The sequence below is a fragment of the Micromonospora sp. NPDC048898 genome, from assembly GCF_043198035.1.
In the GTDB taxonomy this organism is placed as follows: domain Bacteria; phylum Actinomycetota; class Actinomycetes; order Mycobacteriales; family Micromonosporaceae; genus Micromonospora.
Map to the genome: position 1 here is coordinate 321989 of NZ_JBICUF010000005.1, position 57671 is coordinate 379659.

The window sequence follows — 57671 nt, forward strand, 5'->3', positions numbered from 1 at the left end:
ACGGACCCCGCGTACCTCCAGGCCCGCAAGGAATGCGGCGGCTACGACACCTGCGTCACCGAACGGACCCGCAAGCTCCGCGAACAGAACGCCCGCAACACCAACAACGGACCCACCACCAAGAAGACCACCACCGGCAACAAGACCACACCCAAGAAGACCGACACCACCAAGAAGACCGACACCAAAAAGACCACCACCAGCACCAAACGCGCCAACCAGTCCAACAACGACCCCGCCTACCTCCAGGCCCGCAAGGAATGCGGCGGCTACGACACCTGCGTCACCGAACGCACCCGCAAACTCCGCGAACAGAACGCCCGCAACACCAACAACGAGCCCACCACCAAGAAGACCACCACCGGCAACAAGACCACACCCAAGAAGACCGACACCAAGAAGACCGCGGACACCGACAAGGGCGCCAAGAAGACCGGTGGCAAGTAGGGCGGGAACAGGCGGTCAGGAGCAGCCGATGGTCGTTCTCCGCGGGGCATCACCTCGACCGACCACGACCACCACCCGGAACGTCCGAGTGGCTGGCCGGAGTGCATCACCGCTTGAAGAGGAACACCTGCACGTTGTCGTTGGAGCACGACACCTGGGCGATGGCCGTGCCCGCGGCCCGGCCGCCGCCGATCGGACCGATGCACCTGTTCGGTGCGGTCGTGGCGTGCAGCCGGTAACCCTGGCCCCCGCTCGTCTGGACCGGTTCGAGGATGAAGCGTTGGTCGGGGCGGTTGCAGTAGCTGCGTGGCGCCACCAGCTGCCCGTCGACGGTGGACGGTTGGCCGCTCGGGTCGGGGTCGACCTGCAGGCAGCCACCGCCTCCGGACGGGTGTGCCCAGTAGATCTGGTACGTGTTCGAGTCGACCTTCCGCAGTTCGCTGGTGGCCGGCTCGGCCTGGGCGCAGGAGACGAGCGTCGCCACCTCCGGGCGGTCGTTACCCGGCTCCGGACCCACGCCCACGCAGTACGACTGCGCGACGGTGGCTGCCGGCATCATCCGGTACTGCCCCGCGGCGGGCAGCGTGGCGGCCGCCTTCGTCTGCGCCGCCTGGGGCGCACTCGACCTGGGTGCACTCGACCTGGGTGCACTCTGCGCGGGGCTGGTGACCGCCGGCGCGGCGCTGGCGCTGGTCGGGGGCAGGCTCGGACTCGGGCTGGATGTCGGCGCGCCAACGTCCGCGGGTGGCAACTGCACGTCGACGTCGAGGCTGGCCGTCGGCTCGGCGAACACCAGCGGGGGATCGTTCCCGGCGTCGGGATCGCGCAGGGTCCGGACCACGATGCCACCGGCCACCACGATCAGCAGCAGCACCAGTACGCCGAGGAGTGCGCGTGTCGGCCGGCCGAACCGGAAGGCCAGCGGCGGCACGAAGTCCCGCAGCCGCAGTGGTGCGGCGGCAGCATCGACGTTCGGGGCACGTTTGCGGTGCAGCCCCGCCCAGGCGCTGTTGCGCCGGCCCTTCACGGCCGTCGCCAGCGGCCCATCGGCGTAGAGGAGGGGACGGACCGGCCGGTCCTCGGTCGGCGTCGACTCGTCGGCGGCCGGCTCGGGCCGCCCGCCCGCCGGGTCGGGCTCGCGGCTCAGGGCGGACTCGTCACCCGGCGCGCGCTCGCCCGTGACAACCGGACTCGGCCCGGCCGCGATCGACCCGTGCGACGCACCGACGCTCGCCGTGACGGCGACAAGCTGGTCGGCGGCACCCCGCGCATCCGCGACGAGCGGCCCACCGGTCCCCCGCGTGTCGGCGACCTGCCCACCCGCACCCCGCGCATCCGCGACGAGCGGCCCACCGGCACCCCGCGTGTCGGCGACCTGCCCACCCGCACCCCGCGCATCCGCGACGAGCGGCCCACCGGCACCCCGCGTGTCGGCGACCTGCCCACCCGCACCCCGCGCATCCGCGACGAGCGGCGCGCCGGCAGCCGCCGCGGTGGCGACAGGCTGCCCACCGGCCGCCGGGTCGCCGGTGCGATCCGCGGTCTCGGCTGCCGGCGGCTTCGGGCCGTCGAGCCCCCAACCGGGTTCCGACGCCAGCTCGGCCGGCAGGGGTGGCACCGCGTCGAGCAACCCCCACGGCGGGCGGACCCTCGGCTCGTCGACGAACGAGTCGGCATCGGCCATGCCCGGGTCGGCTGCGACGGCGACGGCGACCGGCTCGGGCTGACCGGCGGTGGCCGCGGCGAGCACCTTGCGCGCGGCGACCCAGTGGTCCACCGTGTCCTGATCGCCTCCGCAGGCACGGACGAACGCCGCGACAAGCGTCTCCCTCGGCAGGTTGGCCCGGCCCAGGGCGGAGTTCAGGGTGCTGTGTGGGAGCACGTCGCCGGCATCCCGCGCCCTCTTCGACACCTGTCGAATGGTCAGCCCGGACCACTGCCGCAGCGCGCGCATCTGAGCCACGAACTCGGCAGCCGAACCGGCGGTCGCCGGGTCGGGTGCTGTGCCGTCGGTGTACTGATCGTTCGCCATTGACCGTTCGTCCCCCGCGTCTCTGCCAGCGCGCCCACAGCCATGCGGACCCGATTCAAGCTGATCGTTCGGCGTACCGCTACCTCGTCCGGCTCAAACCAGAACAACCTCCACAACCAGGACGGCCTGCGGACCTGGCGGCTGGCCGCTGCGGCGCGGACACCTCGGCGGCGAGGGGTACGACAGCCAGAAAAAGTCAGTCTTGACTGTTTGTTTCGGAGGCCGCAGGCTGTTCCCGTGTCCACCACATCGACGCGTGTCCCTCAGCAGGAGCGCAGCCGGGCCACCCAGGCCCGCCTCCTGGAGGCGACAGTCGACTGTCTGGTCGAGCACGGCTGGTCCGGCACCACCACCACCGTCGTCGCCGCCCGGGCCGGGGTCTCGCGCGGCGCCCAGTTGCACCACTACCCGACCAAGGCCGCGCTTGTGACAGCCGCCGTGGCACATCTCGCCGAGCGCCGGGCCGACGAGTTGCGGGTGGAGGCCGAGGCACTGCCGGCCGGCCCGCAGCGGCTGGACCGGGTGATCGACCTGCTCGGCGTGGCGTTCACCGGGCCGCTGTTCGTGGCGGCTCTGGAGCTCTGGGTCGCTGCCCGCACCGATCGCGAACTACGGGACGCCCTGGTGCCGCTGGAGGCCACCGTCGGCCGGGAGATGCATCGGCTCACCGTCGCCTTGCTCGGCGTCGACGAGCGCCGCCCCGGAGTCCGCGAGGCGGTGCAGGCCACCCTCGATCTGCTCCGCGGGCTCGGGGTGGCCAACCTGCTCAACGACGACTCGACCCGCCGCACCGCCCTGCTGAGCACCTGGAAGCGTCAACTCGCCACCCTGCTCACGCCCTGACCGCTGGCCGCGCCGGCCAAGACCGACCGGAGGCACCCATGGTCGACCAGACCGACCTGCTCGCGGACCTCGCCGCCGAGTCCGCGCAACTGGACAACCTGGTGGCGCCGCTACCGGCGGTCGACTGGGCCCGACCGACCCTCGCGCCGGGCTGGAGCATCGGGCACCAGATCGCCCACCTCGCCTGGACCGACCAGGTGTCGCTGCTGGCAGCCACCGACCCCGAGGCGTTCTTCGCGACGGTGACGGCCGCGCCGGACCCGACCCGAATGGCCGACGCCGGTGCCGAGGAGTTCCTCGCCCCGCCCGCGGAGCTGCTCGTCCGTTGGCGGGCCGGCCGGACGGCGCTCGCCGCCGCGCTGGCCGCCGTCCCGACCGGCGAGAAACTGCAGTGGTTCGGCACCCGGATGTCGGCCACCTCGATGGCGACCGCCCGGATCATGGAGACCTGGGCACACGGTGTGGACGTGGCCGACGCGCTCGGCGTCGTCCGACCCGCCAGCGACCGGCTCCGGCACGTCGCGCACCTCGGCGTGCGTACCCTCGGGCAGGGCTTTGCCGCCCACGGCCGGGACGCACCGACGACGCCGGTCCGGGTCGAGCTGGTCGCGCCCGGCGGTGACATCTGGACCTGGGGGCCGGCGGACGCCGCCGACCGGCTGCGCGGGCCCGCCCTGGACTTCTGCCTGCTGGTCACCCAGCGCCGACACCGCGCGGACCTCGCCCTGGTCGCCACCGGGCCGGTCGCCGAGGAGTGGCTCGACGTGGCGCAGGCGTTCGCCGGGCCGCCGGGTGGCGGCCGGCAGCCGACCGGCCGACACGGAGTGCCGGCATGATCCGGATCGGCAACGCCTCCGGCTTCTACGGCGACCGGTTCACCGCCTGGCGGGAGATGCTCGACGGCGGCGACCTGGACGTGCTGACCGGTGACTACCTGGCCGAGCTGACCATGCTGATCCTCGCCCGGGATCGGCTGCGCGACCCCGACCTGGGCTACGCGAAGACGTTCCTGCGTCAACTGGAGACGTGCCTCGGCACCGCCCTGGAGCGCGGGGTGCGGATCGTGACGAACGCCGGCGGGTTGAACCCGGCCGGCCTGGCCGCCGCCATCACCGCACTCGCCGCCCGGCTCGGCCTGCCGGCCCGGATCGGGTACGTCGAGGGCGACACCATCCAACGGCCGGACGCGTTGAGCGCGAACGCCTACCTCGGCGCGTTCGGCATCGCCGCCTGCCTCGACGGTGGAGCGGACGTGGTGGTCACCGGCCGGGTCACCGACGCCTCGCTGGTCGTCGGTCCGGCCATCGCCCGGTACGGGTGGGGCCGCGACGACCTCGACGAACTGGCCGGGGCGACAGTCGCGGGGCACCTCGTCGAGTGCGGCGCACAGGTCACCGGTGGCAACTTCAGCTTCTTCACGGAGCTGCCCGACGGCGGGCACCGACCCGGTTTTCCGATCGCCGAGGTGCACGCCGATGGTTCGACGGTGCTCACCAAGCATGCCGGCACCGGTGGTGCGGTCACCGTGGAGACGGTCACCGCCCAGCTTCTCTACGAGATCGGGGGGCCGGCGTACCTGGGGCCGGACGTGGTGACCCGACTGGACACGGTGACACTGCGCCCCGACGGGCCGGACCGGGTCCGGGTCTCCGGTGTCCGCGGTACGCCGCCGCCGGCCACGCTCAAGGTCGGCGTCAACAACCTCGGCGGTTTTCGCAACTCGATGACGTTCGTCCTCTGCGGGCTCGACATCGAGGCGAAGGCCGCGCTGGTCCGGGGGCAGGTCGAGGAGGCGGTGGGCAAGGGCGGGTTGGAGTTCACGCTGGCCCGGACCGACCACGCCGACGCCGCCGACACCGAGGCCGCCAGCGCGCTGCTGCACGTACACCTGCGCGACGGCGACCGGGCGCGGGCCGGGCGGGCCTTCTCGGCCGCCGCGGTGGAGTTGGCGCTGGCCTCGTACCCGGGCTGCACGCTGACCACCCTGCCGGGCGACGCGACACCGTACGGCGTCTTCACCGCCGACGCGGTGCCGCAGACCGCGGTGGCGCACGTCGCGGTACTGCCCAGCGGTGAGCGGGTGCCGATCGCCCCGCCGATCCGCACCGCATCCGCCGCCGCCGCTGTCGCTGCCTCGGACGGGACTGTCCCGTACGGCGCCGCGGCGGTCGATGGTCCGACCCGGCGCGGGGCGCTCGGCGAGGTGGTCGGCGCACGCTCCGGGGACAAGGGTGGGGACGCCAACCTCGGCGTCTGGGCGCGAACCGACGCCGGGTACGCGTGGCTGCGCAGCTGGTTGACAGTCGAGCGGCTGGCCACGCTGTTGCCGGAGACCGCGCCGCTGTCGGTGCGGCGCTACGAGTTGCCGAACCTGCGCGCGCTCAACTTCGTGATCGAGGGACTGCTCGGGGCGGGGGTGGCCGCGTCCACCCGGTTCGACCCGCAGGCCAAGGCGCTCGGCGAGCTGCTGCGCGCCCGGATCGTCGACCTACCCGCCGAGGTCGCGCCGTGAGCATCGTGGACACGCCGGAGCGGCGGCACCACCGAGATCATCGCGAAGGGCATGGGCCTGTGAGCGCGAGGAGTGAGCCGGGTCTGCGAGCCCCGCAGTCGCGAGCGAAGGAGGCACCGTGAGCACCCTGGACAGCGCGATCGACCCGGCGGCGCCCGGGTACGTGGCGAACCGCACTGCACTGCTGGAACGCCTGGCCGAGCTGGATGCCGCGCTGGACCAGGCGCGAGCCGGTGGCGGCGAGAGGTACGTGGCCCGGCACCACGAACGCGGCAAGCTGCTCCCCCGCGAGCGGATCGAGCTGCTGGTCGACGCGGACAGCCCGTTTCTGGAGTTGTCGCCGGTCGCCGCGTACGGCACCGACTTTCCGGTCGGGGCCAGCGTCGTCACCGGCATCGGGGTGGTCGAGGGCGTGGAGTGTCTGATCGTCGCCAACGACCCGACGGTACGCGGCGGTGCGGTCAACCCGTGGTCCCTCGCCAAGACCCGGCGGGCCGGTGAGATCGCCCTGGCCAACCGGCTGCCGATGGTCAACCTGGTCGAGTCGGCCGGGGCGGATTTGCCCAGCCAGGCGGAGATCTTCATCCCGGGTGGGCGGGTGTTCCGCGATCTGACCCGGCTCTCGGCGGCGGGCATCCCCACGGTCAGCGTGGTCTTCGGCAACGCCACGGCCGGTGGCGCGTACGTGCCGGGGATGTCCGACCACGTGATCATGATTCGGGACCGGTCACAGGTCTACCTGGCCGGGCCGCCGTTGGTGAGGATGGCCACCGGTGAGGTCACCGACGACGAGTCGCTGGGTGGGGCCGCGATGCACGCCGGCACGTCCGGGCTTGCCGACTACCTGGCCGCCGACGAGCGGGACGGAATCCGGCTGGCCCGGCGGTGCGTACGCCGGCTCAACTGGCGCAAGCAGGGCCCGTCGCCGCGCACGGCGGTGCCGCAACCACCGAAGTACGACCCGGAGGAGCTGCTCGGCATCGTCAGCGCCGACCTGAAGGTGCCGTTCGACCCGCGCGAGGTGCTGGCCCGGATCCTGGACGGCAGCGACTTCGACGAGTTCAAGCCGGCGTACGGGGACGCGCTCGTCACCGGCTGGGGCGAACTGCACGGCTACCCGGTGGGCGTGCTGGCCAACGCGCGGGGGGTGCTGTTCAGCGCGGAGGCGCAGAAGGCGGCCCAGTTCATCCAGCTCGCGAACGCCGCGGACACCCCGTTGGTCTTCCTCCAGAACACCACCGGCTACATGGTCGGCACCGAGTACGAGCAGCGCGGCATCATCAAGCACGGCGCGCTGATGATCAATGCGGTGTCCAACTCGACGGTGCCGCACCTGACGGTCAACCTGGGCGCCTCGTACGGGGCCGGCAACTACGGCATGTGCGGCCGGGCGTACGAGCCGAGGTTCCTGTTCACCTGGCCGAACGCGAAGTCGGCGGTGATGGGCCCGGCGCAGCTCGCGGGGGTGCTGTCCATCGTGGCCCGGCAGGCCGCCGCCGCCCGGGGGCGCTCCTTCGACGAGGAGTCCGACACCGCGATGCGGATGATGGTCGAGCAGCAGATCGAGTCGCAGTCGGGCGCGCTCTTCCTGTCCGGCCGGCTCTACGACGACGGGGTGATCGATCCTCGGGACACCCGTACCGTCCTCGGTCTCTGCCTCTCGGCGATCCACAACGGACCGGTGCGGGGTGCCGATGGTTTCGGCGTCTTCCGGATGTGAGGGGTTAGAACTGTGATCACCAGACTTCTCGTCGCCAACCGGGGCGAGATCGCCCGTCGGATCTTTGCCACCTGCCGGACCCTCGGCATCACCACCATCGCGGTGTACTCCGACGCGGACGCCGACGCGCCGTTCGTCGCCGAGGCCGACCTGGCCGTGCGCCTGCCCGGGAACACGCCCGCCGAGACGTACCTGGACATGGTGCAGATCCTGCGGGCGGCCCGCCGGTCCGGCGCGGACGCCGTGCACCCCGGCTACGGCTTCCTCGCCGAGAACGCCGAGTTCGCGACGCGGGTCGCCGACCACGCCGGGCTGACCTGGGTCGGCCCGCCGGCCAAGGTGATCGCCGCGATGGGCGACAAGGTGGCCGCCAAGGCGCTGCTCGCCGACGTGGGCGTGCCGATGTTGCCCACCTGGACCGAGGCCGACCAGGTCACCGACTACCCGGTGCTGGTCAAGGCCTCCGCGGGTGGCGGCGGCCGGGGCATGCGGGTGGTCCGCGACCCGGACGGGCTCGCCGAGGCCGTCGCTTCCGCGCGCCGCGAGGCGGCTGCGGCGTTCGGCGACGGCACGGTCTTCGTCGAGCGGTACGTCGAGCGCGGCCGGCACGTCGAGGTGCAGATCTTCGGCGACACCCACGGCACGGTGGTGGCCCTCGGGGCGCGCGACTGCTCGATCCAGCGCCGGCACCAGAAGATCGTCGAGGAGGCTCCCGCGGTCCTGGCCCCGGAGCTGCGGGCCCGCCTGCACGAGGCGGCGGTGGCCGCCGGCCGTGCCGTCGACTACGTGGGCGCCGGCACTGTCGAGTTCCTGCTCGCCCCCGACGGCCAGTTCCACTTCCTGGAGATGAACACCCGTCTCCAGGTCGAGCACCCGGTCACCGAGGCGGTCACCGGGCTGGACCTGGTCCGGCTGCAACTGCTGGTCGCGGAGGGCGAGCCGCTACCGTTCACGACGACTCCGCCGGCCGACGGCCACGCGATCGAGGTGCGGCTGTGCGCCGAGGACCCGGCCCAGAACTTCCGCCCGGCCACCGGCACCCTGCACCGGTTCGCGATCCCCGGGTTGTCCGGCGAGTTCACGCCGACGAAGGGCCTGCGCCTGGACTCCGGCGTGCTGGACGGCTCGACCGTGAGCGTGCACTACGACTCGATGCTGGCCAAGCTGATCGCGTGGGCGCCGACCCGCGCCGAGGCGGCCCGGGCGTTGGCCGGTGCGCTCGCGCGGGCCGAACTGCACGGCGTGGCCACCAACCGGGATCTGCTGGTGCGGGTGCTGCGCAGCCCGGAGTTCGGCGCGCTGGAGGTCGACACGGGCTTCCTCGACCGACATGCGGAGGTGTTCGCCCCACTGCTGCCCGCCGACCTGCTTCCGCTGGCCGCTCTCGCGGCGGCGCTCGCCTCGGCCGCCGCCCGTCGCGCCGACGCTCCAGTGCTGGCCGGGCTGCCGTCTGGGTGGCGCAACGTGCCGGCCGTCGCCCAGGTCAGCCGCTTCACCGGCCCGGACGGCGAGATCGAGGTCCGCTACCGGCTCGACCGCAGGGGCGGGCTCGCCGGGTGGTCCGTCGACCAGGGCGCCGCCGATCCTGCCGGCCCCGGCCCCGAGGCCGCCGACCGCAGCGCCGCCGGTCCTGGCGTCGAACGGTCGGCTGTCGCTCTGGTCGAGTCCGTGCCGGACCGGGTGGTGCTCGACGTCGACGGGGTGCGACAGGCGTTTCGCGTACACCGGGTGGGGTCCGAGGTCTTCGTGGACGGCCCGGCCGGGGCGGCGAGCCTGGTGGAGCTGCCGCGTCTTCCGCTGCCCACGGCGGAGGTGGCGGCCGGGTCGCTGCTCGCGCCGCTGCCCGGCGCGGTGACCCGGGTGCACGTCGAGGTCGGCCAGCGGGTCGCGGCCGGCGATCCGCTGCTCACCCTGGAAGCGATGAAGCTGGAACATCCCGTGCTCACCCCGACCGACGGCGTGGTCGCCGAGTTGCCGGTGCCGGCCGGTGGTCAGGTGCGCACGGGTGCCGTGCTGGCCGTTATCGAGGAGGACGCCCGATGACCTTCGACCTCACCCCTGAGCAGGACCAGTTGCGCGACGCCGTGCGGGCGTTGGGTCGCCGCTACGGCCACGGCTACTTCGTCGAGAAGGCCAAGGCCGGCGAACACACCACCGAGCTGTGGGCGGAGGCGGGACGGCTCGGCTACCTGGGGGTCAACATCCCCACCGAGTACGGCGGCGGTGGCGGCGGCATCACCGAGCTGGCCATCGTCTGCGAGGAGTTGGCCGCCGCCGGCTGCCCCCTGCTGCTGCTGGTGGTCTCCCCCGCGATCGCGGGCACCGTGCTGACCCGGCACGGCACCGAGGAGCAGCGCAAGCGGCACCTGCCCGGCCTCGCCGACGGCTCCCAGAAGATCGTCTTCGCGATCACCGAACCGGAGGCCGGTTCCAACTTCCACCGGCTCGGCACGGTGGCCCGCCGCGACGGTGACGGCTGGCTGCTCAACGGACGCAAGTGCTACATCTCCGGCGTCGACGAGGCCGGCCACGTGCTGGTGGTGGCCCGTGTCGCCGTCGAGGACGGCCCGGCCGGCTCAGGGGACGCCTCTGGGCAGCGGCTGAAGCCGGCGCTGTTCCTCGTACCGACCGACGCCGCCGGGCTGACCCGCTCGAAGCTGGACATGGAGATCGTGTCCCCGGAGAACCAGTTCCTGCTCTACCTGGACGACGTGCGCGTGCCCGCCGACGCGTTGCTCGGCGAGTCGCTGGACGCCGGCCTGCCGGCGCTCTTCGCCGGGCTCAACCCGGAGCGGATCACGGTGGCGGCGATGGGGGCCGGCACCGGCCGGTACGCCATCGAGCGGGCCAGCGGGTACACCGCCACCCGCAAGGTCTGGGGTGGCCGCAGCATCGGCTCCCACCAGGGCGTGTCCCATCCGCTGGCACACGCGGCGGTGCAGGTGGAGCTGGCCCGACTCATGATCCAGAAGGCCGCCACCCGGTACGACGCCGGCCGCGACCTGGAGGCCGGGGTGGCCGGCAACATGGCCAAGTACGCGGCCGGGGAGGCCGCCGCGCTCGCCGTCGACACCGCCGTCCAGGTGCTCGGCGGGGCCGGCATGACCACCGAGTACGGGGTGGCGACCCTGCTCGGCGCGGTACGGGCCAGCCGGATCGCCCCGGTCAGTCGAGAGATGATCCTCAACTTCGTGGCCCAACACGTCCTCGGCCAGGACAAGTCCTACTGAGCCGGGCGGCCGGGCCGGCCCGGCCGGGTGATCGACTCGGTTTCCGTGAATCCGGGGTGTCCGAGGCCCATCGACGCCCCGACTTTCAGGAAACCGAGTCGATCACCTGCGGCCCGTGCCCCGCCTACGCCGGCTCCGGGCGCGGACGCTCGCGGCGGTGCAGGAGGGCCACGGCCACCGCGAAGAGCAACACGGGCGCCAGCACCAACGTCGACCACTGCGCCCAGGTGAGCGCGTCGGGCACACCGTCGTGAGTGGACCGCTCGAGGTAGGTCCCCGTGGTCTTGAGCCCCACCCGGGTGAGCAGCAGCGTGACGCCCACCGGGACGACGAGCGCGAGCAGGCGCAGTCGGAGCGCCGTCGGCGTCGACAGGATGACGAGGGCGAAGAGCAGGTATCCCGCGATCAACAGGATCGCCTCGACCCGGCCGACACCGGAGGTGAACATCCACGTGCCGTAGATGGGTGACGTCGAGACGTCAGCGCCGGTCACCAGGGCGACGCTCGGAGCACCGACGCTGACAAGCGTCGCCGCCGTCAGTGTGCCGAGCCGCCAGCGGGCGAGGACAGCCGCGCCGGACCGGGGAGCGCGGAGGGCGAGTGCCAACGGGACCATCGCGGCGAGTACGACGGGCCAGATGTCGAAGACCGTCGTATACCATCCGTAGGCCTCGGCGACCCGAACCACCTCGAACGCCACGCCGCCGACGGCGATCGCCGCCGCCGCCCGCCCCCACCCGAGTGCGGCAAACACCGCCACGACGAGCCAGAGCGCCGCCAGGGGACCACCCGGCCAGAGGACGAACGGTTCACCGATCCCGTCGGGATAGCTCTGCGCGTACATGCTGAGGTGCAGCACCGGAACGCGCGCGGAGCGCACGAACAGCAGCAGCGCGGCGATCAGGCCCAGCACCTGCGCCGCGTCCCGCCACGCGTCGACCGAGAACCGGGTGCCGACCTGCCGGATGTGCGCCCGAACCGCCCCACCGAGCAGGGCGGACACGTCTCGTGCCAGGGGCTTGCGCTGGCCCGGCGCGGCGTCGTCAAGCAACACCCCGATCAGTTCGTCCTCGTACTGGCGCCGGTACGCGCGGGGGTAGCAGGCCAGCAGCCGCCGGTAGACCTGGTGCAACGTCACGCCGCACCGCCTTCGACGATGAGGCCGGCACGGCGCAGCCGCACGCTCGCCGCGTCGGCGTTGCTCCGCAGGCGTGCCGACTCCTCGGCCAGGCGTTGCACGCCGGCGGCGGTGAGTCGGTAGTAGCGGCGCAACCTGGACTGCACCTGCTCCTCGCGCTCCACGTCGACGAGTCCCTCGGTGCGTAGCCGGTCCAGCGCCGCGTAGAGGGTGCCGGCGCGCAGGTCGACACGTCCGTCGGAGATCCTGCGGACCTCGTCGAGGACGGCGTACCCGTGCCGTGGGGCCTCGACGAGCGCGGTGAGGATCAGATAGGTCGATTCATGCAGGGAAGCCTTAGCCATCGTCGCAGTATATACAGTCGGAATGTATATGCAGGGACCACCACCAACCCTCGCGGTGTCAGTCCGGGATCCGGCAGGCGGCGTCGATGCGGTGGACCGGGCGGACCCGGCGGCCCATGCCCTCCAGCAGCGAGTCCTCCACGTGGAAGTCGCGGATGCGCAGCCGGTACCGGGGCAACTCCTCCTCGCTCGGGCAGAGCACCTGCGCGCGGACCAGGTCGACTGGCACGTACCGCACGCCACCCCGCTCCTGGAGGATCACCATGTTGACGTCGTCGGTGGTGATCACGTGCCCGCGTACGTCCTCGGTGGGTCCGTTCTCCACGCCCACGGTCGTGACCGTCAGCGGCAGCACAGGTGTGCTGATCACCGGCACCGCGGCCCAGACCAGCATGGCCAGCACCGCCACCTCGGTCACCGATGCCAGCGGCCGGATCACCAGACCGGGCAACGGCCCCGCGACGAACAGGGCCAGCAGCGGTGGCACCGCGAGAAGCGCCAGCACCAACAGCTCACCCTGCCTGCCGGCGTCGCGCAGCGTGGGCAGCAGCAGCCAGGCGTACCCGGCGAGCAACACGACGATCATGAGCAGCCGGGGCACCACCCGTTCGTGCAGCCGCCCGGGGCGGAACTGGAACGCGGCCGCGAACGCCGGCAGCAGCAGCGGCAGGTAGAGCAGCGGCCAGGTGATCAGGGCGAGCAGAAAGCTGGCCAGCACCACCCAGGCCGGGGTGAGGTCGGCCCAGCGGGCGAAGAGCGGACGCCGGCGGGCCCCCGGTGGCAGCCGGTCCGCACCGACGGCCAACACCGCCCCGAGCGCGAAGACGGCGACCATTCCGGTGGAGAGCAGCCGGGCCGCCGTGGTCAGGAAGCCGGCGAGCAGGTTGACCGGCCCGACGTTGGCCACCAGCAGCAGCGTGGTCTGCAGCTCGCCGCCCGCCTCCACCCCGAGGCGGAGCACGGAGAAGATCGCCGGTACGCCCACCAGCGCGGTCCAGAAGGACTGGCTGGCGCGGGCCTGCCGCTCGGCCGGATCCCAACGGACCCGCCCGGGCTCGACCTCGGCGGCGACCGGATCGGCTGGTTCGGAGACCGGCACGCCAACCGGCCAGCCGACCCGATCCGCACCGGCAGCCGGTGCGGCCGTACCCGCTGCTGGTGCGGCCGTGGCCGTACCGTCGAAGGCCGGCGCGACCCCCGCAGCCGGCACGGACGCGCGGGGTGGCGGCACCGGGCCGTCCGCGCCGGTTGCGGTCGGCGCCGTGCTCACTTCGACGGCGCCTTGTCGTCGAAGTCGACAAGGCGCGGCACCTTCAGCGGCTGGGGCTGGCGTTTCTCCACCTTCAGCCACGGGCCCAGGGTGCGGTTGTACGCGCTCTGCCAGGGCGTCGGCTCCCCGTTGCGGCCCTGCTCGTAGCTCTTCTGCAGAAAGAACGCGACCAGGTCGCGTAACGCGGGGTCGCCGATCGGCACGCCGATGCCCAGCAACTCGCTGGTGCCGAAGGGCATGTCCACGACCTCGAACTCCTTGGGATAGGTGGCCAGGAACCCGGCGAGGATCGTCTCGTCGGAGCTGACCGCGTCGTACCGGCCGGCCCGGATGCCGTCGACGCAGTCCCCGACGTCCTTCACTACGAATGTCCTGACCTGGTGCTTCTCCAACTCGGCCTCGGTGGTCGAACCGCCGCTGGTACAGACCTTGTAGGCCGGGTCGCGGAGATCCTCGATGGTGCGGATCTTGCCCTTGAGACGGACCGGCACCATCACCTCCTGCGTGGTGACGAAGTACGGCCCGGCGAAGCTGACAAGCTTCTCGCGCTCCTCGGTCATCGAGAAGCTGGACACCACGAGGTCGACGGTGCCGCCCTGCAGCGCCGGGATGCGGTTCTCGGTGGCCACCGAGACGAACTCCAACCGCTGCTCCCCCTCGTAGCCCAGGGAGGCTGCGATGTACCGGCCGATCTCGACGTCGAAGCCGACGTACCGGCCGTCGCGCAGCTCGCCCAACAACGGCTCGTTGTTGGCGACACCGATGCGCAGTTTCGACTGCCCGTAGATGTGCGATTCCCGCAGTTTCTGCTGTACGGACGGCAGGTCGGGATCCCGCCGGCTCTCGCAGCCGGCGGCGGCTGCCAGGGTGAGGGTGAGGGCGACCGCCAGCGTCGTCGCGACCGAGCGGAGCCGGGATCGGGAACTGCGCACGTTCATGGGTGACCTCGCTGACGGACCAGCCTGCGGAACACCCAGGGTAGCGACTCAAAGCTCCTCCGTAGCGACGCCGACCGGGCACGTCGGACGGACCGGCGCGGCGACGGGCTCTCCGGTTGACAGCCGCCGATGTCACGACATGCTGGACGGGTGAGTCGATTGTCCAGGCCCGATGCGCGGACGGTGGCGGTGCTCGCGGCGCTGGGGGCCCTCGCGCCGTTGGCCCTGCTTGTCGTCTGGCGCCGACAGGACCTTCTCGGCGTGGTCCTCGCCCTGCTCTGCGTCCTGCTCACCATGGTCGCCGGGGTCGCCTTGTCCGCCGCTCGGCAGGCCGACGATCCGGAGCCGGAGGACCGGGCGGCGACCACCGGGCCGGCGGAGCTGATGCCGTACGGGATCGACGCGGACACCCTCGACGCCCTGGACAGTCGGGACGCCCTGCGGGCGGTGCGGGACCGGCGCCGCGGGTCGGACGGCGTCAGCGGTCGGTGAGGGTGGGCGCGGCGAGCGCGTCCACGCCCCGCCCGGCCAAACACCGGTAGGTCCGGTCGATGCTGCCGTCGACCGGCGGGAGCACCTCCAGGTGCCAGCCGCTCGGCTCGGCGATCCCGGTGGTCACCCGGAACGTCGTGGCGCTGCACACCTGTCGCACCGGCACGGCGGTGACCACGTCGTCGTAGTCCGCGCCGACCAGGGACACCGGCAGGATCCCCTCGGCGTACGTCTCCCAGGTGTGCCGACCGGTGCAGGACAACCGAACCGCCTCGGCGCGGTTGCCGCGGATCCGCATCGGACCGAAGCATTCCAGCTCGGGCAGGCACCGGGCGCCCTCGGGCAGGGCGGTCGGCGTACCGGGGCCGGTCGTGCAGCCCGGCAGCGGCCCGGTCGCCGGTGCGGCCACCTGGCTCACCGTCGGGTTCGGGGTGGGCGTCGACCCGTGGTCGGCGAACCAGGCCCCGGCGGTCGCCGAGCCGGCGAGCGCGAGCACGCCGGCACCGCCGAGGAACCAGCGCCGCCAGCGTCTGCCACCGGGAAGCACCCGCTGGGTGTCCTCGATGGGCGGTCGGGGCGCCGGTTTGCTGGCCGCGTACGGGCCGGGGCGGGTTGCGCCACCGCTGACCGGCGCGCCGCTGACCGGGGCCGACGGTGGACCGAGCGGCAGGTTGACCAGCAGGTCGTGCAGTTCGAGGGCGGAGGGCCGCTCGGCCGGGTCGTTGGCCATGCCGGCGCGCAGCACGTCGACCAGCTCGTCCGGAACACCCGGCAGGGCGGGCAGCGGCTGGTTGAACATCTCCAGGACGGTGACCAGGCTGGGGTTGCGCTCGGACTGCCAGCGGGGCGGCCGGCCGTGCATCACCGCGTAGAGGGTGGCGCAGAGCGCGTACACGTCGACGGCCGGTGACGGCGGACTGTGGCTGAACATCTCCGGCGGCGCGTACGCCGGGGTGAGCACCTCCAGGGTGACCGAGGCGTCCCGGTGCTCGGCGAGCACGGCCAACCCGAAGTCGGCGAGCACCGCCGAGTTGAAGTGCGAGTGCAGGATGTTGGCTGGTTTCACGTCTCGGTGCAGCACCCCGGCCGCGTGCGAGTGGGCCAGCGCATCGGCGATCTTGATGCCGAGGTCACGGGCCTCCACCGGGTCGAGCGGCGAGGTCCGCATCCGTTCGGCGTACGAGCCGTCGCAGAGCTCCATGATCAGGTAGGGGTGCTGATCGACGGTGACCCCGACGTCGAAGAGGTCCACCACGTGCGGGTGTGACGACATCCGTCCGGCCGCCCGCGCCTCGCGCAGGAAGCGGGCCTGATCCCGCTCGCTGTCCAGCGTCCGGTTCTCCACCTTGACGGCGACCTCGCGACCCACCGAGATCTGGGTGGCCTGGTAGACGGTCGCGTACCCACCTCGGGCAAAGACCCGCAAATCGGTCAGACCTGGCACGATCGGCATCGGCAGGCCGCCGGTCGGAGTGTCGGTCACCGCTCGAAAATACCCAACCCGGCCGGCGACTCAGCGCACCGCGTCCGCCGGAGCGGCACCGGCCGGACCGGTACCCTCCGCGGACCGGGCAGCCGTCCCGGCACCGTCGGACGAGACGTCTCCACCGGCCGACGCTCCCCGCCGGGCGTCCAGGCGCAGGCCGACGGCGGTGGCCAGGGCTCCCAGACCCTCCCAGGCCGCCACCCCGAAGAACCCGCCCGGAGCGATGTCGGAGAGCACGGCGATGGTGAAGACGGTGAACGTGACAAGTCGGAAGACCACGGTGAACCGGTAGAACGCCCGCCACTCGGTGATCGTGGCGAGCAGGTAGTAGACACCCATGTTGAACGCCGCCATCGAGGACGCCACCAGGAACGTGCCGGTGTAGTCACCGACGGCACGCGTCTGGGGCACCTCGAGCCCGAGCATGCGCAACTGCGCCTCCGGCCAGAGCAGCCCGACCGCACCCATCACCAGCGCCAACACGCCGAAGACCGCGATGGTCCAGCCCGCGATGGAACGCGGCAGCTTCATGAAGGGCCTCCCCAGGCACGGCGACGGTCAGCACTGTGGACCGGCACACGGTGGTGACACGCTAGCCGCTCACCCCGACCGCCACATCCCCAGAACCGGCAAAAACCCTGCCCGCACCCCGACACCAGATTGATCAAGAGCTTTCGGTCACCGGCGGGCCACTTTCCGACGAGAAAAGTCAGGCCAGGCGGGCGCGGAGGGCGTTGGCGGCGGCGCGTTCACTGCGCTGCTCGGTCGCGTACGCCAGGCGGACCGCCTCGTCCGCGCAGGACCGGGCCTCCTCCGGGTGACCGCAGGCGGCCAGCGCCTCGGCCAACACGCTGGCCGCGATCACCTGGCTGCGCACGTCCTCGGCCGGCGCGGTGACCGCCCGCCGGGCCCAGTCCAGTGCCTGCTCCCGCTGACCATGGGCGAGCAGTGCCGCCGCGTACTGGGCCATCGTCTGGCGGCGGGAGAAGAGCAGCGAGGGTGCGTTCGCGGCGGCCGTCGCCACCGGGGCGAGCAACCCGACGGCGGTCGCCGAGTCACCGGCGGCCAGGCGGGCCGTCGCCAACAGCACCCGGGGTGCCACCTGGGCCGGGGCCTGCGGGTTGTGCGGCTCCACGGCCGTCAGCACCGCGCGGGCGACCCGCTCGGCCGTCTCGCAGTCGCCCAGGTCCAACGCCACGAAGCCGCGCAGCGCGCCGGCCATCCCGGTGAGCAGCGGGTGGGAGGTGCGCTCGGCGTACGCGAGGGCGTCGGTGAGCAGGTCCGCCGCGTGCTCCGGCTCGCCCAGCCCACGCGCCACCACCGCCCGGACCACGAGCGCGAACCCGCGCCCCCAGTCGTCGGAGACGGCGGCGAACTCCCGGTACGCCCGACGGGCCTCCCGGTCGGCCTCGGCCAGGTCGCCCAGTTCGGCGGTGGCGAACGCCGCCACCGCACGGAGTGTGCCCACCGCCCACGCCTCACCGACCCGCTCGCCGAAGGGCAGGAACACCTGCGCCATCCGACACGCCTCCCGCAGTCGGCCGGCGAGCAGCCGGGCGAACGCCGTGGTGCCGCGCAGCCAGGCCCGCCCGTACGGGTCCTTCAACTCGGCGAAGAGCCGGGCGGCCCGGCCGAGGACCGCGTCGGTGCCGGCGAAGTCACCCCGGGTGGTGGTCACCCAGGCCAGGTTCTGTAGCGACCAGGCCTGCCCGCGCCGATCCTGCGCACCGAGGCTGACCTGGTACGAGGCAGCCAGCCGGCTGCTCGCCTGACTCAGCCGCCCGGCCACGAAGTCGGCCATGCCGAGCCGGCGCATCGCCGTCGCCCGCTGCACGGGCAGCCCACCCGCCGTGGCGACCTGCAACGCCTCGTGCCAGGCGATCATCGCCCGGCCCTGGTCACCGAGGGTCTCCTGGGCCTGCCCGGCGAGCAGCAGGGCACCGACCCGGGTGGCCTCGTCCCCCGCGTTCGCGGCGATCTTCTCCGCGTACGCGAGCGCGTCGGCGACGCGGCCGACCTGGAGCAGCGCCCGTGCGTGCACCACCCGATCGGCCGCCGGCACACCGTCGCGGGCCAGCTCGGTGGCGCGCTCGGCGTACTCGACGGCCAGCACCGGCTCACCGGCGGCCAGTGACCGGCGGGCGGCCCGGCCGAGCGCGGCGACGCCGAGCGGCACCACCGCCCGGGCCGGCGCGTCCGGGCGCAGCTTCACCGCGTCGGCGAGCGTGGCGGCCCGCTCGACGTGCGTGGCCACGAAGTCGTCCCGGGCCTCGTCGGTGAACCCGCCCGGCGCTCCGGTCGCGGCCCCGTCCACCGGCGCCGCCCAGCGGGCCAGGGCGGCGTGCCGCTCGGCCAGCTCCGCCTTGCTCACCCCGGCGTACGCGGCCTCCCGCATCAGCGGGGTCGCGAACGAGTAGCCGGCCCGGGAGCGGTGCAGCATCCGGCGTTGCAGCAGCTCCTCGACCGCGCGGTCGAGCTCGACGGCGACCACTGCCGACGGTCGACCGTCGCGGCCGGCGCGCTGCTCACGCATCGCCTCCAACGCACCGGTCGGCACCGTGTCACCGATCACCGCGGCATCGCGCAGCACCGAACGGGCGTCCGCGGGCAGCGCGTCGATCCGGGCGGCGAGCACGGCGGCGAGGTCGCGGGAGAGCAGCCGACTGCCCAGCGAACCGGGAACCAACCGCCAGCCGGCCGCGGCGCTCTGGTCCCGCTCGCCGGCACCGGACCGTTCCACCGCGGTGCGGACACCGCGCGCCGTCTCCGTGGTGAGCGCCCCGCGCTCGATGAGCAGGGTGACCAGCTCGGCCAGGTAGAAGGGGTTGCCCTGGGCGGTGGCGAGCAGCCGGTCCGCGTCGGCGGGTGGCAGTTTGCCGCCACCGAGATAGCTGGTGAGCAGCCGTGCCGCGTCGGCACCCCGCAGCGGCGGCAGCGAGTGCACCTCGGCGTCCGCGACCCGGGTCAGCGCCCCGGCGGTACGCACCAACTCGGGGCGGCCCAGCAGCAGCACCAGCACCGGGCCGGTGAGCCTGGACAGGGCCAGCCCGAGGGCGCCGATCGTCTCGGCGGTGGCGTCGTGCAGGTCGTCCACCACGATCACCAGTGGCGCCTCCGAGGCGAGCCCACTGAGCAGGTCGGCGACCGCGTTCGGCACCACCTCGGCATCCGCGGCCGGGGTGCCCGAGCCACCCCACTCGCCGGTGTCGGTGCCCGCGTGCGCCGGGAGTTCGGCGTAGCCGAGCAGGGCGAGCAGTTGCTCGGTGGCGATCGGCGCGGTGTCCGCGGCGGAGCGGGCGAGCCGCTGCCCGAGCCGGCGCAGCCGCTCCTCCACCGCCGGACGGGTCAGCGCGGTGGACGCGTCGCTGGGCAGACCGACGGCGGCCCGCACCAGGTCGGCCAGGGGCGCGAGCCTCCGCCGCTCCCCGAACGCGGCACAGCGCACCGAGAGCACCCGGGCTCCGGTGTGCGCCGCGTACCGGCCGGCGCCCACGTCGTACCCGGCGGCGAGGCGCTCCACCTCGGCGGCGAACCGGGACTTGCCGATGCCCGCCTCGGCGGTCATCAGCAGCACGCGCGGGTCACCCTGGTCGATCACCTCGGCGAGCCGCCCGGCGACCCGGCCGATCTCCGTCTCCCGGCCGACGTACGGGGCCTCGTCGCCGAGCCCCGAGCGGGTGCCCGGCGCGTCCAACAGACCCAGCAGCTCGTACGCCTCGACGGGCTCACGCTTGCCCTTGAGCCGCAGCGGGCGCAGTGCCCGCCAGGAGGACACGTGCCGGGTGGTGGCGGCGGTGCGCCCACCCGCGTAGACCGCGCCGACCGCGGCGGCGTCGGCCAGCCGGGCGGCAGTGTTCACCGTGTCGCCGATGACCGTGTACTCGATCGCGGCCTGGATGCCCGCGATGACGTCGCCGGTGTTCAACCCGACCCGCAGCCCGAGCGGCGCGCCGCCGCCCCGCTCGTCGTCGAGCACCCGGCGGACGGCCCGCTGCATGGACAGGGCGGCACGGACCGCCCGTTCGGCGTCGTCCTCGTGCGCCACCGGCGCACCGAAGACCGCCATGATCCCGTCGCCGGTCAGCTTGTCGACGTGCCCGCCGAAGGTCTTCACGGCTCCGGCGAGGGCGGCGAGCACCCGGTCGGTGACCGCGCCGACGCGTTCCGGGTCGAGATCCTCCGACCAGGAGGTGAACTCGGACAGGTCACCGAAGAGCACGGTGACCACCCGGCGCTCGGCCGCCGGCAACGTCGCGGCGGCCGGCAGCGCGGCACCGCAGTTGTGGCAGAACCGGGCACCGGGAACGGCGACGGTTCCGCACACGGGGCAGGTCACGTGTGCTCCAACCCACTGACCCCGGGCGCGGATTCCCCGGTGCCGACGCCCAGATACTCCAACTGCGCGCGGACCGACCATTCGGCCGCCCACCAGAGCGAGCGGTCCACGTCCGCGTAGACCGCCGCCACCACGTCGGCGGGCGTCCGGGCGCCGGCCGCGACGGCCGCCCGGACCTGGTCCAGCCGGGCCCGGCGGTGGGCGAGGTAGAAGTCGGCGGCGGCGGCGCAGTCGGCCAGCGCCGGGCCGTGCCCGGGCAGCGCCGGGATCCCCCGGTACGCGGACAGCAACTCCAGGCTGCTCAGGTAGTCACCGAGGTGCCCGTCCGGGTGGGCGACCACGGTGGTGCCCCGGCCGAGGATGGTGTCACCGGTGAGCACCACCCGCTCGTCGCCGTGCTCGACCAGCAAGCAGACCGAGTCGGCGGTGTGCCCCGGAGTCTGCAGCAGACGGATCGCCAGACCGAAGCCGCCGAAGTGCTCGCCCGGCTCGGTCAGCGGCTCGCCGCCGATGGTGTGCGCCGGGTCGACGGCGAGGACGTGCACGCCGCCGAGCAACTCGCTCAGCCGGGCCGCGCCCTCGGTGTGGTCGGCGTGGCCGTGGGTGATCAGGATCAGCCCGACCGGGCCGTGCTCGGCGATCCGGGTCAGGTGCCCCTCGTCCGCCGGCCCGGGGTCGACCACGATGCCGGACTCGGCCGCCGGGGCGCGCAGCACCCAGGTGTTGGTGCCGTCGAGGGTCATCGGCCCCGGATTCGGTGCCCGCAGCAGTGAAACCCAGCGGGGCAGATTCTCGGCAAGCGCCGCCACCGCCCCCGTCACGTGCCCGCTCATGGCTGCGATCGTACGACCCCGCCCGCAACCCCCCGCGATCTTGCACTTGCGCACCCTGATTCATCCCTGTTCGGGGCTTTCATCCGAGCGGAAAGTGCAAGATCGCGGGGTGGGGTCAGGCGACCTCGACGATGAGTTCGACCTCCACCGGGGCGTCCAGGGGCAGCTCGGCCACCCCGACGGCGCTACGGGCATGGCGGCCGGCCTCGCCGAAGACGGTGCCGAAGAGGTCGGAGGCGCCGTTGATCACCCCGGGTTGACCGGTGAAGCCGGGCGCGGAGGCCACGAACCCGGTCACCTTGACCACCTTGACCACGTTTTCCAGGCCGACAAGCGAGTCGACCACGGCCAGCCCGTTCAGCGCGCACCGCTGGGCCAGGTCCTTCGCCTGCTCGGCGGAGATCCCGGCGCCGACCTTGCCGGTCGCGAGCAGCTTGCCCTCGGCGAACGGCAACTGGCCGGAAACGTACACGTGCTGCCCGGACTGCACGGCCGGCACGTAGCTGGCCACCGGCGGCACGACCTCGGGCAGGTCGAGCCCCAGTTCGGCGAGCTTCGCGTGCGGACCGCTGCTCACGCCTTCGGCCGCTTCAGGTAGGCGACCAGCTGGTCCGGGTTCGGTCCGGGGACCACGGCGACGAGCTCCCACCCGTCCTCGCCCCAGTTGTCGAGGATCTGCTTGGTCGCGTGGACCAGCAGCGGGACCGTGGAGTATTCCCACTTCTGCATCGCTGAAGGGCTCCCTCTCGGTGCGGCATCTTGTTCGAGGGACAGCCTACGGTCCGCTGGCCGGACGAGGCGCGGGACGCTGCTCCGGCGCGGCCGGCGACTCCCCGCAGCGCCCTTCGTGCTCGTACCCCTGGGGGCAGCGGGACCGGTCGGGCAGCAGCAGGTCGCAGAAGACCCGGTGCCGGTTGTTCTGGTCGTCGGCGTTGGACACGGTGGTCTCACCCGCGTCCAGCTCGGGCAGGAAGCCCAGGGACACCGCGACCCGGCCGGCCAGCACGGTCGCCGCCGCCAGACTCGGCACCCGGATCGGCAGGTGGATGACGAAGCCCGGCTCGTCGTCGTCGCGGGCCCGCTCGGCGAGGTGGCTCGGCGCCCGGGCCGTCTCCGCCTGCTCCGGCGTCCGGCGGTACGACCGTTCGTTGACCGGCTGGCCGCCGATCGGCCCACCGGCCTCGAACAAGGATCCGGGCCGGCGCGCCCGGTCATTGGTCGGGAAATGGGTGCGAGGGATGTTGTCCACGTCGCGCATGCACTGCCTCCGGTCGTACCGCTCGGATCACTCTTCCGGTCCGGACCCATTCGTCCGTTCCGCCCCCCGCGCCGGGACGAAGGTAGGTCGGTGGCCGCAGCCCCGCCAGCAGGACGCGCCCGAATGGTCACCCACAGTCACATATGCGACACACGGCAGGTAAAAAGCCCGATGGCGCCTCCGCGGCCGGTCCCGGCCGGCCGAATCGGTTCGCAGCACGGCGCGGCACGGGAAACACCGCCGCCGTCATCGACCGCTACCCTTCCGGTCGGGCGGTCGCGCAGCGCCCGGCAGCCCGCTCGATCACGCTCGACGCCTCCGGTGGCGGCGGGCGCCGCACTCCTGGGGGAACACGATGACCCAACCGCCCAGCGGCGACCAGGCCGGTCCACCCGCCCTCCCGCCGGCCCAGCCGGACCCCACCGACCAGCCCGGCAGCCCGACCGTCCCCGCCCAGCCGGCCCCCGCCGCGCCGTCCGGGCAGCTCGCGCTCCCCGCGCCCCCCGCACCGGCCGCGCTCCCCGCCCCACCGACCGTCCCCATCCAGCAGGTCTTCCCCGCACCGACCGGTGGGGTCGGCGCCACCGGTACGCCGAGCGGCCCCCCGGCCGCGACACCGACCCAACCGGGCACCCCGGCCATCCCGCCACCACCGCCGGAGTACCCGCCCTATCCGGGCGCGGCCGAGCCGAAGAAGAAGCGCGGCCTGCTGATCGCGGCGATCGCCCTGGTCGTGATCATGGTGCTCTGCGTGGGTGGTGGAGTGTTGGCGTTCCTGACCCTGCGCAACACCGAGACCGGCGAGGGTGCCAAGGAGCCCGCGGTCGCCGTCGACGAGTTCCTCACCGCTGTCTACCGGGATCGCGACGCGACCAAGGCGGCCAACCGCGTGTGCGCCGCGTCCCGCGACGACGGGAAGATCGCCGCGAAGGTCGCCGAGGTGCAGAAGTACGCCTCCGAGTACCAGAACCCGCGCTTCCGGTGGACCACCCCGAAGGTGGACAACCAGACCGGGGACCGGGCCACCGTCTCCACCCGCGTCACCATGACCACCGCCGACGAGAAGGTGGCCGACCAGGACCTGCGCTTCACTGTGGTGCAGAAGACGGGTTGGTGGGTCTGCGAGGTCGCCTGACCACCGGGCGTGGATAGGCTCGTCGCGTGTGTGCAGCTGAGCGGCCGGTCGACCCGGCCGGTACCGGATGGTCGGCCCGCCTCCACGTGGTGACCGGCAAGGGTGGCACCGGCAAGACCAGCGTGGCGGCGGCCCTGGCCCTCGCGCTCGCCACCGGTGGTCGGCGCACCCTGCTGGTCGAGGTCGAGGGGCGGCAGGGCATCGCCCAACTCTTCGGCATCGACCCGCTGCCGTACGAGGAGCGACACCTCGCCGAGGCACCCGACGGCGGTGAGGTGCGCGCCCTCGCGGTGGACGCCGAGGAGGCGCTGCTCGAATACCTCGACATGTTCTACAAGCTGGGCGCGGCGGGCCGGGCGCTGCGCAAGCTCGGCGCCATCGACTTCGCCACCACCATCGCGCCGGGTCTGCGGGACGTGCTGCTCACCGGCAAGGTCAAGGAGGCCACCACCCGCACCTCCGGGCAGCGGCGCGCGTACGACGCGGTGGTGCTGGACGCCCCGCCGACCGGGCGGATCGGCCGGTTCCTCAACGTGACGGCGGAGACGGCCCGACTGGCCAAGGTGGGCCCGATCAAGACCCAGAGCGAGGGGGTCGCCGCGCTGTTGCGCTCCCCGATGACCGCGGTCCACGTGGTCACGCTGTTGGAGGAGATGCCGGTACAGGAGACGGTGGACGCGATCGCCGACCTGACCGCACTCGGCTTCGGCACCGGAAAGGTGATCGTCAACGGCACCCGGCCGCCGCTGCCCGCCGGCCAGGCGGTCACCGCTGCGGAGCTGCGGCGTGGGCTGGTCGCCGCCGGGTTGCCGGCCGATCGGGACACCGTGGCCGGTCTGCACGACGAGGCACGTGACCAGCTCATCCGGCGCGAACTGGAGGATTCGCTCCGCGCCGACCTGGTGGAGCTGGGGCTGCCGATGATCGAGCTGCCGTTGTTGCCCGACGGGGTGGACCGGGCGGGGCTCGCGGCACTGGCCCAGGCCCTCGTCCGCGCCGATTGACTCACACCTGAGCCCAGCACAGGCGCGTCGGCCCACGCGGCCCGATACGCTCGATTGGTGCCTTCCGAAGACGCGGCGCCGCAGCTGGACGTCGACCAGATCCTCGCCGACCCGGGCGTACGGATCGTCGTGTGCTGTGGCGCGGGCGGGGTGGGCAAGACGACCACCGCCGCGGCGCTGGCGCTGCGGGCCGCCGAGCACCACGGCCGGCGCACGGTGGTGCTCACCATCGACCCGGCCCGCCGGCTGGCCCAGTCGCTGGGCCTGACCGAGCTGGACAACACTCCCCGCCAGGTCAAGGGGATCGACGTCGAGGGCAGCGGCGGCGAGCTGCACGCCATGATGCTGGACATGAAGCGCACGTTCGACGACGTGGTGCTCCAGCACACCGATCCGACGAAGGCCGCGGAGATCTTCGCGAACCCGTTCTACCAGGCGATGAGCTCGACGTTCGCCGGCACCCAGGAATACATGGCGATGGAGAAGCTCGGCCAGTTGCACGCCCGGGGCGAATGGGACCTGATCGTGGTGGACACTCCACCGTCCCGCTCGGCACTCGATTTCCTGGACGCGCCGGCCCGACTCTCCCGCTTCCTCGACGGCCGGATGCTGCGGCTGTTGCTGGCACCGGCGCGCACCGGCGGCCGGAGCATGTTCAGCCTGGTCACCGCCTCGTTCGGGATGTTCTCGAAGGTGGTGCAGAAGGTCCTCGGCGCGCAACTGCTCACCGACCTGTCCGGCTTCGTGGCCGCACTGGACTCGATGTTCGGCGGTTTCCGACAGCGGGCCGAGCAGACGTACCGGATCCTGCAGGCAGGGGAGACGGCCTTCCTCCTGGTCGCGGCCCCGGAGCCGGACGCGGTCCGGGAGGCCGCCTACTTCGCGGGCCGCCTGCGGGAAGAGCGGATGCCGTTGGCCGGCCTGGTGCTCAACCGGGTGCACCGGCTCGCGGTGCCGGAGCTGGACGCCGAGCAGAGCCGGGTCGCCGCCGAGCGGCTGACCGAGCTGGGTGGGCACGAGGCGACCGCCGACGTGCTGCGGGCGCACGCGGCGCTTGCTCGTCAGGCCGTACGCGAACAGCAGGTCGCCGCGCGGTTCACCGAGGCGTTCCCCGCGGTGCCGACGGTGTCGGTGACGGCGCAGCCCGCCGACGTGCACGACGTCGACGGGCTACGGACGATCGGCGCGGCGATCAGCCGGCCGTGACCGTCGTCAGTTCGCCGCACTGACGAGGATCTTGTCCTTTCCGGCCTTGTCCTTGCTGTTCTTCTTCATCGCGGCCTCGAACATCTTGCGCCAGCTCGTCACCTGCGGGTGTCGACGCAGCAGCGCCCGCCGTTCGCGTTCGGTCATGCCGCCCCACACACCGAACTCGATCCGGTTGTCCAACGCGTCGGCCAGGCACTCGTACCGAACAGGGCAGCTCCGGCAGATCCGCTTCGCCACGTTCTGTTCGGCGCCCTGTACGAACAACGCGTCCGGGTCCCCGTTCTGACACGCCGCCAGCGACGGCCAGTCAGTGATCATGCCCATGTGTACACGTCCCCCCTTGCAGTACCTACCGACCTCGTCGATGCACGCCAGCCGGCAATTCCCCCCGATCGCCCGGCTCGCCTTCCCCAAGGCGGCACGGACGACATGTGGCGCTGTCGCCGCCCCCATCATGCTCTGTAGTCGACTGATTACGCAACGTTGTCGACGAAATCCATCATTTCGGACAGTCCCGGCTTCCCGGGCCTTCGACCGCCGGTTACCCCGCCGAGGTCGGCGATAACGCTGCGCCGCCTCCTTCGATCGGAGGAGACTCACGCCAGTCACCCGCAACCGAGCACCGGGGGTCGTGCGTTTAGCACAACGAGGGCAGCGCGCGCAGGAAATGGGGAAAGAACGCCCCAGCGCCCCTCGTTCCCTACTCGCGTACCCTGTCGAGGTGACCTGGATGCGGAAACGTGACCACAATGTGCTGACCAACGCCGCATCGCTGCTGGTGTGCGGCCTACTGGCCGGTGTGGTGGTCGCTGCGGCGGCCTTCCCCGCGGTGGCGATGTCCGGCCTGGCCGCGAAGGCCGGCGCCGAGACATTCGGCGCCCTGCCCACGGAGCTGACGGTGGCCCGCGCGCCACAGATCAGCTATCTGTTGGCCTCGGACGCCAAGACACCGCTCGCGACGATGTACGACGAGAACCGGCGCGACGTGAAGCTCGCCGACATCTCTCCGTACATGCAGAAGGCGATCATCGCGGCCGAGGACCATGAGTTCTACAAGCACAACGGCGTCGACATCAACGGTGTCGCCCGCGCGTTCGTCAACAACCAGAACGACGGCAGCCGGCAGGGCGCCTCGACGCTGACCATGCAGTACGTCCGGCTGGCCATCGCCTACTCGGCCACCCACCCGGCCGACGTGGTCGCGGCGACCGAGGACACCAGCGCCCGCAAGCTCCGGGAGATGCGGCTGGCCCTCCAGGTCGACAAGGAATTCTCCAAGGACGAGATCCTCACCCGCTACCTCAACCTCGCCTCGTTCGGCAACGGCGCGTACGGCATCTACGCCGCCAGCCAGGTCTACTTCGGTAAGCCGCCGAGCAAGCTCAAGATCGAGGAGGCGGCGCTGCTGGCCGGCATGGTCAAGGCGCCCACCACGAACGACCCGACCACCGAGACGGGTTACCCGCTCGCCAAGGACCGGCGCGACTACGTCATCCAGAACATGGTCGACATCAAGGCCATCACCCAGCAGGAGGCCGACGCGGCCAAGGCAGTCGAGCTGAAGGTGAAGGACAAGCGCACCCCGAACGGCTGCATCGCCGCGAACGTCAACAGCTGGGGCTTCTTCTGCGACTACTTCTACCGCTGGTGGATGCAGCAGGAGACGTTCGGCTCGACCACGTACGACCGGGAGCGGCGGCTGAAGAGCGGCGGCTACACCGTCGTGACCTCGATCGACGTCCAGGCGCAGAAGGGTGCCGACAAGGCGGTCCGCAAGGCCAAGAGCGAGAAGAGCAAGGAAGCCGCCATGGTCGCGGTGGTCGAGCCCGGCACCGGCCGGGTCCGGGCGCTCGCGGTCAACCGGCAGTTCAAGCTGGACGACCCGAAGAACCCGACGAACAAGATCTCCAGCGATCCGGCGAAGAGCCGGAGGGGCATCCGGGGCAACTACCCGGCGACGGTCAACCCGCTGCTCAGCGGCGGTGACGGCATCACCGGTTACCAGGCCGGCTCGACCTTCAAGATCTTCACCATCGTGGCGGCGCTGGAGAAGGGCATCCCGCTCAGCTACAGCATGAACGCGCCGCAGCAGTTCAAGTCGGAATACATCATCAGCCCCAGCAGCAAGGCGGCGTGCCCCGGCACCCACTTCTACTGCCCGACCAACTCCGGCCTGAAGGCCGGCGGCCCACAGAACATGTGGACCGCGTTCGCCCAGTCGGTCAACACCTTCTTCGTCCCGCTCCAGCAGCAGGTCGGCGCCGAGAACGTGGTCGACGCCGCCAAGCGGGCCGGCATCCAGTTCCGCACCGACGAGGATCTCCGACTCAGTGGCACCAAGCAGGACGCGCACCAGTGGGGCGCGTTCACCCTCGGCGTCTCGCAGACCACCCCGCTGGACCTGGCAAACGCGTACGCGACCCTGGCGGCGGACGGCAAGTACTGCGAGCCGATCCCGGTGCAGGAGATCCGCGACCCGGACGGCAACAAACTGGACATCGCCAACCCGCGCTGTGAGAAGCGGTTCAGCACCGACGTGGCCCGAGCCGCCGTGGACGCCGCCCGTTGCCCGGTCGGCGACAACTCCGAAACCAGCAAGTGCGGCAGCAGCCGCACCGCCGCCGGCGTGAAGGGCATCGTCGACGCGCCAGTGGCCGGCAAGACCGGCACCACCGACTCGGAGAAGACCGCCGCCCTGGTCGCGATGACCAAGCAGTACTCGGTGGCCGGCATCATGGCCGACCCGGACTGGCCGCAGACCAACGTCAGGATGAAGCACAGCGACAGGGACGGCATCAACCCGCCGGTGTACGAGACGCTGCGGGATGCCATGAAGGGCAAGGACCGCATCAAGTTCGAGCCACCGGGACAGAAGATCACCGAGGGTGACCAGCGCAGCATCCCCGGCGTGAACTGCATTCCGGTGGACCAGGCGAAGTCCCGGCTCAAGGATGCCGGCTTCGAGCCGGTGGTCTCCGAGGCCAAGGTGCCGTCGTCCTGCCCGGCGGGCACCGCCCACGGCACCAGCCCGGACGGGCGCACCATCAAGGGTGGCGTGGTCACCATCCAGGTCAGCAACGGTGGTGGCGGCGGCACGCCGGGCAACCCCGGTGGTGGCGGGCAGCCCGGCGGTCGACCCGGGGGCCGTCCCGGCGGCTGAGTCGACGAGTAGGACACGACGGGCGGGCACCCACCACGGGTGCCCGCCCGTTTCCGTTCGTCCGGACCAGCGCCACCCGCCCACGCTCCTGGGAACGCCGACCGGGATGCCGGTGGGTCAGAGGCCGAGCTGTCGGCGTACCTCGGCGGCCACCCGACCACCCTCGGCCTGGCCCGCCACCGCGGCCTGGGCCGCCTTCATGGCCGGGCCCATCTGGGCCTTCCCGGTGAAGCCGCCCGCGGCGAGCGCCCCCGACACCAGCTCGGTCAGCTCGGCATCGGAGAGCTGCTTGGGCAGGTAGCGGTCCAACACCTCACCCTCGGCACTCTCCTTGGCGGCCTGCTCGGCGCGGCCCGCGTCGGCGAAGGCGGTGGCCGCCTCCCGGCGCTTCTTGGCCTCCTTGGTCAACACCGCGAGCACCTCGTCATCGGAGAGCTCGCGCTTGGCCTTGCCGGCGACCTCGGCGGTGCCGACGGCGGCCAGGGCCATCCGCAGCGTGGAGGTGGTCAGCTCGTCGCGCGCCTTGAGCGCGGAACGCATGTCGGCGGTGAGGCGGTCCTTCAGCGTGCTCATGGACGGTCAAACTACCCTGAACGGCATGCGAAAGCGCACACTATTCCGTCTCGCCGCCGGAACCGCCACGGTCGGCGCCGCCACCCTCGCGTACGCGTCGCTCATCGAGCGCAACATGTTCACCCTGCGGCGGTACGACGTGCCGGTGCTGCCGGCCGACGCGGAACCGCTGCGCGTGCTGCACCTGTCCGACCTGCACATGATGCCCGACCAGGCGCGTAAGCAGCGCTGGGTGGCGTCGCTGGCCGCCCTCGACCCCGACCTGGTGGTGGTGACCGGCGACAACATGGCCCACCCGGGCGCGGTCCCCGGAGTGCTGCGGGCCCTGCAACCGCTGCTGGACTATCCGGGTGCGTTCGTGTTCGGCTCCAACGACTACACCGGGCCGGTGCTGAAGAACCCCTTCACCTACTTCCTGCCCGACCGGGAGTACACCGAGGGCGTCGAGCTGCCCTACGAGGACCTGCGCCAGGTGTTCACCGGCGCCGGCTGGGCCGACCTCAACAACGCCCGGACCACGCTGAAGGCCGGCGGCCGGCAGCTCGACCTGGTCGGCGTGGACGACCCGCACATCGACCGGGACGACTACCCCACCGTGGCCGGGGCGGTCTCGTCCTCGGCCGACCTGTCCATCGCGCTGACCCACTCCCCCGAGCCGCGGGTGCTCGACCAGATGGCCGCCGACGGCTTCGGGCTGCTGCTCGCCGGGCACACCCACGGCGGTCAGGTCTGCGTACCGGGGTACGGAGCCCTGGTGACCAACTGCGGCCTGCCCCGCTCGATGGCGCGCGGTCTGCACCGCTGGCCAGGGTCGGACTCGTGGCTGCACGTCTCCGCCGGCCTCGGCACTCACCCGACCGCCCCGATCCGCTTCGCCTGCCCCCCGGAGGCCAGCATCCTCACCCTCATCCCCCGCTAACAGCCCCCGGCCCTCGCTCCCCGCCCGTCCTCGCCCCCGCCCGTCCTCGCCCCCGCCCGTCCTCGCACGCCCCGGCCCCGGCCCTCGCCCGCGGCCCGGACCAAGATCCACACAACATCGGGGACTCTGCTGCCTCGGCGTGCCGTGAGGCAGCGACACCGCTGAAGTTGTGCGGATCTTGGGGGTCCGGGCGGCGGGGGTACCGAGTTTGACCATCCGGGCGGGTGGGCTACTATTTGTCGGCACGCCTCGGGGTGTGGCGCAGCTTGGTAGCGCGCTTCGTTCGGGACGAAGAGGTCGTCGGTTCGAATCCGGCCACCCCGACCAGAGGTCAGAGGGCACATCCGATCCATGGATGTGCCCTCTGGTGCTTCCTGGGTGACTAACTGAGTGACTACCGCTCCGGGGTGAGCGCGAAGATGCGATCCATCGCGACCGCGCCACTCAGTAGCACCGGCCGCAGTTGATGCCGGTAGACCTTCTCCGTGACCGTCGTGCCGGAGTGCCCGCACAGGTCGGCGATGTCTTCCAGGCTCACGCCGCTACTCGACAGCACCGAGACGAAGCTGTGCCGCAGTTCCCGGGGTGTCCACTCGGCGGCGGTCAGGCCGGCCTTGGCGGCGACCCTACGGCAGGCTCGTCGGCCGTTTGCGGCGTCCAGAGCGCGACCGGTCGCGGTGGCGAACACGAGGTTCCGGGGCTGCCAATCCTTGCCGGCCTTCTCCCGGTCGCGCTGTTGTAGCTCCCGGTGGCGACGGAGGGCGACCACACATCGGAGCGGTAGTGCGAGCGTGCGACGTGACTTCCTGGTCTTGGTGTCCCCGCCGGCCCGGACCGAGTGCCACACGCAATAGACGGCGGCACGGGCGGATCATCGTCGGGCCGCCCGGCCAGGTCGACATCCTCCCACGTAAGCGCCCGCAGCTCCTCGGTTCGCGCGCCCGTCAGCAGGAAAGCACCACGTAGGCGTAAAGGCGCCCGTCCTCGGCGGCGCTAAGGACCGCCTTGGCTTGGTCGAGCGTAAGCGATTTCGAGGGACGCCCCTCCTGACCTTTGGGTATCGAGCAGAGAGCCACGACGTTTCGCTTCACCTTGTCGCGAGCAATTGCCCGATTGACCGCCCGATTTAGGCAGGCGTACAACTCGCGTAGGGTGCGGGTGCTGAGGGTTGCCACTTTGTCGGCTAGCCACCGGTCAACATCTTCCTCGCTGAGATCGCGCAGTTTCCGCGCGCCCAACTCAGGATGGATGTGTCCACGGCAGAGGCAGCCGCACTTGTCAGCCGTGCACTTCGCTACTCCGCTCAGCCCGTAGGCAAGCCAGTCGTTGACGGCGTCCGCGACGGCAAAACCCTGGGGAGCGAGGACCAGCCCGTCTTCGTGGTCGCGCAGCACCTCCTTGAGCTTGCTCTTGGCTTCTGTCTTGGTCTTGCCGCTTCCCCGGCGGACGATGCGCTTACCAGCCGGGGTGTAGCCGGTGGTGACGGACGCGATCCACCGCTGTCGTGACTCGTCCCAGTGCAGGCCGCCATCTCCGCGACCTCGGCGCATGGTCATCAGGCAGCCTCCTTCATGCTTCCGCGCTCAAGTAGCGCGACGTAATCAGCGATCGCTTGGGCGGGTATGAGGCGAGCACGCCCCTAGGTGACTGACCGGAGACGACCGGATCGAAGCTGTTCATAGATCACGGTGCGACTCATGGTCGGGCGTCGTTTATCACCCAGTCGCTTCCGAGCGCTCCCTGACGGAATCCGAGTTGGTCGCCTGTGAGCTGGCGGTGCAGTCGATGTGGGCCTTCACCGACGCGGTTACTCGCCAAATTGAGCGCGGCAAGGATCCTGAGGTGTCACCGGAGTACGGGTGGCGCTACCTTCGGTAGAGCAATCCTGCGAACCAGCGATCTCATGCCAGCCCTAGAGCAAGCGTTGAAACCCTCCATGATGTGGATCGAGGTTGAGCGGTGAGCATCAATCAGCCGGTACTAGTGGTTACCGACATGCAAAATGGGTTCGTGCGCGAGCAGTCGGCGCACATCGTGCCGATCGTAGTCGACCTTGTCCGACGTGGCAGAAGGCCGGGGGCGACACATTTTTCACACGTTACCTGAACTATCCGGGCAGCCCTTTCGAACGCTTCTTTGGCTGGTGCCGACTGCAGAACTCCCCCGATATCGACATCGCCTCCGAGCTGCATCCATACATCGAACATAGAACCGTACTGGACAAGAAAGTCCACAGACCGTTTACGTCTGAAGGCGTAGAGCTATTTACGCGACGAGGGTGGAACGAGTTCTACTTCTGCGGTATCGCGACTGAGAGCTGCCTCTTGAAGGTCGCTGTGGATGCCTTCGAACACAACCTGACCCCATGGCTTGTTCCCGATGCTTCGGCCAGTCACGCAGGCCCCGAGGCCCATGATGCAGGGCTGCTCGTAGCTCGCCGCTTCATCGGCCCCAAGCAGGTGATCACACGAGCCGATGTGCCAGCCGCACTTCTTGGCCATTAGAAGACTCCACGAATAAACGCCCCCCCCCCCCCCGAGCGAATTGACAGGAAGACGCCTCTTCATCCCAACCTATAGCAGTGTCGTCCTGACTGAGTGAGTGCTGGAGGTCTCGACGTATAGGACGCTCTTGGCATCGTTAGGGGCGCCAATCTCGATTTCTGATCCCCACACCCCTCACTCTGGAGCAACTACTACCGCCCACGACTCGTCAGCTACCTTGCGTTACCACGACGTGCCGCGGCGGGCAGGGCTTGCCAGGTCTGGCACAATAGAGCGGTGCTGACAGCAGTAGACCTCTTCTCCGGCGCCGGCGGCATCAGTCTCGGCTTGACAAGGGCTGGGTACAGAGTCTTGCTGGCATCCGACCTTCATCCCGAATACAGCGCCACCCATGCTTCCAACATGCCTGACACCGTGTTCAAGGTGGGCGACATACGGAACTGGTCCGACGATTGGCTCTTGAAGCAGACTGGCTTACTCTCAGAAGAGTTGGATCTCTTAATCGGCGGCCCCCCTTGCCAGGGGTTCTCCATCATCGGTAGCCGAGTGACTCACGATCCACGAAACGACTTGTTCAGGGAGATGTTCCGGCTAGCCCGCGTAGCACGCCCTAAGGCGCTCGTGATTGAGAATGTGCCTGGGCTTACCACGCTCGCGAAGGGCGCATATCTCTCTCACATTCTCGAAGGATATGCGGAACTCGGCTATAACGTTGACTATGCCGAACTGCTTGCCGCTCAGTACGGAACTCCGCAGATGCGTCGGCGCATGGTCTTTGTTGGTTTCCGCAAGGATCTAGGTTTGCGAGCCGGCCTTGGCTTCCCCGCGCCTCGTAGAGGCAACAGAGGAATTGGTGAGCTGCCAGCGAACCTCACCGTGTCCGCCGCCGACGAGGCACAGTTTGTGAACACACGAGAGGCCTTGGGCGACCTGCCACCTGTGGCTGCCGGAGATTGCGTCGGCACCTATGTGGGACCTCCGGCCACGGAATACCAGCGCGAAATGCGGGCGGGTCTACGGTCGGAGCTCTTCAACCACTACGCTGCCAGTCTTTCGCTAGCGAACCTAGCGCGGCTACAAGCGCTTGCCCCCGGCCAGGACTGGCGTGACCTTCCGAAGGAGCTGCTGCCGCCATCGATGCAGCGTGCACTTCGGAAGGATCACACCAGGCGGTATCGACGGATGACCTGGGAAGGAGTTCCTAGGTCGGTCATTACCCGATTCCGCGACCCCAAGACTGGCGAGTACACCCACCCTGACCAGGATCGAACACTCACCATCCGGGAGGCTGCTCGGCTGCAGGGGTTTCCCGACTGGTTCATCTTCTCGGGAACAAGGACCAGTCAATATGAGCAGGTAGGAAACGCTGTACCCGTCCAGCTCGCTCAGGCAATCGGCGAGGAGGTAGCAGCGGCGCTGAGGCAGACAGCTACGTTTGTCTTACCGAAGTCCGCTAAACGGTATCTACGGGTGCCCGACACTGCCGCCCAATGCCTTCCTTTTGACCTTCTCGATCAGGTCAGCTCGTAAGAAGCTTGTAGCTACACCGCTGGAGGTTAGCGCCTCCTGATAGTTGGACAGCGTGGTCCTGATCGCCTCGACGAAAATCAACGGCAATTGGCCATCGACTCCAACCGTCTCTGCGTAATCGAAGCCAACGAATGTTATATCCCAGTCTTCACCGACGGCCACGGGCTGGAAGTTTACGCGCTTGCGGAGTTGCCGCAGAATTGCATGTTGGGCTATGACGTAAAGGGGAACACCTACCTCTCGCAGGTATTCGCCCTTCATTGCTACTTGCGTTCCCAACCTCTTGTGGACATTGCTCATGTTGATGCCGTAGGCGACCTTGTCCGCGCGCCCCTTTGCTTCAGCCTCGGTGCTGAAGTACTCTCGCCACTTCTCAGTGTTGTGATCCTCAAAGGCCCGCCAAGCTGGGCCGACGCCGCCCCCCCTAAGGTCAATTGCTTGCGACTCGATTGCGATTAGATCGACGCCACCCTCCGCCGCCGTCGAATCGGCAAAGGCTACGTAATCCAAGCTCAGCCTAGGTTCGGATGTTGCCGCCACCTCCGCCACCACGGTGGCATCTGCAGCTCCGAAGTGATCCTCTACCGCCCATCTAATCGGGTCACCGTCTAGCCTGTGATCACACACCGCGTAGGTTCTCGCAGTCCCGAGATCCCACTTTGCCGCATAGGTGACGGAACAGTAGCCGTACTTGTATTGGGCATACTTTTCGCATTGTCCGCCGATAAACGGGCACCGCTTGTGGGTCCGAGCGAACTCGGCTGCGGGCAAAGAGCTGCCGTACGGATACCCGAAAGCTTCGACGATCGGGAAGGCTTGAACTCGCGGAGGACGTCTCTGGCCAGGAGGCATCCGGACACCGTACGGCAGTGGGTACTCTTCAGGCGGCCGGCAGGGATGATCCACTCTTACCCGGCATACCCGTCCGAAACGCAATCCGCGAGGTTGCCGCCTCTGGAGACTTGGGCCAGCGAGAGATTGAGGAGACCCACGGACCGCACGTCCGCTGGCATACTGCAAGGCTGCTAGCGAAATCGAATGGGGAGCACATGGCTAGAGCGGCGAGCAATGCCCAGACGCTTCTGATGCGGATCTTCGACTCGTGGCGCGAGGAGTATCTGCCGGACAGCGACCCAGGGACGGCGTTCGAGATATTTGCATCGGAGCTTACGCTCCGCCCTTATGGCCTTGGGCTGGACGAAGTGGCAGCCGGCGTGGTTGGCGGTGGTCAGGATGGCGCGGTCGACTCCGTGTATGTCTTCTTCGACGATACGCTCTTGGACGAGGATTCCGAGGTTTTGCAACCCAAGAGCAGGGCAAGCGCATTCGCTCAAGAGCGCTCGCTGGAGCTTTGGGTTATCCAGGCAAAGCGCACTCCGGCCTTCTCGGAAGGCGCGCTCGATAAACTCGAAAATACTCTTCGTCGCGTACTGGACCTTCGAACGCCGCTTGAGGATCTCGAAGTACTTTACAACCCCTCGCTTCTGACCCGTTTTGGCTTCTTCAGAGACGCATGGGAGAAACTGCTGGTTCGCAGGCCACGCCTTAGCGTCAACGTGGTTTATGCGACGCCTGGCGACAGGAAGGACGTAACCCCGCAGGTAGAGGGCAAGATCCTGGCACTGCGTCAAGTGGTAGCGACACAAGTGCCTGACGCAAGAGTGGGCGTTGAGTTGCTAGGGGATGCTGAACTGCTGGCCCGATACAACGAACGGCCATCTTACACGCTTGAAATGAGGTACCAGGAAGCTGCAACGAGCGGAGACTCGCATGTAGCGCTAGTGGCCTTGTCTGATTACTTCAACCTTATCGTCGACGAGAATGGGCGGTTGCGTCGCCATCTCTTCGAGTACAACGTCCGAGACTATGAGGGAAACGTTTCAGTTAACCTCGAAATCCGCAAGTCACTTAACAACGCAGACGGCCCAGAGTTTTGGTGGCTGAACAACGGCGTGACCATCCTCTGCAGCGAAGCGACTAGCGCTGGCAAGAAATTCTCGCTTTCCGATATCCAGATTGTTAATGGGCTTCAGACCAGCCATGAGATCTTCGAGGCGCTTCGCGATGATCCTGGGGTTGTCGGGGCCGGCCGAATGCTGTTAGTCAGGATCATTGTAACTGACAATGCCGCGGTGCGAGACCAGGTTATTCGTGCAACAAATCGCCAGACCAGCGTTAAAGACTCCTCGCTTCGAGCTACAGACGAAGTGCAGCGCAACATCGAGAACTACCTTCTGACGAGAGGGTGGTACTATGATCGCCGTAAAAACTTCTACAAGAACGAGGGGAAAGACGCATCCCGCATCGTAAGCATTCCGATGCTAGGTGCAGCGATGACCGCAATGGGACTCTTTCGTCCCGACATGGCACGGGGCAAGCCGTCATCACTCCTCAAGGCCGACGAAGACTACAAAAAGGTATTCAATGCCTCGATCGACCTACCCATTTACTACTGGGTCGCGAAGATGCAGCGTCGAGTGGATGCTTTTATCGTGTCAGAGCCAGCCAACGCGTCGATACAGCAGAAGAGCAATCTCAAGTTCCACCTTTCGATGCTGGTTACTGAGAGCTTGAATGGCGGGCCTGTCCGCAATCCGCAGCAACTCCGTCGTGTCGCCAGCGCAGAATTGGACCTGCCCGATGAGGAACTTCAAGAATTGTTTGAGAAACTCAAGATTTGGGCGGGCGGTTACATGATGGATGAGGAACCAATCCTAGAACGGGCGGCGAAGACCCAGCGGTTCACTGAATATCTGCTTGAACGTGCCCGGGAAGCGCGGGCCGGCTGAGGCCAACAGATATCAACGCTGTTGTTCCTGCTAGTGGCGTTGCGTGACCAACTGAGTGACAACCGGTACGCATACCAGCAGACACCAACGAACGGTGGGGAACTTCATAGCGCGGCAGAACGGGCCATACCGCCTGGTTGGGAAGCCATAATCATTCGTTCGGGACGAAGAGGTCGTCGGTTCGAATCCGGCCACCCCGACCGAGGTCAGAGGGCACATCCGATCCATGGATGTGCCCTCTGGTGCTTTCCGGCTGATCAACACCATGGCATTGATCACGTATCGTGCTGCCGGTGTCCGACCAACCGGCGCCGAAGCCCAGCCGCAAGGCCACTGTCGCTCTCGTCCTGGCCAGCGTGAGCCTCGTGCTGTCTCTGGTCACGTGTGGCTTCGTGGCCGTGACCGGGCTTGAGACCTTTGCTGATTCGCTTCAGTCGTCGCCGCGGCCAGCGAGTGCGTCGGAGGTCGAAGCCATCGCCCACGTGACCTTTCCGCCTGGCACGGTGCTCCTCTCGGCAGCCCAGAGCAACGGACTGGAGACCCACCTGTCGGCGAGGTTCCGAATCCCTCGCGCGGCTCTCGACACCTTCCTGACCGACGGAGGCTTCGCCGCCGGGTTGACCCCCGGACTACGCGCCGTCACCAAACAGGACGACGTCGGCGGAGGAGACACCTGGCACCCTGAGACGGCTGTTCGAGTCTCCGGAATTGACGAAGAGACACCGGGACCCAACGGCACCTACCGTCGCCTGCTGGTGGATCTCGACAGGGAGGACGCCGTGACGGTGTACCTCTGCGCGAGCCGGCCCTGATGTCCGAGGCTCGCGCAGACCGCTGACGGTTCGCCGCACTGCCACGCACGGATCCCTCGCCGTCGACACTTGAGACGGACACCTGGAATCAGGACCGAGCGCGCCCTGCCTGCCGAAACCGCCACCAACATAGGTACTTCTGCCGATCCCCCGAGGCAGTGGTTCACCTAGCGTCGGCAGCACCACTACCGTCCGAGGGGGAACACACATGACCACCGCACTCGACTTCGACGCCGTGAAGACACGCCAGCAGGTGACCTGGGCCAGCGGCGACTACGGTGCGGTCGCCGCCCTCATCCATCCGATCTCCGAGTCGCTGGTGACGGCGGCCGACCTGTCGGCCGGTGCCCTCGTGTTGGACGTGGCGACCGGCTCCGGCAACGCCGCCATCGCCGCCGCCCGCTGCGGCTGCGTCGTGACCGGCGTCGACTACGTACCCGGGCTGTTGGAACGGGGTCGTCAGCGGGCGGCGGCGGAGCGGCTCCCGGTCGCCTTCGTGACCGGGGACGCGGAGCACCTGGCGCATCCCGACGGGACCTTCGACGCGGTGCTCTCCGTCGTCGGCGTGATGTTCGCCCCGGACCAGCAGCGGGCAGCTGCCGAACTGGTCCGGGTCTGCCGGCCCGGCGGCACGGTGGCGCTGGCCTCGTGGACGCCCCAGGGGTTCGTCGGCGAGTTGTTCCGCACGGTGGCGCGGCAGGTGCCGCCACCGCCGGGGCTGCGCGCGCCGGTCGAGTGGGGCGACGAGGCCCGGGTCCGCGAGTTGCTCGGCGGGGCCGTGGGCGACCTTCGGGCGGTACGCCGGGAGTTCGTCTTCCGCTTCGGCACGCCGGAGGAGTTCGCCCTCTTCTTCCGGGCCAACTACGGGCCGACGTTGAAGGCGTTCGAGGCGCTGCCCGAGGAACGGCGACCGCAACTACACGCCGACCTGGTGCAGCTGGCCCGTACGCACAATCGGGCCACCGACGGCACGGTGCGGATCCCGGCGGAGTACCTGGAGGTCGTGGCGCGGCGGACAGCCGACCCGGTCTGACCGGCCCATCGGAAGATCATCTATCCGTTAGACCGGCTACCCAGCCGGCCGAACGGTGGTTGCCGCCCAGCATCAGCGCACGGTTTGATCCGCCTGATCATCCGTTCAGCAGGCGGAGGACGCACGGGGAGGACCATCCACTGTGACCAGATTCAGGCCACGCCGTGCCGTCGTCAGCGCACTCGCGCTGACGCTCGGCCTCAGCGGGCTCAGTCTCATCTCGACCACGAGCGCCGCCGTCGCGGCACCGCACTACGACGACCCACCGGCCGTGCAGGTCGGCTGGACCGACTCGGCGACGCCGAAGAAGGCGTACCCGATCGACAGCAACACCAACATTCCGCTCGGCACCTGGCAGGACGACGCGGGCAAGAGCCACACCTCCCGGGTGTACGCCACGTACGACCTCTCGGCCCACGAGGGCAAGAAGATCTACGGTGCCAAGGTCTTCCTCGACGAACGCAGCGTCGCCGACTGCAGCAAGCGGGCCGTCGAGATCTGGCGGACGAAGCCGGTCACCTCGACTCCGACCTGGAACCGGCCGCCCGCAACGCTCGCCAAGCTCGGCGAGGTGCTCACCCCTCCGCAGATCTGCCCCGGTGCCATCATCACGTTCGACGTCGGCGCGGCGGTGCAGGACGCGGTGGCACACCGGCAGCGGTACATCACCTTTGAGATCCGGGTGCCGGAGCAGTACGAGAGCGACGCCTCCTACGGCCGGCGATTCCACCCCTACCGCGGTGTCCAGCTGAGCACCCAGTTCAACTCGGTGCCGCAGATCGACAACGCCCACCTGTACAACGGTGGCCTGCCCTGCACCCAGTTGGCCCCCTACCCGCGCATCGGCGGGTTCGCCAGCACGTTGCAGGCGGTCGGCACCGACGCCGACGAGTACGACGAGCGCTCGGTCAGGACCGAGGTCGCCATCTGGCCGAAGGCCACCCCGGAGGCCCGGCAGGTGTTCACCGGCGAGCACGGCCAGTCCGGCCGAGCCAACACCGTCAACCTGCCTGAGGGCACCCTCACCGACGGTCAGTCGTACGTCTGGCAGGCCCGGGTGACCGACGGCGCGGACTACTCGCCCTGGTCGAAGAAGTGCTTCTTCACCCACGACCGCACCGCTCCCAGCGCGCCCACCGTCACCTCGTCCAACTACCCGCCGGACACCACCGGCGAGTGGGGGCCGGTCGGTGTGCCGGGCATCTTCACGTTCTCCGGCAACGGCAACAAGGACGTCGCCGGCTTCGAGTACTCCTGGCTCGGCCTGGGCGTCCACGGCTGCTCGGCCAGCGGTGACCACGGCCAGTGGGAGTGCCACAACCCGCTCGACCAGCCCGGAGCGGTGCGCTTGCAGACCCCGGGTGGGTCGGCCACCGTGACCATCAATCCGCTCCACTCCGGCCCGCAGCGGTTGAGCGTGCGCGCCATCGACCTCGCGGGCAACGTCTCGGAGACCGTGACCTACAGCACCTTCATCGCCCCGGGCGAGCCACAGGTGCAGGTGGAGAACGGTCGGCCCGAGTGGGGCCAGGAAGTGTTGCTGAAGTTCGTCCCGGCTCCCGGTGTCAACGTCCGGGATTACGAGTTCGTCCTCGACGGCGGAGAGCCGCAGACGCGGGACGCCCAGGAGGATGGGACGGCCTTCTTCAGCTTCGTCGCCACGAACCCGGACGGGCACCGACTCACCGTCCGCAGCCGTAGCGACAACGGGTACGTGTCGCCGGAGAGCCACTGGTTCGCGTACTTCGATCCCGGCCCGGGGGTGAAGTCCGACGTCTACTACTCACCGGACGGTTCGCCGGTCGGCGGGGTGGGGGTCGAGGGCACCTTCACCTTCTCTCCGCCGCCGGGTTGGACGGACACTGCGGCCTACCGTTACAGCTTCAACAACGCCGAGGCGACCGAGGTGGCAGCCGACGCGAACGGCCGGGCCACGATCACCTGGGCACCGACGGCCAGCGGGTTCACGGACCTGACCGTCTACGCCGTGCGCGCGGACGGCACGGTCAGCGACTACCCCAACTGGTACTACTTCGACGTGGCGGCCTCGACCGCCTGACATGTCCGACGGGGGCGGCTGCTGGTGTGGCCGCCCCCGCCGGTCAGTCCTGCCGTTCGGTGCGCTCGATCTCGGCGAACGCGGCGGCCAGGTAGTCGTCCAACGGCACGCCGGTCGCCGTCAGCAGATCGGCCACCAGCAGCGGTGCGTGCCGGGCCAGGGCGGACGCGTCCGGCGGTGACTCGTCACCCTCGGGGTCGTACACCCCCAGTGCGCCGGCCAGCAGGACGAGCACCACGTGCGGGTCGACGTCCGAACGCCACAGTGCGGCCCCCTGCACGCAACGGGTCAACACCTGGCGGATGTCGTCGCCGGCCAACCCGTCCGGATGGCTCTCCTCCAGCAACAACCGGACCACCCCGCCGAGCACCAGGCCGGACCGCTCGTCGGCGGCGAGCCCGACGACCGCATCGTCGTACGCCTGACCGTCACGTGCCTGGGCGGCGGCGACGGCCACGGTGGCGGTCACGGCGATGGCGCGGGCGGTAGCGGGCAGATGTCGCCAGGTGCCGGTCATCGGGTCAGCATCGCAGACCCGGCCGACGTCGCCGGACCGCGGGAGAGTCGGGTGGATCATCGTGGGATCGGTCACCCGTCGGGCTGCTCGAAGGTGCGGCGCGGCCGAAAACGAGTCGCGTGGTGTCACACCCGACCAACAGAATGCCGGTCATGCTGCGCCGCGCTCTGCCCCGCCGTTCGGAAGCCCGCCGGATCCTTGTCGGCACCCTCCTGTCGGCGATCGGGCGCGGTCTGACCCTGCCGTTCCTGTTCATCTACCTGACCGACGTACGCGGGCTCACCGACACCCGCGCCGGGCTCGTGATCGGCTGGTACGGCGCGGTCACCCTGGCCCTGTCACCGCTGGGCGGGACGCTGATCGACCGGTTCGGCGCTCGCCGGGTGGTGGTGCCCTGCCTGCTGATCGAGGCGGCCGGCACCGGCTCGCTCGCACTGGTCCACTCGACCGGTTCGGCCCTGCTGGTGATGACGGTGATCGCCGTCGGCAGCTCGGCGATCTGGTCCGGGCAGAACACGATCCTCGCGTCGTTGACCGACGACGGCGAGCGGCAACGCGTCTTCGGGCTGAACTTCGCCCTGCTCAATCTCGGTATCGGCATCGGTGGCATGACCTCCGGCGCGATCGTCGACACCGCCCGGCCGGGCACCTTCCAGGCGATCTACCTCCTGGACGCGGTGACCTACCTGCTGCCGGCGCTGATCCTGCTCACCCTGCCCGGCGTGGGCCACCGACTCGGCAGCCGTCGCGGCGTCGACGAACCATCACCCGGCGGCTACCTGACCGTGCTCCGCGACCGCCCGTTCCGACGGCTGGTGATCTTCGGGTTGGTCCTCACCACCTGCGGCTACGCGCAGGTCGAGGTGGGCTTCGCCGCGTACGCGGTGCGGGTCGTCGAGGTGAACCCCCGGGTGGTGGCGTGGGCGCTCGCGGCAAACACCGTGATGATCGTGCTCGCGCAACTGCTGGTGATCCGCCGGATCGAGGGGCGCAGTCGCACCCGGGCACTGGCAGTGGTGGGTGCGGTGTTCGCCGCCGCCTGGTTGGTCCTCGGCGCGGGCGGCCTGGTCAGCGGTGAGAGCGCCCTGTTCGCCGCCGTGTGCGTGGTGGCCTGCTCGGCGATCTTCGGCTTCGGCGAGACGATGCTCTCGCCGGTGATGCCCGCGCTGACCAACGCACTGGCCACCGACGAGCTACGCGGCCGCTACAACGCCATGAGTTCGATGATCTTCGGGGTCAGCGGTGTGATCGGCCCGGTGACCGCCGGCCCGCTCATTGGCGCCGCGAACGGCATGGTCTGGGTGGCGACGGTGGTCGGCGGCTGCCTGGTCGCCTCACTGGTCGCGCTCTCCCTGCGCCGCCTGCTCAGCACCGAGCAGGACGGCCTCGCGACCACCGCCCCGGCATCCCCCGCCCCCGCGCCCACTCCAGCCTGACCTCCAGGCGCAAACAGGCGCGGGCACTGGGACGGGCACGCGCAGGGGACGTCGGCAACGGATGCGGGCACGGACACGAGCAAGGGGCGTCGGGAACGGGCACCCGCTGACCGGACGCGGACATGGGAAGTCGGGAACGGGTCGGGCCCCGGAGCGGGTGCTCCGGGGCCCGATGATCGCGAGGTCGGCCGTCAGGCGGCGGGGACCTCGGCGGTGGTGCGGATGCGGTCCAGCGTCGGTGCGGAGACCGGCGACTGGGCGGTCAGGTACGCAACGAACGCGTCCAGGTCGATCTGGCCGGTGACCCGGTTGGTCCCGCCGGTGAGGGCGCTGAAGCCGTCACCGCCGCCGGCCAGGAAGTTGTTCACCGTCACCCGGTAGGTGGCGGCGGTGTCGACGGCGGTCCCGCCGAGGGTGAGGCTGCCCCGGACCACACGGGTGCCGGCGCACGGGTCGGCCACCGTGCCGGTGGTGCCGTTCGGGTCGACCACATAGCCCACGGTCGACGACGGGTACAGCGTGCGGTTGGTGACGAACTGCTGTTCCAGGACGCAGTAGAGCTGTGCGCCGGTCAGGTCCAGTGTCACCAGGTTGTTGGCGAACGGCTGCACCGTGAACGCCTCCTCGTAGGTGACCGGGCCGGCGTCGAGGTCGGCCCGGACCCCGCCCGGGTTCATGAGGGCGGCGACGGCGCCCTGCTCGTCGTCGGTGGCGGCGAGCTGCGCATCGGCGATGAGGTTGCCCAGCGGCGATTCGCCCAGACTCGTACCGAAGAGGGTTTCCTGGCTCCGGGTGATCGCCTCGCTGGTCACGCCGACCTCGCGGCCGGCGACCGGGCCGAGCACCGTCTTGTAGTGGTTGATCAGTGCGGTCTGCTTCGGGTCCTTGGCCACGTCGCGGGTGACCACGACGTTGTTCGCGGCGGCGGAGACGACGTCACCGGACCGGCGGTCGATCTTGAGGTCGATGTCGGTGACAAGGCGACCGAACGAGCTGGCGCTGGTGACCAGCTTGCCGTTGATGTCGCAGTTGTACGCCTGGTGGGTGTGCCCGCTGACCACCACGTCGATCGACGGGTCCATCCGGTTGGTGATGTCCACGATGGGCCCGGTCATGCCGACGCAGTCGTTGATGCCGCCGGTCGCCGCCTGGGTGCCGCCCTCGTGCAGCAGCACGACGATCGCCTGTACGCCCTTGCGGCGCAGCTCACGAGCGTACCGGTTGGCGGTGTCCGCCTCGTCGGCGAAGGTGAGGCCGGCGACGCCCTCCTGGCTCACGATCTGCGGGGTGCCCTCCAGGGTCATCCCGATGAAGCCGACCTTGACGCCCTGCACCCTGTGGATCGCGTACGGTGCCAGCAGCGGCTTGCCGGTGGCGGTCTTGAAGGCGTTCGCGGACAGGTACTTGAAGCCGGCGCCCCGGTAGGGGGTGCCGTCGGCGCAGCCGTCCACCGGGTGGCAGCCGCCGTTCTGGATCCGCAGCAGCTCGGCGGCGCCCTCGTCGAACTCGTGGTTGCCGACGCTGGCGTAGTCCAGCCCGGCCATGCTCAGCGCCTCGATTGTCGGCTCGTCGTGGAACGCGGCGGAGAGCAGCGGGGACGCGCCGATCAGGTCGCCGGCGGCGACGGTGATCGTGTTCTTCTTCTTGGCGGCGGCGCGCAGCTCGGCCAGGTGGGTCGCCAGGTATTCGACGCCGCCCGCGGGCTGCCCGGCGATGGTGCCGCTGGACCCGCTCGGTGGTTCGAGGTTGCCGTGGAAGTCGTTGAGGGCCAGCAGGGTGACGTCGACCGGCTTCGGCCGCGCGTCGGCCTGCTCAGGGCTGGTGGCGACCGCGCCGAACGCGGCCACCGCGAGCGCGGTCAGGCCAATGGCGGCCCGTCGCATCCCGGTTATGGACATGGATCTCCTTGTGAGAATCGGCGCACGTGGGGCCCGGTCTCTGGGTCGACCGGGCCGCCGCGCGACACCGTCGTAAGGGTCGCGGTTGGCGGCGGTTAGGTGATGGCCGCCTGCCCCGAAAGCCTCTCATCCGGACGCCGCCGGGTCGACCCGGAGCTGCGGGTACGCCTGCGACAGGTGTTTACCGCGGTCTGGCAGACATCGTCGTACCCAGGGTCTAGAAAGGACGGGACGGTGAGCGCGGACGGAGGCAGCATCGTGAGTGAGACGACACCGACGGTGGAGCAGGTGCGATCGGCGGACGGCACGCCCATCGCGTTCGAGCGGTCCGGTGCCGGGCCCGCGATCGTCCTGGTCGGCGGCGCGTTCAGCGATCGTGGTGCGACTCGTGAGCTGGCCGCGGCGTTGGCACCGGATTTCACCGCTTTCGGCTATGACCGCCGGGGCCGGGGCTTCAGCGGCGACACCGCGCCCTACGAGATCGGTCGCGAGATCGACGATTTGGCGGCCCTGATCGCGGCGGCCGGTGGTTCCGCCGCCGTCTACGGGATCTCCTCCGGTGCGGTCCTGTCCGCCCTCGCCACCGCGCAGGGCCTTCCGGTGACCAGGTTGGCCCTGTTCGAGCCACCGTTCCAGGTCGGTCCGCACGTGGGCGTCTGGAGGGATCTCACCGCGCGCCTCATCGAGCTGATCGCCGCCGACGACAGGGACGGCGCGGTGCAACTCTTCCTCAGCGACTCGGTGGGGCTGCCGGCGGAGGAGATCACCAGGATGCGGTCGCAACAGATGTGGGGCGGGCTTACCGCAATCGCGCACACCCTGGTGTACGACTCGATCGTCACCGCCGGGGGGCGACTGCCGGCCGACCGGCTGGCGGCCATCACCGTGCCGACGCTCGCCGTGCACAGCACCGGCAGTCCACAGTGGCTGCGGGACGCGAGTGGGGCGGCGGCCGAGGCGGTCCCGGGTGGCCGGTCCATCAGCCTCGACGGTGGTTACCACGACGTGCCGCCGGCGACGCTGGCTCCCGCGCTGCGCGAGTTCCTGCTCGGTTGACGGCCACCGACCCAGCGACCCGACCGACCCGGCGGGCCAGCCGGCACAGCGGACCAACCGACCCAGCGGGTCAGCCGGCGGCCAGCGGGTCAGCCGGCGGCCAGCGGGTCAGCCGGCGGCCAGCGCCTCGGTGACCAGGGCGGCGACGGCGTCGGGCGGCCAGGCGTCGGCCACGCCGGGCCGGGCGGCCAGATAGCTGGTGATCCGCTCGGCCGGCCAGTCGTGTGCCTCACGCAGACCGCGGGCGATCATCCCGAGGTAGATGGGCGCGGGTGGCCGGCACCGCACGGCCGACGCCCCCTCGGGCGCGGTGAAGGTGAGCAGGGGAACGCAGCCGTGGCTGCCGGGGCAGACCAACGTCTCGTACCGCCCGGGGCCGAGTGTCGCCCGCCCGTTGGCGACGGCCGCCTCGATCGCGGCGTCGGTCGCGGGGACCAGGGCGGGGGCCAGGTCGGCGGCACCCGCCGGACGGTACATCTCCTGGGCGGCGATGTCGGCGAACTGCTCCCTGGTGACCAGGTAGGCGCGGGCCGCGGCCTGGCCTGGCAGGTGCGGATCGTAGAAGGCCATGCCTCCGGTCCAGGCACGGGACTCGCCGGCGAAGTAGATCCCGCCGGGCAGCGACACCGGGACCGACCGGCTCGGGGGGCGCCGGTCGCGGCAGCCCGGGTACGTCCGCCTCCCGCCCGGCGGGCAGCCGCCACCGATGTACCACGCCAGGCGGGCGGCCTGCATGTTCGAGCCGTACGCGACGTACCAGAGCACGACGGGCACCCTCAGGACGTGCAGGTCTGACCGGCCGAGTGGCTCACCTGCACGGTGTGTGTCACGCAGCCGCCCGCCTCGACCAGGTGCAGCAGGAAGGCGGTTGGCTCCTCGACCCAACCGATCTGGTCGTCGGGGTTCATGGTGAGCGTGGCCTGTCTCCACGTGCTGGGTGCCACGGTGAGCACCGTGCCCGCGTACCCCGTGGTCACCGGGCGGTGCAGGTGGCCGGCGGCTACCCGGACGACGTGCGGGTGTCGCCCGATCACCTCGGCGAGCGCGTCACCGTCGGCGAGCCGGATGGTGTCGGCCACGGGTATGCCGACCGCGATGGGCGGGTGGTGCAGGCAGAGTACGGCGGGCACCTCGGGTCGCCCGGCCAGCACCCCGTCGAGCCAGCCGAGTTGTTCCTCGCCGAGTTGGCCGCCGTCGCTGCCGGCGACGAGCGAGTCGAGCACCACGACAGTCGCCGCCTCGTGGTCGACGTGGTAGTAGGCGGAGAAGCCGCCGCCGAGCCACGGTGTGCCCCCGAAGGCGTCGAGCAGTGCCTCGCGGTCGTCGTGGTTGCCGGGGGCCAGGTACACCGGCAGTGGGAACCGGCCGATCAGCTCGCGCAGCGCCTCGTACTCGTCCGGCCGGCCGTGATCGACCAGGTCACCGGTGATCACCACGCAGTCGGGGCGGGGCCGCACCGCCAGCACCCGACCGAGTGCACGGTGTAGCCCGGCGGCCGGCGCGGCGGCGAGCAGACCGGTGGTCAGGTGCGGATCACTGAGCTGAGCGATGAGCATGGGCGGCTCGCCTCCTCGGTGTCGAGGGCTTCACGCTATCGTCGGGCGCGCAGTCGCGGGGTGTGACCAGATCGGGCCCGGCACCGTTTCAGTAGCCGGCGAGCTGCGGGGCCAGCGCGACCGTGACGAAGCGGATCGCCCGGCCCAGCAGGCACGTCAGGGCGAAGGCGGCCGGGCGCATGGGTGTGCGTCCCAGGTAGACGCTGGCGGCCAGCAGCGGTGGAAAGCCGGTGACGGCGCTGACCAGGAGCATGCCGTTGGACTGGCGGGGGCGTTCCAGCACCTCGACGAGTCGCGCTCCGGCTGCCTTCGGACGCGCCAGCACCGTGCCCAGTCGGCCCGGATGCCGCGGCGCGGTGGCCGGGCGTCTGCTGAGCCGCTGTCGCAGCCACGTCGAACGGATCGCGCCACGCGCACCGAGGAAGATCAGGACCTTGCCGACGGTCTGACCGGCAGCGGCGGCCACGCCGAGCGCCACGGGTGGCGTGCTCGTCGTCGTCACGGCCGCGATCAGGTACGGCTCGGCCGGGGTGAACGGCAGGAAGGCCGACAGCAGCCCGACGGCCGCAGCCACCAGGACGGCGATCATGGCCGGGTGTGCGGGAGGCCCGCCGGCAGCCGGGCGGCGCAGATCAACGAGACGACCTTCACCGCGGCGACCCCGACGGCGAAGGTGACGGCCACGGCCATCGGCGCGAAGATCGCCAGCAACACCACCGCGGCGGTGTTCAGCGCCTTCGCCGGGGGAGACCAGTTCCACAGGTAGATGCGGTGGTCGACGCTGGCGAAGTAGTTCGGGCTGAGCAGTGGCCACCGCAGGAACATCAGGCTCAGCAACTGGTCGATGACCATGAACTGGACCAGGAACACCGCGATCGGCAGGGCTGTGGCGGGCCGCAGCACGATCAACGCGGCGGCACAGGCCGACGTGCAGGCACGGTCCGCGACGATGTCGAAGACCGCCCCGGTACGCGTCTCCTGGCCCAGCGCCCGCGCGGCGACACCGTCGAGGATGTCGCCGATCCAGTAGACCAGGTAGGCGGCGATCAGCAGGTGCGCGCTGCGTTGGCTCAGCGCCGCCACGGCGAGCCCGACGGCACCGGCCGTGCGTACGGCGGTGATGGCGTTGGGGACGTTGAGCAGCGTGACCGGCGGGCTGAGGCTGAGGGTGGTCATTCGGCGTCCTTGAGGATGCGTTGCATGTCCGCGGTGCGCCGGTTGAGGTCGGCCAACTGCGCGCTCACGTCGGCGAGCAGGCGCTGTGTCTCGGCGGCCTGCTCGGCGTACTGCCGCTGGAGCTCGCCCGCCAGCGCGGTTCGCGTGCGGACGCCCGCGTACCAGACACCCGAGATGATCAGGGCGGCGACGACGACGAGGAAGACCGAGGCGGTGACGTCCATCTAACTGTTTCCATTCGGTACGGCATCGCCGTCTCCGGCGGTGCTCAGGGTCGTGGCGGCGGCCGCCACCACGTCGGGCGTGAGGTGCAACGAGAACGGCGTCGTCTCGTAGTACTTGAGTGCCTTGCCGTCTTCGGACAACTCCAGATGCGCGGTGACCAGCCCGGCCTTCTCCAGCTTTTTCAGGTGCACCTGCAGCAGTGCGCGGCTGATGCCCAGGTCACGGGCGAGCTGTGAGACGTAGACACGGCCGCCGGTCAGCGCGGCGAGCACCCGCAGTCGGTGTGGGCTGGCCAGCGCGGCGAGGACCTCGACCAGCCGATCACCGCTCAGCTCACCCATAGCTCACCTTGGCTCATGCCAACTATTATTGGCATGCGCAAGCGCGATCGTCAACTGTAACGCCCGATGACACCGCCCACAGGCTGTGTCCACAGCCTGTGGATAGCACGTGTGTACGAAGACGGCCGTTCCCGCCACCGTGAGTACGCTTGATCGCGCGGCTCGGCGCCGGCCGGGCCCCTCCCCTACCTGGAACGACGTGCGAGTGGATCATCAGCGAGTCATCCGTGACGTCACCGTCCACCTCCCGATGGCGTCGAGCGTGGCGGAAGCCTGTCGGTGGACGGTCACCGCGCTGTCCCGCCACACCCCCGCGACCATCTCCGTGCTACTCGCGGTCCACGACCGCCTGCGGTGCGTCGCGGCGACCGGGGCGTGGCAGGTCTTCGCGACCGTGCCGGCACGAAGCGGCATCGTCGGGCGGGTGTACGCCACCGGCAGCCCCGCCGTCGTTGAGGACGTGACAGTCGACCCGGACTACCTTCCGGTACGCCCGGACGTGACCACCGAACTGTGCGTACCGGTGCTGGACCCGACGGGCCGGGCGATCGGCGTGCTCGACCTGCAGTGGAGTGAGCCAGCCGACCTGGAGCTGTGGCGCGGGACGACGCAGCGGCTGGCCGACCGGCTCGGCGCGCGGATCGCCGCCCTCGGCGGCCCACCCGAGGAGAGCCGCAGCGAGAAGCTGCTCCGGCACACCGCCGCACTCGCCACCGCGCTCACCGAGGCAGAGCTGATGGGCGCGGCGGCAAGCGCCGCCCGGGAGGTCTCCACCCTCTCCACCGCGGTGCTCCTGCTCGCCGGCCAGCTCAGCCCATCCCCGGTGACGTCGAACGACCTGGAGACCCGGATCCGCGCCGAGCTGACCGAGGCCGGCCCGGCCGCCCTGGACCGGATGGTCGACCGGGCACACCGGTACGGCGCCGGATACACGCTGGGCGAGGCGGGGCACCCCCCGACCGAGGACTACCGGCCGCTGACCCGGGCGGGGGTGCAGACGCTTGTCGCCGTACCGGTCGGGCCTCCGGAGGCCGGCGGGGTGCTGTTGGTCGCCGACGAACGCGCCCTGCGCCCGGACCCGACCACGGTCAGCCTGATGGAACTGCTCGCCGGGCAGGCCTGGACCAACCTCGACCGGCTCCGCACGCTGGCCCGACTACGGGAGCAGGCCAGCTCCGACCCGCTGACCGGGTTGCGGCACACCGGCCCGTTCGGGCAGCGGATCGCGGCGGCGACCCCGGGGCGTACGGCGCTGTTGGCGATCGACGTGGACGGCTTCAAGATCGTCAACGACACGTACGGCCACCAGGCCGGCGACCGGGTGCTTGTCGGGTTGGCCCGCGCTCTGGAGGAGGCGCTCCGGCACGGCGACGAGCTGTACCGGATCGGCGGTGACGAGTTCGTCGCGGTGATCGAGGTGAGCCGCCCCGAGGAGGCGGTGCGGATCGCCGAACGGCTGACCGAGGCGGCCCGACGCATCGGCCGCACGATCAGCGTGGGCGTCGCACTGCCCCACCCCGGCGAAACCCCCGACCGCACCCTGAAGAGAGCCGACCAGGCCCTGTACGCGGTAAAACGCCAGGGCCGAGACGGAGTCCTCCTCTCCGCCGCCTAACCCACCCCACAACCCCCGCCCCCGCCCCCGCCCCCGTCGGCGTCGCCGTCGGTGTCGATCAAGGAGTTGTGGTGCCCCGCAAAGGGCCTAGAGCTGGATAATTCACCCACCACAACTCCATGATCGACCGCGATGGCGGGGCGCGGGGCGCACGCGAGCACGGCCGGGGCGGGGCACGGTGGGGCGGGGCGGGGCACGGTGGGGTTAGGGGGTTCTTAGCTCTTTGGCTAGGAGTTCGGCTATTTGGGCTGTGTTGAGGGCTGCGCCCTTGCGGAGGTTGTCGCCGGTGACGAAGAAGTCGAGGGCGCGGGGGTCGTCCAGGGCTCGGCGGATCCGGCCGACCCAGGACGGGTCGGTGCCGACCGCGTCGATCGGCATCGGGAACTCCCCGGCGGCGGGATCGTCGACCAGGATCACCCCTGGCGCGTTGCGCAGTGCCTCGCGGGCGCCCTCGGCGTCCACCTCGGTGCCGAAGACGGCGTGCACGGCCACCGAGTGGCCGGTGACCACCGGCACCCGGACGCAGGTGGCGGACACCTTGAGGTCGGGCAGACCGAGGATCTTCCGCGACTCGTTGCGGATCTTCATCTCCTCCGACGACCAGCCGTCGTCGGCCGCCGAGCCGGCCCAGGGCACCACGTTGAGCGCCAGTGGAGCCGGGAACGGGCCGAGGTCGTCGCCGACCGCCTGGCGGACGTCGCCGGTGCGCGAGCCGAGCGCGCGGTCCCCGGCGACCTTGGTGAGCTGGTCGTGCAGGATGTCCACGCCGGCCTGGCCGGCACCGGAGACCGCCTGGTAGGAGGCGAGCACCAGCTCCCGCAGGCCGTACTCGCGGTGCAGGGGCGCCACCGCGACGATCATCGCGAGGGTGGTGCAGTTGGCGTTCGCGATGATGCCCCGGGGCCGCTCGCGGACCTGCTCGGGGTTGATCTCCGGAACGACGAGCGGGACGTCCCGGTCCATCCGGAACGCGCCGGAGTTGTCGACGGCGATCGCGCCGCGGGCGACGGCGATCGGCGCCCACTCGGCGGAGACCTCGTCGGGCACGTCGAACATCGCCACGTCGACCCCGTCGAACGCCTCCGGGGTCAGCGCCTGGACGACGACGTCCTCACCTCGGCAGCGCACCCGCTTGCCGACCGAGCGTTCGGAGGCGAGGAGCCGGATCTCACCCCAGACGTTGCGGCGCCCGGAGAGCAGCTCACACATCACGGTGCCGACGGCACCTGTCGCTCCGACCACGGCGAGGGTGGGCAGCGCCGTCATCGGCGCTACCTACCTGTCCCCGCGTAGACCACGGCTTCGGTATCGCCGCCCAGCTCGAACGCGTCGTGGATGGCGCGGACGGCGGCGTCGAGGTCGGTGTCGCGGCAGACCACGGAGACCCGGATCTCGGAGGTCGAGATCATCTCGATGTTGACCCCGGCCGCGCCGAGCGCGGCGAAGAAGCCGGCGGCCACACCGGGGTGCGAGCGCATGCCGGCGCCGATCAGGGAGACCTTGCCGACGTGGTCGTCGTAGAGCAGGCCCTTGAACTTGACCGGCTCCTGGATCTTGCTGAGCGCGGCCATCGCGGTCGGACCGTCGGCCTTGGGCAGGGTGAACGAGATGTCCGTCCGGCCGGTGCCCTCGGTGGAGACGTTCTGCACGATCATGTCGATGTTGATCTCGGCACCGGCGACGGTGTCGAAGATCCGCGCGGCGGCACCCGGCTCGTCGGGCACCCCGACGATCGTGATCTTGGCCTCGCTGCGGTCGTGTGCGACCCCGGTGATCAGTGCCTGCTCCACGGAAGGGTCCTCCATCGATCCGGTGACCATCGTGCCGGTGTTGGTCGAGTATGACGAACGAACGTGGATCGGCAACCCCGCCCGCCGGGCATACTCCACGCTACGCAGGTGCAGCACCTTCGCGCCGCACGCGGCCAGCTCCAGCGTCTCCTCGTAGGTGATCTGCCGGATGTGTCGGGCGTTGGGCACGATCCGTGGGTCGGCGGTGAAGATGCCGTCCACGTCGGTGTAGATCTCGCACACGTCGGCGTGCAGGGCTGCGGCGAGCGCCACGGCGGTGGTGTCCGAGCCGCCCCGGCCCAGCGTGGTGACGTCCTTGGTGTCCTGCGAGACACCCTGGAAGCCGGCCACGATGACCACCGACCCCTCGTCGAGCGCGCCCTTGAGCCGCCCGGGGGTGACGTCGATGATCCGGGCGCGGCCGTGCACCGAGGTGGTGATCACGCCGGCCTGCGAGCCGGTGAACGAGCGGGCTTCGTACCCCAGGTTGTGGATGGCCATGGCGAGCAACGCCATGGAGATCCGCTCCCCGGCGGTGAGCAGCATGTCCAGCTCGCGGCCCGGCGGCAGCGGGCTGACCTGGTTGGCCAGGTCCAGCAGCTCGTCGGTGGTGTCCCCCATCGCGGAGACCACCACCACCACGTCGTCGCCGGCCTTGCGGGCGTCGACGATGCGCTCGGCCACCCGCTTGATCCGCTCGGCGTTGGCGACGGAGGACCCGCCGTACTTCTGCACCACGAGTGCCACGACTGTGCACTCCCTCCCAGCGACCCTGAGCGTGCCGACGCCGCCGGAACCGGGGCCGGCGGCGCGTGTCAGACCCCTTGAGGGTAACCGGCGGGTAACGACCCCGGGTCAGGTGATCCCACCATCCGGCCCGTGCGAGGCCGGCCGGGCCGGTCCCACCAGCTCCGGCGGTACGCCGAAACGGCCACGTCCGACACGCCGACACGAACCGGTACGCGCAGGTCGCACCCGACGGCCCGCACCCACCAGAATGGGCCGGTGCCCGTCCTCACCCGCTCGGCCGGCCGCGTGCTCGGGCCGCTCGTGTTCGCCCTGCCCGCTCTGCTGCTCGCCTGCACCGACGCGCAGCCGCCGACCCCGCCGCCCGCCGATCCGGGGCCGGTCGCGGTGGACGCCGCGCGCGACGAGCTGGCCACGCTTGCCGCAGCCGCCCAGGATCGCCACCTGGTGGCGCAGTACGTGTACGCCGAGACGGGCAAGCCGGACCGCACCATCGCGTTCACCAGCGCGAACGACGGCAGTTGGCGGGTCGACGTGCCGGGCGGCGCGTTGGGTGGCACCGCCGACATCTCGATGGCCGCCACGAGCGACGGGCTGTTCCAGTGCGCCCTGCCCTCGGCCGGCCGACCGGAGCCGGCGAGCTGCGTACGCCTCGGTGAGCGCGACGACGCGATCCCGCGCCGGGCGGACCCCCGGGTCCAGCACCTGCTCACCGACTGGCTGGACGTGCTCACCGACCGCCGCTCACCACTGGCTGTGGCGTCCGCCAACCCACCCGAGGGCCTCACCGGCACCTGCTACTCGGTGGACTCCACCTCGGCGTCGCTCAACGCCCCGCTGGACGTGGGCATCTACTGCTACGACCGGGACGGCACACCGACCGGTGTACGGACCGAGGCCGGGACGCTGAGACTTGCCGCACCGCCGGGTGCGGCACCGGCCACCGTGCAGTTGGCGGGGCCGGTGGTCGTCGACCGGGATCCGCTCGACATCGCGGCGCCCCCGAGCCCCGACCCGTCGGGCAGTCCCAGCGCGGGAACGCCCTGATCTTCATCCCGTTACGGGTGGTCTTGCCCACATTTGACCAACGCGAGCAAGGGGGCGAATCGCCCATCGGGAACACTTCACCCATGGCCGATCTCACTCCGCTGCTCGCCTTCCGCTGGAGCCCCCGCGCCTTCGACCCGAACGCCGAGTTGACCCCGGACGAGGCAGCCTCGCTGCTGGAGGCCGCGCGCTGGGCGCCGTCGACGGACAACGAACAGCCCTGGCGGTTCGCCCTCGGCCACCGGGACGACGACACCTGGAAGCGGATCCTGATCAATCTTCCGGCCGACGACCAGGGGTGGGCCCGACACGCCGCGACCCTGGTGGTCGGCGCGCACACCGGCGGCGACGCCGAACGGGCCGCGTACGACCTCGGTCAGGCGATGGCCCACCTGACCCTCCAGGCCACCGCGCTCGGCCTGCACGTGCGACAACTGACCCGCTTCGACCAGACCGGCCTCGGCACCGAACTCGACCTGCCCGGGGGCGTGCGCCCGCTGGTGGTCGCCGCCGTCGGCCGCCTCGGCGACCCGTTCGCCCTGCCGGCCGATCTGCGCGCCAGGGAGACCGGCCTGCGACACCGCCGCCCGGTCGCCGATCTGCTGCTGCGCTGACCGACAGCCGACTCACCCGCCGCTGGCCCGCAGCAGGACCCGCGCGGCGTCGGTGTTGCGGTAGAGGACGTGTCGGCCCTGTCGAGACCGGGTGACCAGGCCCGCGGCGTGCAGGGCGGCCAGGTGCTGGGAGACGTTTCCGGCGGACATCGCGGCGAGGCGGGCGAGGTCGGTGGTGGTCGTCGCCGTGTCGAGCAGGTGCAGCAGCGCGGCCCGGCCGGGGCCGATCACCCGGGCCAGCGGGTCGCCGGGCGGCGGCCCGGCCGCCTCCCAGAGCGTCCCGACCGCCCGAACCGGATAGACGCCGGCCGGCAGCGAGTCTTCCAGCAGGTTCCACAGGACCCGCCGGTCGGTGAACACGCCCGGATTCAGCGCCAACCCGCGACCACGGAGATCGAAGTCCCGTTCGAACGGGTCGTCGCTGACCACCCGGTCACCGAGCCAGCGCAGGCTCGGGTGGAGCTGCTCGAACAGCCGGCCGGCACCGCCCTCGGCGAGTTGCGCGGCCCGGTACGCCACGTCCGCGTCGAGCAGCGCGCGCATCCGGGGCCAGTCCGGGACGATCGCCTCGTCGTGCCAGACCCGCACCGCGTCGACGAGTTGCGGCAGCAACCCGACGGGGTCGGTGAGCAGCGCCCGCCCGAACGGACCCAGCGGCCGACGCGGAGTGGTCGCCAGCAGGTCCTGGACCACCACTGCCGGCGGCGTCGCGGCGATCTGGTCGAGCTGCTCGGCCATCTGCGCGTTCGGCCGGGCCGCCGGGGTGAGGAAGTCGGGCAACCACCGACGAGGCAGGGTCAGCTCCACGAGCGGTCGGACCCGGGTGGCCACCTCGGGTCGACGCAGCGTCGCCCGGGCCCGGTCGATCCAGGGCAGGTGCACCGCGTAGCGGACCGGGTCGGCGAGCGCCCACATGCTCATGACCGTCTCGTTGGCCGGCGACACGGCGAGCCGCACTCCTGCCACGTCGGCCAGGCAGAACCGCAACTCGGACACGCGCACCCCCGGAGCAGGATTCGGTTCAGCCTAAAAGAATCGACCGACCTCGTGGGGGCCCGGTTCACTCACCGCCATGGGGACCAGAGACACCATCCGCGCCGCCGTCCGAAACGTCGTACCGCCGGCCGGGCTGACCCGTGCCCTGGCCGTACAGGCGATGATCAGCGCCGTCGGTAGTGGCCTGTTCCACGCCGGCAGCGCCGTCTTCTTCACCCGGGCGCTCGGGCTCAGCGCCGCGCAGGTCGGGCTGGGGCTGTCCATCGCGGCGGGGGTGTCGCTGCTGGGGACCGTGCCGCTGGGCGGTCTCACCGACCGGTACGGACCGCAGCGCGTCTGGGTGGTCGGGATGGTGCTGGACGCGGCGCTGTTCGCGAGCTACCCGCTCGTGGGCGGCTTCGCCAGCTTCCTCGCCGTGGTGGTGGCGTTGGCCGCCGTGGACGCCGCGACCGGCGTGGCCCGGCAGGTCTACTCGATCAACGCGTTGCCCCCGGCCGAACGGGTGACGGCGATGGCGTACCAGCGTTCGTCACTGAACGTCGGATTCGGGCTGGGCGCGGTGATCAGTGGCCTGGTGCTGGCGGTGGACACGATCGAGGCGTACCGGGGAATGGTCTGGTTCATCTCGGCGGTCTTCCTGGTGACGGCGCTCTTCGTGCGGCGACTGCCCCGGCTGCCGCAGGTGACCCGGCCGACGGAGCCGATGAGTCGGCTCGCCGTGCTGCGCGACCGCCCGTTCCTGGCGGTGACCCTGCTGTCCGGGCTGCTCACCGCGCACCAGACGCTCTACCTGACGGTGCTGCCGCTGTGGATCCTCAGCCACACCGACGCCCCGAAGACGGTGATCGCCGGACTGGTGCTGCTCAACACGGTCCTGATCGTGCTGCTCCAGGTACGCGTCAGCCGGGGCGCCGACACCGCGCCGGGCGCGGCCCGGGCCTCCCGCCGGGGCGCCCTGCTGATCGCCCTGTTCTGTCTGGTCCTGCCGATCTCCGGAGTCACCCGGGGCCCGCTCACCGTGGTGGTGCTGGTGGCCGCCGCGACGTTGCTG

Annotated in this window: 50 protein-coding genes, 1 tRNA gene and 2 pseudogenes (1 of these 53 cut by a window edge); 26 read left to right on the forward strand and 27 right to left on the reverse strand. The window is 70.6% G+C overall.

Annotation, left to right across the window (positions count from 1 at the left end; all coding sequences use genetic code 11):
* A partial coding sequence (locus tag ACGFIQ_RS17185) for a hypothetical protein (protein WP_393244545.1) occupies positions 1–447 on the forward strand: 447 nt, incomplete at its 5' end.
* A 106-nt stretch (positions 448–553) separates the two neighbouring features.
* Here ACGFIQ_RS17185 and ACGFIQ_RS17190 read toward each other — a convergent pair.
* Complete coding sequence (locus tag ACGFIQ_RS17190) at positions 554–2479, reverse strand: helix-turn-helix domain-containing protein (RefSeq protein ID WP_393244547.1); 1926 nt, start codon at positions 2477–2479, stop codon at positions 554–556.
* 237 nt (positions 2480–2716) lie between these two features.
* On the opposite strand from ACGFIQ_RS17190, the gene ACGFIQ_RS17195 reads away from it, so the two are divergent.
* From ACGFIQ_RS17195 to ACGFIQ_RS17220, 6 genes are all read left to right on the forward strand, one after another.
* Positions 2717–3322, forward strand: a complete 606-nt coding sequence (locus ACGFIQ_RS17195) for a TetR/AcrR family transcriptional regulator (protein ID WP_393244549.1) — start codon at positions 2717–2719, stop codon at positions 3320–3322.
* A 38-nt stretch (positions 3323–3360) separates the two neighbouring features.
* Positions 3361–4158 carry a TIGR03084 family metal-binding protein gene (locus tag ACGFIQ_RS17200; protein WP_393244551.1) on the forward strand — a complete coding sequence of 266 codons (798 nt, stop codon included), beginning with the start codon at positions 3361–3363 and terminating at the stop codon, positions 4156–4158.
* A complete protein-coding gene (locus ACGFIQ_RS17205) occupies positions 4155–5834 on the forward strand; it encodes an acyclic terpene utilization AtuA family protein (RefSeq protein ID WP_393244553.1) in 1680 nt (559 codons plus the stop codon). The genes ACGFIQ_RS17200 and ACGFIQ_RS17205 overlap by 4 nt, the downstream gene beginning before the upstream one ends.
* A 118-nt stretch (positions 5835–5952) precedes the next feature.
* Positions 5953–7554 carry an acyl-CoA carboxylase subunit beta gene (locus tag ACGFIQ_RS17210; protein WP_393244555.1) on the forward strand — a complete coding sequence of 534 codons (1602 nt, stop codon included), beginning with the start codon at positions 5953–5955 and terminating at the stop codon, positions 7552–7554.
* A gap of 12 nt (positions 7555–7566) precedes the next feature.
* On the forward strand, positions 7567–9597 hold the full coding sequence (locus ACGFIQ_RS17215) for a biotin carboxylase N-terminal domain-containing protein (protein WP_393244557.1): 2031 nt from the start codon (positions 7567–7569) through the stop codon (positions 9595–9597).
* Complete coding sequence (locus ACGFIQ_RS17220; protein WP_393244559.1) at positions 9594–10784, forward strand: acyl-CoA dehydrogenase family protein; 1191 nt, start codon at positions 9594–9596, stop codon at positions 10782–10784. Before ACGFIQ_RS17215 ends, ACGFIQ_RS17220 begins: the two co-directional genes overlap by 4 nt.
* Positions 10785–10908: 124 nt before the next feature.
* Here ACGFIQ_RS17220 and ACGFIQ_RS17225 read toward each other — a convergent pair whose 3' ends face one another.
* Genes ACGFIQ_RS17225 through ACGFIQ_RS17240 form a run of 4 tightly spaced genes read right to left on the reverse strand, consistent with a single transcriptional unit; the run spans position 10909 to position 14474 of the window.
* On the reverse strand, positions 10909–11922 hold the full coding sequence (locus ACGFIQ_RS17225) for a hypothetical protein (RefSeq protein ID WP_393244561.1): 1014 nt from the start codon (positions 11920–11922) through the stop codon (positions 10909–10911).
* Positions 11919–12266, reverse strand: a complete 348-nt coding sequence (locus tag ACGFIQ_RS17230; RefSeq protein WP_393244563.1) for a PadR family transcriptional regulator — start codon at positions 12264–12266, stop codon at positions 11919–11921. Before ACGFIQ_RS17230 ends, ACGFIQ_RS17225 begins: the two co-directional genes overlap by 4 nt.
* Positions 12267–12324: 58 nt before the next feature.
* Entirely contained in the window at positions 12325–13536 is a 1212-nt protein-coding gene (locus tag ACGFIQ_RS17235) for a hypothetical protein (protein WP_393244565.1), read from the reverse strand.
* Positions 13533–14474, reverse strand: a complete 942-nt coding sequence (locus ACGFIQ_RS17240) for a transporter substrate-binding domain-containing protein (RefSeq protein ID WP_393244567.1) — start codon at positions 14472–14474, stop codon at positions 13533–13535. Before ACGFIQ_RS17240 ends, ACGFIQ_RS17235 begins: the two co-directional genes overlap by 4 nt.
* A gap of 150 nt (positions 14475–14624) precedes the next feature.
* Between ACGFIQ_RS17240 and ACGFIQ_RS17245 the strand changes: the two genes are divergently transcribed.
* Positions 14625–14966, forward strand: coding sequence for a hypothetical protein (locus ACGFIQ_RS17245; protein ID WP_393244569.1), 342 nt, complete (start codon positions 14625–14627; stop codon positions 14964–14966).
* Here the strand turns inward: ACGFIQ_RS17245 and ACGFIQ_RS17250 are convergent.
* The 7 genes from ACGFIQ_RS17250 to ACGFIQ_RS17280 all read right to left on the reverse strand — a co-directional run bounded on the left by ACGFIQ_RS17250 (position 14953) and on the right by ACGFIQ_RS17280 (position 22879).
* Positions 14953–16449, reverse strand: coding sequence for a serine/threonine-protein kinase (locus ACGFIQ_RS17250; protein ID WP_393244571.1), 1497 nt, complete (start codon positions 16447–16449; stop codon positions 14953–14955). The genes ACGFIQ_RS17245 and ACGFIQ_RS17250 overlap by 14 nt on opposite strands.
* Positions 16450–16479: 30 nt before the next feature.
* Positions 16480–16983, reverse strand: a complete 504-nt coding sequence (locus tag ACGFIQ_RS17255) for a hypothetical protein (protein WP_393244573.1) — start codon at positions 16981–16983, stop codon at positions 16480–16482.
* Between the two features lie 178 nt (positions 16984–17161).
* A complete protein-coding gene (locus ACGFIQ_RS17260) occupies positions 17162–20788 on the reverse strand; it encodes an adenylate/guanylate cyclase domain-containing protein (RefSeq protein ID WP_393244575.1) in 3627 nt (1208 codons plus the stop codon).
* Positions 20785–21621 (reverse strand): MBL fold metallo-hydrolase, encoded by an 837-nt coding sequence (locus ACGFIQ_RS17265; RefSeq protein WP_393244577.1) that lies wholly within the window; start codon positions 21619–21621, stop codon positions 20785–20787. Before ACGFIQ_RS17265 ends, ACGFIQ_RS17260 begins: the two co-directional genes overlap by 4 nt.
* Before the next feature lie 115 nt (positions 21622–21736).
* Positions 21737–22198, reverse strand: a complete 462-nt coding sequence (locus ACGFIQ_RS17270; RefSeq protein ID WP_393244579.1) for a RidA family protein — start codon at positions 22196–22198, stop codon at positions 21737–21739.
* Complete coding sequence (locus tag ACGFIQ_RS17275) at positions 22195–22350, reverse strand: DUF4177 domain-containing protein (RefSeq protein WP_007466198.1); 156 nt, start codon at positions 22348–22350, stop codon at positions 22195–22197. Before ACGFIQ_RS17275 ends, ACGFIQ_RS17270 begins: the two co-directional genes overlap by 4 nt.
* Positions 22351–22396: 46 nt before the next feature.
* Positions 22397–22879 carry a hypothetical protein gene (locus ACGFIQ_RS17280; RefSeq protein WP_393244581.1) on the reverse strand — a complete coding sequence of 161 codons (483 nt, stop codon included), beginning with the start codon at positions 22877–22879 and terminating at the stop codon, positions 22397–22399.
* Between the two features lie 541 nt (positions 22880–23420).
* On the opposite strand from ACGFIQ_RS17280, the gene ACGFIQ_RS17285 reads away from it, so the two are divergent.
* The 3 genes from ACGFIQ_RS17285 to ACGFIQ_RS17295 are packed head-to-tail and all read left to right on the forward strand — an operon-like array spanning position 23421 to position 26224.
* On the forward strand, positions 23421–24014 hold the full coding sequence (locus tag ACGFIQ_RS17285) for a hypothetical protein (protein WP_393244730.1): 594 nt from the start codon (positions 23421–23423) through the stop codon (positions 24012–24014).
* Between the two features lie 26 nt (positions 24015–24040).
* Positions 24041–25018 carry an ArsA-related P-loop ATPase gene (locus tag ACGFIQ_RS17290; protein WP_393244583.1) on the forward strand — a complete coding sequence of 326 codons (978 nt, stop codon included), beginning with the start codon at positions 24041–24043 and terminating at the stop codon, positions 25016–25018.
* 57 nt (positions 25019–25075) lie between these two features.
* Positions 25076–26224, forward strand: coding sequence for an ArsA family ATPase (locus tag ACGFIQ_RS17295; protein WP_393244585.1), 1149 nt, complete (start codon positions 25076–25078; stop codon positions 26222–26224).
* A 6-nt stretch (positions 26225–26230) separates the two neighbouring features.
* On the opposite strand, the gene ACGFIQ_RS17300 is transcribed toward ACGFIQ_RS17295, so the two are convergent.
* Positions 26231–26551, reverse strand: a complete 321-nt coding sequence (locus ACGFIQ_RS17300; protein WP_030328078.1) for a WhiB family transcriptional regulator — start codon at positions 26549–26551, stop codon at positions 26231–26233.
* Between the two features lie 406 nt (positions 26552–26957).
* On the opposite strand from ACGFIQ_RS17300, the gene ACGFIQ_RS17305 reads away from it, so the two are divergent.
* The gene (locus tag ACGFIQ_RS17305) at positions 26958–29387 is read left to right on the forward strand and encodes a penicillin-binding protein (protein WP_393244588.1); all 2430 of its coding nucleotides are present in this window, start codon (positions 26958–26960) and stop codon (positions 29385–29387) included.
* A 117-nt stretch (positions 29388–29504) separates the two neighbouring features.
* Here the strand turns inward: ACGFIQ_RS17305 and ACGFIQ_RS17310 are convergent, their stop codons facing one another.
* Complete coding sequence (locus ACGFIQ_RS17310; protein WP_357075463.1) at positions 29505–29960, reverse strand: GatB/YqeY domain-containing protein; 456 nt, start codon at positions 29958–29960, stop codon at positions 29505–29507.
* A gap of 25 nt (positions 29961–29985) precedes the next feature.
* Here ACGFIQ_RS17310 and ACGFIQ_RS17315 point away from each other — a divergent pair, with 25 nt between their 5' ends.
* A complete protein-coding gene (locus ACGFIQ_RS17315) occupies positions 29986–30879 on the forward strand; it encodes a metallophosphoesterase (RefSeq protein ID WP_393244590.1) in 894 nt (297 codons plus the stop codon).
* Between the two features lie 250 nt (positions 30880–31129).
* Positions 31130–31206: transfer RNA gene (locus ACGFIQ_RS17320), tRNA-Pro, on the forward strand.
* A 67-nt stretch (positions 31207–31273) separates the two neighbouring features.
* On the opposite strand, the pseudogene xerC reads toward ACGFIQ_RS17320, so the two are convergent.
* Positions 31274–32435, reverse strand: a pseudogene (gene xerC, locus ACGFIQ_RS17325) (tyrosine recombinase XerC).
* A 403-nt stretch (positions 32436–32838) separates the two neighbouring features.
* Between xerC and ACGFIQ_RS17330 the strand changes: the two are divergent.
* A pseudogene (locus tag ACGFIQ_RS17330) lies at positions 32839–33383 on the forward strand (cysteine hydrolase).
* Between the two features lie 276 nt (positions 33384–33659).
* Positions 33660–34913 (forward strand): DNA cytosine methyltransferase, encoded by a 1254-nt coding sequence (locus tag ACGFIQ_RS17335; RefSeq protein WP_393244592.1) that lies wholly within the window; start codon positions 33660–33662, stop codon positions 34911–34913.
* On the opposite strand, the gene ACGFIQ_RS17340 is transcribed toward ACGFIQ_RS17335, so the two are convergent.
* Entirely contained in the window at positions 34848–35684 is an 837-nt protein-coding gene (locus ACGFIQ_RS17340; protein WP_393244593.1) for a hypothetical protein, read from the reverse strand. The genes ACGFIQ_RS17335 and ACGFIQ_RS17340 overlap by 66 nt on opposite strands.
* A gap of 314 nt (positions 35685–35998) precedes the next feature.
* On the opposite strand from ACGFIQ_RS17340, the gene ACGFIQ_RS17345 reads away from it, so the two are divergent.
* From ACGFIQ_RS17345 to ACGFIQ_RS17360, 4 genes are all read left to right on the forward strand, one after another.
* Positions 35999–37702 (forward strand): AIPR family protein, encoded by a 1704-nt coding sequence (locus ACGFIQ_RS17345; RefSeq protein ID WP_393244595.1) that lies wholly within the window; start codon positions 35999–36001, stop codon positions 37700–37702.
* A gap of 293 nt (positions 37703–37995) precedes the next feature.
* Positions 37996–38514 carry a hypothetical protein gene (locus tag ACGFIQ_RS17350; RefSeq protein WP_393244597.1) on the forward strand — a complete coding sequence of 173 codons (519 nt, stop codon included), beginning with the start codon at positions 37996–37998 and terminating at the stop codon, positions 38512–38514.
* Positions 38515–38722: 208 nt separating this feature from the next.
* Positions 38723–39547 (forward strand): class I SAM-dependent methyltransferase, encoded by an 825-nt coding sequence (locus ACGFIQ_RS17355; protein WP_393244599.1) that lies wholly within the window; start codon positions 38723–38725, stop codon positions 39545–39547.
* A 142-nt stretch (positions 39548–39689) separates the two neighbouring features.
* Positions 39690–41606, forward strand: a complete 1917-nt coding sequence (locus ACGFIQ_RS17360) for a hypothetical protein (RefSeq protein WP_393244601.1) — start codon at positions 39690–39692, stop codon at positions 41604–41606.
* Between the two features lie 43 nt (positions 41607–41649).
* Here ACGFIQ_RS17360 and ACGFIQ_RS17365 read toward each other — a convergent pair whose 3' ends face one another.
* The gene (locus ACGFIQ_RS17365) at positions 41650–42123 is read right to left on the reverse strand and encodes a hypothetical protein (RefSeq protein ID WP_393244603.1); all 474 of its coding nucleotides are present in this window, start codon (positions 42121–42123) and stop codon (positions 41650–41652) included.
* Positions 42124–42275: 152 nt separating this feature from the next.
* On the opposite strand from ACGFIQ_RS17365, the gene ACGFIQ_RS17370 reads away from it, so the two are divergent.
* Positions 42276–43559: an MFS transporter gene (locus tag ACGFIQ_RS17370; protein ID WP_393244605.1), complete on the forward strand. Its 1284-nt coding sequence runs from the start codon at positions 42276–42278 to the stop codon at positions 43557–43559.
* A gap of 191 nt (positions 43560–43750) precedes the next feature.
* Here the strand turns inward: ACGFIQ_RS17370 and ACGFIQ_RS17375 are convergent, their stop codons facing one another.
* Complete coding sequence (locus tag ACGFIQ_RS17375) at positions 43751–45457, reverse strand: bifunctional metallophosphatase/5'-nucleotidase (RefSeq protein ID WP_393244607.1); 1707 nt, start codon at positions 45455–45457, stop codon at positions 43751–43753.
* 258 nt (positions 45458–45715) lie between these two features.
* On the opposite strand from ACGFIQ_RS17375, the gene ACGFIQ_RS17380 reads away from it, so the two are divergent.
* Positions 45716–46513 (forward strand): alpha/beta fold hydrolase, encoded by a 798-nt coding sequence (locus tag ACGFIQ_RS17380; RefSeq protein ID WP_393244609.1) that lies wholly within the window; start codon positions 45716–45718, stop codon positions 46511–46513.
* 108 nt (positions 46514–46621) lie between these two features.
* Here the strand turns inward: ACGFIQ_RS17380 and ACGFIQ_RS17385 are convergent, their stop codons facing one another.
* The 6 genes from ACGFIQ_RS17385 to ACGFIQ_RS17410 all read right to left on the reverse strand — a co-directional run bounded on the left by ACGFIQ_RS17385 (position 46622) and on the right by ACGFIQ_RS17410 (position 49811).
* Positions 46622–47278 carry a histone deacetylase gene (locus ACGFIQ_RS17385; RefSeq protein ID WP_393244611.1) on the reverse strand — a complete coding sequence of 219 codons (657 nt, stop codon included), beginning with the start codon at positions 47276–47278 and terminating at the stop codon, positions 46622–46624.
* A gap of 11 nt (positions 47279–47289) precedes the next feature.
* Positions 47290–48069: a phosphodiesterase gene (locus ACGFIQ_RS17390; protein WP_393244613.1), complete on the reverse strand. Its 780-nt coding sequence runs from the start codon at positions 48067–48069 to the stop codon at positions 47290–47292.
* Between the two features lie 88 nt (positions 48070–48157).
* Complete coding sequence (locus tag ACGFIQ_RS17395; RefSeq protein WP_393244615.1) at positions 48158–48658, reverse strand: hypothetical protein; 501 nt, start codon at positions 48656–48658, stop codon at positions 48158–48160.
* Positions 48655–49245 carry a CDP-alcohol phosphatidyltransferase family protein gene (locus ACGFIQ_RS17400; protein ID WP_393244617.1) on the reverse strand — a complete coding sequence of 197 codons (591 nt, stop codon included), beginning with the start codon at positions 49243–49245 and terminating at the stop codon, positions 48655–48657. Before ACGFIQ_RS17400 ends, ACGFIQ_RS17395 begins: the two co-directional genes overlap by 4 nt.
* The gene (locus ACGFIQ_RS17405) at positions 49242–49469 is read right to left on the reverse strand and encodes a hypothetical protein (RefSeq protein ID WP_357554554.1); all 228 of its coding nucleotides are present in this window, start codon (positions 49467–49469) and stop codon (positions 49242–49244) included. Before ACGFIQ_RS17405 ends, ACGFIQ_RS17400 begins: the two co-directional genes overlap by 4 nt.
* Positions 49470–49811 (reverse strand): ArsR/SmtB family transcription factor, encoded by a 342-nt coding sequence (locus tag ACGFIQ_RS17410; RefSeq protein WP_393244620.1) that lies wholly within the window; start codon positions 49809–49811, stop codon positions 49470–49472. It lies immediately after the preceding gene.
* A 250-nt stretch (positions 49812–50061) separates the two neighbouring features.
* Between ACGFIQ_RS17410 and ACGFIQ_RS17415 the strand changes: the two genes are divergently transcribed.
* Positions 50062–51426, forward strand: coding sequence for a diguanylate cyclase (locus tag ACGFIQ_RS17415; RefSeq protein ID WP_393244731.1), 1365 nt, complete (start codon positions 50062–50064; stop codon positions 51424–51426).
* A gap of 204 nt (positions 51427–51630) precedes the next feature.
* Here ACGFIQ_RS17415 and ACGFIQ_RS17420 read toward each other — a convergent pair whose 3' ends face one another.
* Together ACGFIQ_RS17420 and ACGFIQ_RS17425 are read right to left on the reverse strand one after the other, a co-directional pair.
* Complete coding sequence (locus ACGFIQ_RS17420) at positions 51631–52692, reverse strand: aspartate-semialdehyde dehydrogenase (protein WP_393244622.1); 1062 nt, start codon at positions 52690–52692, stop codon at positions 51631–51633.
* Positions 52693–52697: 5 nt separating this feature from the next.
* Positions 52698–53963 carry an aspartate kinase gene (locus ACGFIQ_RS17425; RefSeq protein WP_357075403.1) on the reverse strand — a complete coding sequence of 422 codons (1266 nt, stop codon included), beginning with the start codon at positions 53961–53963 and terminating at the stop codon, positions 52698–52700.
* A 258-nt stretch (positions 53964–54221) separates the two neighbouring features.
* Here ACGFIQ_RS17425 and ACGFIQ_RS17430 point away from each other — a divergent pair, with 258 nt between their 5' ends.
* Positions 54222–55010 (forward strand): hypothetical protein, encoded by a 789-nt coding sequence (locus ACGFIQ_RS17430; protein WP_393244624.1) that lies wholly within the window; start codon positions 54222–54224, stop codon positions 55008–55010.
* An 83-nt stretch (positions 55011–55093) separates the two neighbouring features.
* Positions 55094–55624, forward strand: a complete 531-nt coding sequence (locus ACGFIQ_RS17435; protein WP_393244626.1) for a nitroreductase family protein — start codon at positions 55094–55096, stop codon at positions 55622–55624.
* A 12-nt stretch (positions 55625–55636) separates the two neighbouring features.
* Here the strand turns inward: ACGFIQ_RS17435 and ACGFIQ_RS17440 are convergent, their stop codons facing one another.
* Positions 55637–56620, reverse strand: coding sequence for an ArsR family transcriptional regulator (locus ACGFIQ_RS17440; protein WP_393244628.1), 984 nt, complete (start codon positions 56618–56620; stop codon positions 55637–55639).
* A 76-nt stretch (positions 56621–56696) separates the two neighbouring features.
* On the opposite strand from ACGFIQ_RS17440, the gene ACGFIQ_RS17445 reads away from it, so the two are divergent.
* A protein-coding gene (locus ACGFIQ_RS17445) for an MFS transporter (protein ID WP_393244630.1) crosses the window boundary here: on the forward strand, positions 56697–57671 show its 5' portion. The gene runs 297 nt beyond the window's last position; the window shows 975 of its 1272 coding nt (coding positions 1–975); it begins with the start codon at positions 56697–56699; its stop codon lies off the right edge, out of view.

What these genes read in the sequence shown, in the direction of transcription:
- ACGFIQ_RS17240 (WP_393244567.1), bottom strand. Translation starts at nt 14,474, where the DNA reads ATGAACGTGCGCAGTTCCCGATCCCGGCTCCGCTCGGTCGCGACGACG.
- ACGFIQ_RS17230 (WP_393244563.1), bottom strand. Translation starts at nt 12,266, where the DNA reads ATGGCTAAGGCTTCCCTGCATGAATCGACCTATCTGATCCTCACCGCG.
- ACGFIQ_RS17220 (WP_393244559.1), top strand. Translation starts at nt 9,594, where the DNA reads ATGACCTTCGACCTCACCCCTGAGCAGGACCAGTTGCGCGACGCCGTG.
- ACGFIQ_RS17415 (WP_393244731.1), top strand. Translation starts at nt 50,062, where the DNA reads ATGGCGTCGAGCGTGGCGGAAGCCTGTCGGTGGACGGTCACCGCGCTG.
- ACGFIQ_RS17395 (WP_393244615.1), bottom strand. Translation starts at nt 48,658, where the DNA reads ATGATCGCCGTCCTGGTGGCTGCGGCCGTCGGGCTGCTGTCGGCCTTC.
- ACGFIQ_RS17310 (WP_357075463.1), bottom strand. Translation starts at nt 29,960, where the DNA reads ATGAGCACGCTGAAGGACCGCCTCACCGCCGACATGCGTTCCGCGCTC.
- ACGFIQ_RS17435 (WP_393244626.1), top strand. Translation starts at nt 55,094, where the DNA reads ATGGCCGATCTCACTCCGCTGCTCGCCTTCCGCTGGAGCCCCCGCGCC.
- ACGFIQ_RS17315 (WP_393244590.1), top strand. Translation starts at nt 29,986, where the DNA reads ATGCGAAAGCGCACACTATTCCGTCTCGCCGCCGGAACCGCCACGGTC.
- ACGFIQ_RS17305 (WP_393244588.1), top strand. Translation starts at nt 26,958, where the DNA reads ATGCGGAAACGTGACCACAATGTGCTGACCAACGCCGCATCGCTGCTG.
- ACGFIQ_RS17390 (WP_393244613.1), bottom strand. Translation starts at nt 48,069, where the DNA reads ATGCTCATCGCTCAGCTCAGTGATCCGCACCTGACCACCGGTCTGCTC.
- ACGFIQ_RS17365 (WP_393244603.1), bottom strand. Translation starts at nt 42,123, where the DNA reads ATGACCGGCACCTGGCGACATCTGCCCGCTACCGCCCGCGCCATCGCC.
- ACGFIQ_RS17405 (WP_357554554.1), bottom strand. Translation starts at nt 49,469, where the DNA reads ATGGACGTCACCGCCTCGGTCTTCCTCGTCGTCGTCGCCGCCCTGATC.
- ACGFIQ_RS17200 (WP_393244551.1), top strand. Translation starts at nt 3,361, where the DNA reads ATGGTCGACCAGACCGACCTGCTCGCGGACCTCGCCGCCGAGTCCGCG.
- ACGFIQ_RS17205 (WP_393244553.1), top strand. Translation starts at nt 4,155, where the DNA reads ATGATCCGGATCGGCAACGCCTCCGGCTTCTACGGCGACCGGTTCACC.
- ACGFIQ_RS17345 (WP_393244595.1), top strand. Translation starts at nt 35,999, where the DNA reads ATGCGGATCTTCGACTCGTGGCGCGAGGAGTATCTGCCGGACAGCGAC.
- ACGFIQ_RS17300 (WP_030328078.1), bottom strand. Translation starts at nt 26,551, where the DNA reads ATGGGCATGATCACTGACTGGCCGTCGCTGGCGGCGTGTCAGAACGGG.
- ACGFIQ_RS17275 (WP_007466198.1), bottom strand. Translation starts at nt 22,350, where the DNA reads ATGCAGAAGTGGGAATACTCCACGGTCCCGCTGCTGGTCCACGCGACC.
- ACGFIQ_RS17410 (WP_393244620.1), bottom strand. Translation starts at nt 49,811, where the DNA reads ATGGGTGAGCTGAGCGGTGATCGGCTGGTCGAGGTCCTCGCCGCGCTG.
- ACGFIQ_RS17420 (WP_393244622.1), bottom strand. Translation starts at nt 52,692, where the DNA reads ATGACGGCGCTGCCCACCCTCGCCGTGGTCGGAGCGACAGGTGCCGTC.
- ACGFIQ_RS17255 (WP_393244573.1), bottom strand. Translation starts at nt 16,983, where the DNA reads ATGAAGCTGCCGCGTTCCATCGCGGGCTGGACCATCGCGGTCTTCGGC.
- ACGFIQ_RS17370 (WP_393244605.1), top strand. Translation starts at nt 42,276, where the DNA reads ATGCTGCGCCGCGCTCTGCCCCGCCGTTCGGAAGCCCGCCGGATCCTT.
- ACGFIQ_RS17265 (WP_393244577.1), bottom strand. Translation starts at nt 21,621, where the DNA reads ATGAGCGGGCACGTGACGGGGGCGGTGGCGGCGCTTGCCGAGAATCTG.
- ACGFIQ_RS17280 (WP_393244581.1), bottom strand. Translation starts at nt 22,879, where the DNA reads ATGCGCGACGTGGACAACATCCCTCGCACCCATTTCCCGACCAATGAC.
- ACGFIQ_RS17400 (WP_393244617.1), bottom strand. Translation starts at nt 49,245, where the DNA reads ATGACCACCCTCAGCCTCAGCCCGCCGGTCACGCTGCTCAACGTCCCC.
- ACGFIQ_RS17190 (WP_393244547.1), bottom strand. Translation starts at nt 2,479, where the DNA reads ATGGCGAACGATCAGTACACCGACGGCACAGCACCCGACCCGGCGACC.
- ACGFIQ_RS17375 (WP_393244607.1), bottom strand. Translation starts at nt 45,457, where the DNA reads ATGTCCATAACCGGGATGCGACGGGCCGCCATTGGCCTGACCGCGCTC.
- ACGFIQ_RS17355 (WP_393244599.1), top strand. Translation starts at nt 38,723, where the DNA reads ATGACCACCGCACTCGACTTCGACGCCGTGAAGACACGCCAGCAGGTG.